The organism is Marichromatium bheemlicum (assembly GCF_012276755.1).
GTDB classification, from domain to species: Bacteria; Pseudomonadota; Gammaproteobacteria; order Chromatiales; family Chromatiaceae; genus Marichromatium; species Marichromatium bheemlicum.
Window position 1 is genome coordinate 1 of the sequence record NZ_JAAXKX010000015.1, and the last position, 55,878, is coordinate 55,878.

General features: G+C 69.3%; 49 protein-coding genes, 5 tRNA genes and 2 pseudogenes (1 of these 56 only partly in view). 23 read left to right on the forward strand and 33 right to left on the reverse strand.

Features of this window, described 5'->3' with window-relative positions:
- Positions 1-156 (reverse strand): annotated as a pseudogene (locus HF203_RS10890) (helix-turn-helix domain-containing protein); the annotation flags it as partial.
- Positions 132-305 carry an HD domain-containing protein gene (locus HF203_RS10895; protein WP_168669579.1) on the reverse strand — a complete coding sequence of 58 codons (174 nt, stop codon included), beginning with the start codon at positions 303-305 and terminating at the stop codon, positions 132-134. The pseudogene HF203_RS10890 and the gene HF203_RS10895, both read right to left, overlap by 25 nt.
- 125 nt (positions 306-430) lie before the next feature.
- On the opposite strand from HF203_RS10895, the gene HF203_RS10900 reads away from it, so the two are divergent.
- Complete coding sequence (locus HF203_RS10900) at positions 431-907, forward strand: cytidylyltransferase family protein (RefSeq protein ID WP_168669580.1); 477 nt, start codon at positions 431-433, stop codon at positions 905-907.
- A gap of 9 nt (positions 908-916) precedes the next feature.
- Here the strand turns inward: HF203_RS10900 and HF203_RS10905 are convergent, their stop codons facing one another.
- Together HF203_RS10905 and HF203_RS10910 are read right to left on the reverse strand one after the other, a co-directional pair.
- Entirely contained in the window at positions 917-1,906 is a 990-nt protein-coding gene (locus HF203_RS10905; protein ID WP_210424738.1) for a metallophosphoesterase, read from the reverse strand.
- 7 nt (positions 1,907-1,913) lie between these two features.
- Positions 1,914-2,468, reverse strand: a complete 555-nt coding sequence (locus tag HF203_RS10910) for a DUF1134 domain-containing protein (protein ID WP_168669582.1) — start codon at positions 2,466-2,468, stop codon at positions 1,914-1,916.
- 235 nt (positions 2,469-2,703) lie between these two features.
- On the opposite strand from HF203_RS10910, the gene HF203_RS10915 reads away from it, so the two are divergent.
- Positions 2,704-3,303, forward strand: a complete 600-nt coding sequence (locus HF203_RS10915) for a fasciclin domain-containing protein (RefSeq protein ID WP_168669584.1) — start codon at positions 2,704-2,706, stop codon at positions 3,301-3,303.
- A gap of 124 nt (positions 3,304-3,427) precedes the next feature.
- Here the strand turns inward: HF203_RS10915 and HF203_RS10920 are convergent, their stop codons facing one another.
- The 4 genes from HF203_RS10920 to HF203_RS10935 form a co-directional block, all read right to left on the reverse strand.
- Positions 3,428-6,640 (reverse strand): EAL domain-containing protein, encoded by a 3,213-nt coding sequence (locus HF203_RS10920; RefSeq protein ID WP_168669586.1) that lies wholly within the window; start codon positions 6,638-6,640, stop codon positions 3,428-3,430.
- 762 nt (positions 6,641-7,402) lie between these two features.
- Positions 7,403-9,103: a GGDEF domain-containing protein gene (locus HF203_RS10925; protein ID WP_168669588.1), complete on the reverse strand. Its 1,701-nt coding sequence runs from the start codon at positions 9,101-9,103 to the stop codon at positions 7,403-7,405.
- A 37-nt stretch (positions 9,104-9,140) separates the two neighbouring features.
- Positions 9,141-9,488 carry a response regulator gene (locus HF203_RS10930; RefSeq protein WP_168669590.1) on the reverse strand — a complete coding sequence of 116 codons (348 nt, stop codon included), beginning with the start codon at positions 9,486-9,488 and terminating at the stop codon, positions 9,141-9,143.
- A 325-nt stretch (positions 9,489-9,813) separates the two neighbouring features.
- The gene (locus HF203_RS10935; protein WP_168669592.1) at positions 9,814-10,392 is read right to left on the reverse strand and encodes a carboxymuconolactone decarboxylase family protein; all 579 of its coding nucleotides are present in this window, start codon (positions 10,390-10,392) and stop codon (positions 9,814-9,816) included.
- Positions 10,393-10,829: 437 nt separating this feature from the next.
- Here HF203_RS10935 and malQ point away from each other — a divergent pair, with 437 nt between their 5' ends.
- Positions 10,830-12,344, forward strand: a complete 1,515-nt coding sequence (malQ, locus tag HF203_RS10940) for a 4-alpha-glucanotransferase (protein WP_168669594.1) — start codon at positions 10,830-10,832, stop codon at positions 12,342-12,344.
- 11 nt (positions 12,345-12,355) lie between these two features.
- On the opposite strand, the gene HF203_RS10945 is transcribed toward malQ, so the two are convergent.
- Complete coding sequence (locus HF203_RS10945) at positions 12,356-13,180, reverse strand: class I SAM-dependent methyltransferase (RefSeq protein ID WP_168669596.1); 825 nt, start codon at positions 13,178-13,180, stop codon at positions 12,356-12,358.
- Positions 13,181-13,317: 137 nt separating this feature from the next.
- Here HF203_RS10945 and HF203_RS10950 point away from each other — a divergent pair.
- Positions 13,318-13,408, forward strand: a tRNA-Ser gene (locus HF203_RS10950).
- 567 nt (positions 13,409-13,975) lie between these two features.
- Here HF203_RS10950 and HF203_RS10955 read toward each other — a convergent pair.
- Positions 13,976-14,923 carry a glycosyltransferase family 2 protein gene (locus tag HF203_RS10955; RefSeq protein WP_168669598.1) on the reverse strand — a complete coding sequence of 316 codons (948 nt, stop codon included), beginning with the start codon at positions 14,921-14,923 and terminating at the stop codon, positions 13,976-13,978.
- Between the two features lie 69 nt (positions 14,924-14,992).
- Between HF203_RS10955 and HF203_RS10960 the strand changes: the two genes are divergently transcribed.
- From HF203_RS10960 to HF203_RS10995, 8 genes and pseudogenes are all read left to right on the forward strand, one after another.
- Positions 14,993-16,159, forward strand: a complete 1,167-nt coding sequence (locus tag HF203_RS10960; protein WP_168669600.1) for a glycosyltransferase family 4 protein — start codon at positions 14,993-14,995, stop codon at positions 16,157-16,159.
- 1 nt (position 16,160) lies between these two features.
- Entirely contained in the window at positions 16,161-16,496 is a 336-nt protein-coding gene (locus HF203_RS10965) for a hypothetical protein (protein WP_168669602.1), read from the forward strand.
- Complete coding sequence (locus tag HF203_RS10970) at positions 16,493-17,581, forward strand: glycosyltransferase (RefSeq protein ID WP_168669604.1); 1,089 nt, start codon at positions 16,493-16,495, stop codon at positions 17,579-17,581. The genes HF203_RS10965 and HF203_RS10970 overlap by 4 nt, the downstream gene beginning before the upstream one ends.
- 543 nt (positions 17,582-18,124) lie before the next feature.
- A complete protein-coding gene (locus HF203_RS10975) occupies positions 18,125-18,385 on the forward strand; it encodes a hypothetical protein (protein ID WP_168669606.1) in 261 nt (86 codons plus the stop codon).
- A gap of 55 nt (positions 18,386-18,440) precedes the next feature.
- On the forward strand, positions 18,441-19,235 hold the full coding sequence (locus tag HF203_RS10980) for a phosphate/phosphite/phosphonate ABC transporter substrate-binding protein (RefSeq protein WP_246221744.1): 795 nt from the start codon (positions 18,441-18,443) through the stop codon (positions 19,233-19,235).
- The gene (locus tag HF203_RS10985; RefSeq protein ID WP_168669608.1) at positions 19,232-22,630 is read left to right on the forward strand and encodes a PAS domain S-box protein; all 3,399 of its coding nucleotides are present in this window, start codon (positions 19,232-19,234) and stop codon (positions 22,628-22,630) included. Before HF203_RS10980 ends, HF203_RS10985 begins: the two co-directional genes overlap by 4 nt.
- A 181-nt stretch (positions 22,631-22,811) precedes the next feature.
- The gene (locus HF203_RS10990) at positions 22,812-24,227 is read left to right on the forward strand and encodes a sigma-54-dependent transcriptional regulator (protein ID WP_168669610.1); all 1,416 of its coding nucleotides are present in this window, start codon (positions 22,812-22,814) and stop codon (positions 24,225-24,227) included.
- 229 nt (positions 24,228-24,456) lie between these two features.
- A pseudogene (locus HF203_RS10995) lies at positions 24,457-24,972 on the forward strand (integrase core domain-containing protein); the annotation flags it as partial.
- Between the two features lie 428 nt (positions 24,973-25,400).
- Here the strand turns inward: HF203_RS10995 and HF203_RS11000 are convergent.
- The 17 genes from HF203_RS11000 to folD form a co-directional block, all read right to left on the reverse strand.
- Positions 25,401-26,099 (reverse strand): phosphoribosylanthranilate isomerase, encoded by a 699-nt coding sequence (locus HF203_RS11000; RefSeq protein ID WP_168669612.1) that lies wholly within the window; start codon positions 26,097-26,099, stop codon positions 25,401-25,403.
- Positions 26,100-26,174: 75 nt separating this feature from the next.
- Positions 26,175-27,260, reverse strand: a complete 1,086-nt coding sequence (gene modC / locus HF203_RS11005) for a molybdenum ABC transporter ATP-binding protein (protein WP_168669613.1) — start codon at positions 27,258-27,260, stop codon at positions 26,175-26,177.
- Positions 27,253-27,930, reverse strand: coding sequence for a molybdate ABC transporter permease subunit (gene modB, locus HF203_RS11010; protein ID WP_168669615.1), 678 nt, complete (start codon positions 27,928-27,930; stop codon positions 27,253-27,255). The genes modC and modB overlap by 8 nt, the downstream gene beginning before the upstream one ends.
- A gap of 62 nt (positions 27,931-27,992) precedes the next feature.
- Positions 27,993-28,736: a molybdate ABC transporter substrate-binding protein gene (gene modA, locus HF203_RS11015; protein ID WP_210424739.1), complete on the reverse strand. Its 744-nt coding sequence runs from the start codon at positions 28,734-28,736 to the stop codon at positions 27,993-27,995.
- 47 nt (positions 28,737-28,783) lie between these two features.
- Positions 28,784-29,602: a TOBE domain-containing protein gene (locus tag HF203_RS11020; protein WP_168669617.1), complete on the reverse strand. Its 819-nt coding sequence runs from the start codon at positions 29,600-29,602 to the stop codon at positions 28,784-28,786.
- A gap of 120 nt (positions 29,603-29,722) precedes the next feature.
- Positions 29,723-30,643: an alpha/beta hydrolase gene (locus HF203_RS11025; RefSeq protein ID WP_168669619.1), complete on the reverse strand. Its 921-nt coding sequence runs from the start codon at positions 30,641-30,643 to the stop codon at positions 29,723-29,725.
- Positions 30,644-30,718: 75 nt separating this feature from the next.
- A complete protein-coding gene (locus HF203_RS11030) occupies positions 30,719-31,267 on the reverse strand; it encodes a cytochrome b (RefSeq protein WP_168669621.1) in 549 nt (182 codons plus the stop codon).
- Positions 31,268-31,704: 437 nt separating this feature from the next.
- A complete protein-coding gene (gene modD, locus HF203_RS11035; protein ID WP_168669623.1) occupies positions 31,705-32,559 on the reverse strand; it encodes a ModD protein in 855 nt (284 codons plus the stop codon).
- Complete coding sequence (locus tag HF203_RS11040; protein ID WP_168669625.1) at positions 32,556-33,620, reverse strand: ABC transporter ATP-binding protein; 1,065 nt, start codon at positions 33,618-33,620, stop codon at positions 32,556-32,558. Before HF203_RS11040 ends, modD begins: the two co-directional genes overlap by 4 nt.
- Entirely contained in the window at positions 33,620-34,285 is a 666-nt protein-coding gene (locus HF203_RS11045) for a molybdate ABC transporter permease subunit (RefSeq protein ID WP_062276287.1), read from the reverse strand. Before HF203_RS11045 ends, HF203_RS11040 begins: the two co-directional genes overlap by 1 nt.
- A gap of 19 nt (positions 34,286-34,304) precedes the next feature.
- Positions 34,305-35,612, reverse strand: coding sequence for a porin (locus tag HF203_RS11050; RefSeq protein WP_168669627.1), 1,308 nt, complete (start codon positions 35,610-35,612; stop codon positions 34,305-34,307).
- Between the two features lie 47 nt (positions 35,613-35,659).
- Positions 35,660-36,373, reverse strand: a complete 714-nt coding sequence (gene modA / locus HF203_RS11055) for a molybdate ABC transporter substrate-binding protein (RefSeq protein ID WP_168669629.1) — start codon at positions 36,371-36,373, stop codon at positions 35,660-35,662.
- A 24-nt stretch (positions 36,374-36,397) separates the two neighbouring features.
- The gene (locus tag HF203_RS11060; RefSeq protein WP_168669631.1) at positions 36,398-38,596 is read right to left on the reverse strand and encodes a TonB-dependent receptor; all 2,199 of its coding nucleotides are present in this window, start codon (positions 38,594-38,596) and stop codon (positions 36,398-36,400) included.
- Between the two features lie 30 nt (positions 38,597-38,626).
- Positions 38,627-39,451 carry a substrate-binding domain-containing protein gene (locus HF203_RS11065; protein WP_210424740.1) on the reverse strand — a complete coding sequence of 275 codons (825 nt, stop codon included), beginning with the start codon at positions 39,449-39,451 and terminating at the stop codon, positions 38,627-38,629.
- Between the two features lie 516 nt (positions 39,452-39,967).
- The gene (locus HF203_RS11070) at positions 39,968-40,753 is read right to left on the reverse strand and encodes an alpha/beta fold hydrolase (protein ID WP_343043912.1); all 786 of its coding nucleotides are present in this window, start codon (positions 40,751-40,753) and stop codon (positions 39,968-39,970) included.
- A 32-nt stretch (positions 40,754-40,785) separates the two neighbouring features.
- Complete coding sequence (locus tag HF203_RS11075) at positions 40,786-41,238, reverse strand: PGPGW domain-containing protein (protein ID WP_168669635.1); 453 nt, start codon at positions 41,236-41,238, stop codon at positions 40,786-40,788.
- Positions 41,239-41,292: 54 nt separating this feature from the next.
- Positions 41,293-42,159 (reverse strand): bifunctional methylenetetrahydrofolate dehydrogenase/methenyltetrahydrofolate cyclohydrolase FolD, encoded by an 867-nt coding sequence (gene folD, locus HF203_RS11080; RefSeq protein WP_168669637.1) that lies wholly within the window; start codon positions 42,157-42,159, stop codon positions 41,293-41,295.
- Positions 42,160-42,311: 152 nt separating this feature from the next.
- Here folD and HF203_RS11085 point away from each other — a divergent pair.
- From HF203_RS11085 to HF203_RS11100, 4 genes are all read left to right on the forward strand, one after another.
- Positions 42,312-42,388, forward strand: a tRNA-Pro gene (locus HF203_RS11085).
- A gap of 57 nt (positions 42,389-42,445) precedes the next feature.
- Positions 42,446-42,522: transfer RNA gene (locus HF203_RS11090), tRNA-Arg, on the forward strand.
- A 112-nt stretch (positions 42,523-42,634) separates the two neighbouring features.
- Positions 42,635-42,710, forward strand: a tRNA-His gene (locus HF203_RS11095).
- A 67-nt stretch (positions 42,711-42,777) separates the two neighbouring features.
- Positions 42,778-42,853: transfer RNA gene (locus tag HF203_RS11100), tRNA-Lys, on the forward strand.
- A 726-nt stretch (positions 42,854-43,579) separates the two neighbouring features.
- Here HF203_RS11100 and HF203_RS11105 read toward each other — a convergent pair.
- Positions 43,580-43,846 carry a tetratricopeptide repeat protein gene (locus tag HF203_RS11105; protein WP_168669639.1) on the reverse strand — a complete coding sequence of 89 codons (267 nt, stop codon included), beginning with the start codon at positions 43,844-43,846 and terminating at the stop codon, positions 43,580-43,582.
- A gap of 219 nt (positions 43,847-44,065) precedes the next feature.
- On the opposite strand from HF203_RS11105, the gene HF203_RS11110 reads away from it, so the two are divergent.
- Complete coding sequence (locus tag HF203_RS11110) at positions 44,066-44,338, forward strand: hypothetical protein (protein WP_168669641.1); 273 nt, start codon at positions 44,066-44,068, stop codon at positions 44,336-44,338.
- A 12-nt stretch (positions 44,339-44,350) separates the two neighbouring features.
- Here the strand turns inward: HF203_RS11110 and HF203_RS11115 are convergent, their stop codons facing one another.
- The 4 genes from HF203_RS11115 to HF203_RS11130 form a co-directional block, all read right to left on the reverse strand.
- Positions 44,351-45,193 carry a DUF3037 domain-containing protein gene (locus HF203_RS11115; protein WP_168669643.1) on the reverse strand — a complete coding sequence of 281 codons (843 nt, stop codon included), beginning with the start codon at positions 45,191-45,193 and terminating at the stop codon, positions 44,351-44,353.
- Positions 45,183-45,911, reverse strand: a complete 729-nt coding sequence (locus tag HF203_RS11120; RefSeq protein ID WP_168669645.1) for a hypothetical protein — start codon at positions 45,909-45,911, stop codon at positions 45,183-45,185. Before HF203_RS11120 ends, HF203_RS11115 begins: the two co-directional genes overlap by 11 nt.
- Before the next feature lie 8 nt (positions 45,912-45,919).
- On the reverse strand, positions 45,920-46,324 hold the full coding sequence (locus HF203_RS16115) for a helix-turn-helix domain-containing protein (protein ID WP_246221745.1): 405 nt from the start codon (positions 46,322-46,324) through the stop codon (positions 45,920-45,922).
- 95 nt (positions 46,325-46,419) lie between these two features.
- Complete coding sequence (locus HF203_RS11130) at positions 46,420-46,665, reverse strand: hypothetical protein (RefSeq protein WP_168669647.1); 246 nt, start codon at positions 46,663-46,665, stop codon at positions 46,420-46,422.
- A gap of 324 nt (positions 46,666-46,989) precedes the next feature.
- Between HF203_RS11130 and HF203_RS11135 the strand changes: the two genes are divergently transcribed.
- The 6 genes from HF203_RS11135 (at position 46,990) to HF203_RS11160 (ending at position 55,648) form a co-directional block, all read left to right on the forward strand.
- Positions 46,990-48,255: an efflux RND transporter periplasmic adaptor subunit gene (locus HF203_RS11135; protein WP_168669649.1), complete on the forward strand. Its 1,266-nt coding sequence runs from the start codon at positions 46,990-46,992 to the stop codon at positions 48,253-48,255.
- Between the two features lie 30 nt (positions 48,256-48,285).
- Positions 48,286-51,423, forward strand: a complete 3,138-nt coding sequence (locus tag HF203_RS11140) for an efflux RND transporter permease subunit (RefSeq protein ID WP_168669651.1) — start codon at positions 48,286-48,288, stop codon at positions 51,421-51,423.
- On the forward strand, positions 51,410-51,697 hold the full coding sequence (locus HF203_RS11145; protein WP_168669653.1) for a hypothetical protein: 288 nt from the start codon (positions 51,410-51,412) through the stop codon (positions 51,695-51,697). Before HF203_RS11140 ends, HF203_RS11145 begins: the two co-directional genes overlap by 14 nt.
- Before the next feature lie 44 nt (positions 51,698-51,741).
- Positions 51,742-54,510, forward strand: coding sequence for an AMP-binding protein (locus tag HF203_RS11150; RefSeq protein ID WP_168669655.1), 2,769 nt, complete (start codon positions 51,742-51,744; stop codon positions 54,508-54,510).
- A 24-nt stretch (positions 54,511-54,534) separates the two neighbouring features.
- Positions 54,535-55,191: a class I SAM-dependent methyltransferase gene (locus HF203_RS11155; RefSeq protein WP_168669657.1), complete on the forward strand. Its 657-nt coding sequence runs from the start codon at positions 54,535-54,537 to the stop codon at positions 55,189-55,191.
- A gap of 127 nt (positions 55,192-55,318) precedes the next feature.
- Positions 55,319-55,648 carry an SMR family transporter gene (locus tag HF203_RS11160; RefSeq protein WP_168669741.1) on the forward strand — a complete coding sequence of 110 codons (330 nt, stop codon included), beginning with the start codon at positions 55,319-55,321 and terminating at the stop codon, positions 55,646-55,648.
- 8 nt (positions 55,649-55,656) lie between these two features.
- Here HF203_RS11160 and amrA read toward each other — a convergent pair whose 3' ends face one another.
- A protein-coding gene (gene amrA / locus HF203_RS11165; RefSeq protein WP_246221746.1) for an AmmeMemoRadiSam system protein A crosses the window boundary here: on the reverse strand, positions 55,657-55,878 show its end. The gene runs 393 nt beyond the window's last position; only the last 222 of its 615 coding nucleotides appear in the window; its start codon lies beyond the right edge, outside the window; the stop codon is at positions 55,657-55,659.

Below are 55,878 nucleotides of genomic sequence, written 5' to 3' on the forward strand. Positions count from 1 at the left end.
CAACCGTTCCACGCGCGCCTTGCTCGCGCTCAGGCCACGGGCGCGCAGCGCCCGCACCATCCGCGGACTGCCGTAGGCGCCACCGCTCTCGGCGTGGATGGCCTGCAGCAGCAGCGTTAACTGCGCATCACTCAGCCCCTGGCGCTGGCCGCCGCGAAGGCCGCCTGGGTGCGCGGTGAGGCCGCCCACAGCTCGGCGGCGACCGCGCAGACGTCGAGCGCGTGATGGACGAAGGGGTGCCAGGGCGGGTCGGGTTCGGCGGTGGTGTCGGCCTTGGCCCAGTAGTGGTTGAGTGTCGTCGTCATCACATGATGCTGCCTCCTCGCGTGGCCATGTGGGCGTGGCGTCGTCGCCGGTGCGTGCGATCATGGCGCAGGCGCGCGGTGCGGGCCAGGTGGGGTGTCGAGAGGTGGTAGAGACGGAGGGCGAGATGGCGTGGCTGTCGATCCTAGTGCTGGTGACCTGGGCCAATGGCGCGCCGGTGGTGGCGCGGCTGGTGTTCGGGCGGCGGGGTTGTCGGGCGCTCGATGGCGGCGCGCGCTGGCGCGACGGGCGGGCGCTGCTCGGGCCGTCGAAGACCTGGCGCGGGGTGGGGACGGCGCTGGCGAGTACGCCCGTAGTGGCCTGGGCGCTGGGGGTCTCCCCCTTGCTCGGGCTGGGGGTGGCCGCGGCGGCGATGACCGGGGACCTGGCGACGAGCTTTCTCAAGCGTCGCCTGGGGGATCGGTCGAGCGCGGCACGACCGGGGCTCGATCAGTTCGCCGAGGCGCTGTTGCCGACGCTGCTCGCGGTAGCGCTGCTGGGGGGCGGTTGGGCGACGGTGGCGGCGGTGGTCGCGGGTTTCACCCTGATCGATCTGGCGCTGACCCCGCTGATCGCGCGGTTGTGGCGGCGCTGGCGACGCTGAGCCGGCGACTCAGCCGGGCTGGAGGGTGTGGATGGTGATCTCGGGCGGGCAGTTGAGCCGGGCGTTGACCACTGAGGTGCCGGCGCCGGCCGAGGTGTAGCCGACGAGCGCGCCGTGGCGCCAGGGGCCGGCGGCGAGCCGGCGCGGGCAGTGGGCGTCCCAGATCAGCGGGATGCCGCCGGGCAGACAGATCTGGCCGCCGTGGGTGTGACCGCTGAGCATCGCGGCGAAGCCGGCGTGGGCGGCCTGGCGATAGATCTCGGGGGTGTGGGAGAGGAGGATCGCGGTCTCGTCCTCGGGGATCGCGCCGGCGACCTTGTCGAGGTTGTGGAGCTGGTAGTAGTGGGCGTCGTCGACCCCGGCGATGTGCAGCCGCGCGCCGTCGCGCTCGAGGGTGACGGTCTCGTTGAGCAGGAAGCGGATGCCCAGGCACTCGAGTTCGGGCACCAGACGCAGGCTGTCGTGGTTGCCGAGTACGGCGTAGATCGGGCCGCTGAGCGCCTCGCCGACCTCGCGCATGCCATCGATCGTCGCGGTGATCGGGCCGAAGGTGCGGGCGCGGTAGTCGCCGGTGAGCACGCAGAGGTCGTAGTCGAGCCGACGGACGGTCTCGACGATGGCGCGGGTGTTCGCTGCGGCCATGTCGACGTGGAGGTCGGTGAGGTGGAGGATGCGCAGCCCGTGGAAGGCCGGCGGTAGTCCGTGCAGCGCCAGCGGGTGCTCGACGATGCGGTGACGACAGGCGTTGCGCCGGGCGCGGCCGTAGAGCCCGCTGAGCCGCAGACAGTGACGGATGACGCTGTGCACCGAGTACCAGTTCTCGGGATAGAAGAAGTGGGCGCCGGGGCGGTTGAGCACGAACACCTCATGGTCGCGCTCGAGCCCCAGGCGCTGGCGCAAATGGGTGCGCCCGAGCCGCGCGCGCAGCCCGTCGAGCGGCGTCCCTAGGGGCGTGGTCGTCGGGATGGCCTGGACGGTGCTGGGGGCGGCGCTTGGCATCGTGGTCTCAGAAGGGGTTGAGACGGGCCTTGCGGGTGAAGTCCATGTAGCCGGCGCTCACCCCCTGGCGCCAGCCGGCGCCGAAGCGGATCGGCGCGAGCACGGTATCGCCCGACTGCAGATAGTTCACCCCGACCCCGCCGACGAAGTAGAGGCTGCCCTCGGCGCCGGGGTAGCGCTGGAACAGCGCATCGGCGTTCGGTAGTCGGTAGACCAGCACGAACACCTTGGCGGCGTTGGCACCGATGTCGAGGCCGATCGAGGGCCCTTGCCAGTAGACCGGGCGGGTGTAGCCGTTTTTCATGTACAGCCGTCCCTTGCCATAGCGCACGCCGATACCGAGTGCGGCGCCGACCTCCTCGCCGGTGATGTAGCCGTTGGGCTCGCCCTGTTCGCGGAAGACCTTGCGCACCACGGTGCCGAGGTTCTCGGCGCCGTCGCCGAAGAAGGTCTCGATGCTGTCGAGGATCTCCTGCTGGCGATAGGTCTGGTCGTCGGCGAGTGCGGGGGGCAGTAGTCCGAGCAGCAGGCCAAGGGTGAGAAGGCGGATCAAGGGACGCATGGTCAACGGGCTCCGGTCGTCGATGGGGGTGTCAGCCTAATTCTGGGCCAATTCGTTGACGATTGGTATGGGGCGGTAATTCCGCGGAGTGGGGCGGGTTTTACTTGCCTTTTCCGAAAGCGCACTAATACTTGACAGCGAAGGTAGGGAATTAGCCGTATCGCTCCGGCATGGAGGCCGACGGCTCATGCCTGACCATCATATTTCTTTTCGTCATGCCCAGAGGAATCGCCCCATGAGCAACGACAATGTGACCTCCATCAGCCCCCTGACCGCCATCATCGTGCTCGCTGCCGCGGTGGGCCCACTGGCGGCCTTGTCGATCGGTAGCAAGGTCGCCGATGAGGAGACCCTGGAACGTGCTCGCGCCGGGCTGCAGAACGCCACCCCGACCGATCGCTTCGCCCAGTACGATGCCCTGCGCAGTCCGTCCTACGCCGCGAACAAGTCGATCAACGACATCACCCAGGGTTCAGGCGTGTTCACCAAGCTGCAGGCGGCGATCGAGGCCGCCGGCGCCGAGGCGATGCTCTCCGAGGAGGGGCCCTATACGGTGTTTGCGCCGAGCAACGAGGCCTTCTCGCGCATCCCCGCCGATCAGCTCCAGGCGCTGCTCTCCGACAAGGAACGGCTCAATCAGGTGATCGCGGCACACGTGGTGCCGGGACGCCTGAGCCCGACCGAGTTGATGCAGATGGAGAGTGCGCCGACGCTCTCGGGTGATCGTATCGCGATCAGCGTGCCGGGGATGATCAAGGTCGGCGAGGCCACCGTCTCGCAGTCGATCGCCGCGCGTAACGGGGTGGTGCACGTGATCGATCGCGTGCTGCTCTGATCCACCCTGGGCCCATCACCGGCCGTGGCGGCGGGTGATGGGATTCGGTTCGACCTGGATGACGAGGCCGCGGCCCTTGGTCGCGGCCTCGTCGTTGGTATCGGGGCGCCGCGCAGAGGGACGCTCATGTCTCGCGCATGGCTTCGGTCGGTAGCATGATTCGCCCAGCGCGCAGTAGTGGCTCGATCGCCGTCGCGGGTTGTGGACGGCTGTAGAGATAGCCCTGGGCGATGTGACAGCCATGGGCGAGGAGGAAGTCACGCTGCAGGGCGTTCTCGACCCCCTCGGCGATCCCTTCGAGTCCGAGGCTGTTACCGAGTCCGGTGATCGCCTTGACGATGGCTGCGGCCTGCTCGTGGCGGGCGGTCTCGGTGGCACCGAGGTCGGCGAGGAAGGAGCGATCGATCTTGATCGCATTGACCGGCAGCCGATTGAGATAGTTGAGCGAGGCATAGCCGGTGCCGAAATCGTCGAGCGCGATCGAGAAGCCACGCGCGCGTAGCGCAGTGAGGATGTCGACGGCGCAGTCGATCGAACGCATGGTGGCGCTCTCAGTGATCTCGAATTCGAGCAGGCGCGGTGGGATGTCCTGTTGTTTGATGATGTCGTCGATGCGCTCGACGAGCGCATCCTGATAAAGCTCGTTGGCCGAGAGATTGACCGCCACCGGTACGGGGTCGAGCCCGGCATCACGCCAACGTGCCAGCTGCTGGCCGGCCTGGCGCAGGACCAGTGGGCCGATCTGCAGGATCAGGCCGGTGGCCTCGGCCACCGGGATGAAGCGCCCCGGTGGGATCCAGCCGTGACGTGGATGGTTCCAGCGCACCAGCGCCTCAAGGCTAAGGATGCGCCCGTTGCGCATGTCGACCCGGGGCTGGTAGTGCAACGAGAGCTGTTCGCGCTCCAGGGCGTGGCGCAGGTCCTGTTCGAGCTGAAACTGTTGGTGCATCTGCTCGTTGAGCGCTGGGGTGAAGAAGCGGTAGGCGCCGCGCCCCTCGGCCTTGGCGGTGTGCAGCGCGGCGTCGGCGTGGCTGATCAGCGCGTCGGTACTACGCGCATCGTCGGGGTGCAGGGCGATGCCGATCGAGGCGCTGATCAGCAGTGAGTGGCCATCGAGTTCGATCGGGGTGTTGAGTGCTTGTTGGATTCGCTCGGCGAGTTCGCCGGAGGCCTGGGCCGAGCGGTCCTGGGTGGCGAGCCAGATGAAATTGTCGCCGCCGAACCGCGCCAGGGTGTCCTCGCCGCCGAGCTGGGCGAGTAGCCGTCGGGCGACCTCGCGCAGTACCTGATCGCCGAGCCGATGGCCGAGCGAGTCGTTGACCTGTTTGAGGTTGTCGAGGTCGATCGAGAGCAGGGCAACGCCTTGGTGGTGCTCGGTGGCGTTGTGTAGCGCCGTCTCGATACGCTGGCGCATCAGCGCTCGGTTGGGTAGGCCGGTGAGCGGATCATAATGGGAGACGAAGGCCAGACGCTTCTCGTCGCTGATGTTGACTAGGCCGCCGTAGTGGCGGCGCAGACCGGGGTGCGCAGGGTCGCTGCAGCACTCGGTGGTGGCGCGCACCCAGCGCAGGCTGCCGTCACGATGACGCAGCCGCAGCTCGCAGGTGATGCTCTTGCCCGGGGGCAGTTCGAGGACGTGTGCGGTGAAGTGGGCTCGGTCGTCCTCGTGGACCAGGAACCCCCAGCAGCCGTGGGCGCGTACCTCCTCGAGGTCGTAGCCGCTGAGCGCGGCGATCGAGTCGGTCATCCACTCGATCTGTGGCGCGCCCTGCTCCGGGCGGAGAATGGAGTAGGCGACATCGGTCATTACCGAGGCGACCTGACGGTAGCGGCTCTCGCTGGCGCGCAGCTCGCGTTGGGCGTGCTGGCGCGCGAGTAGGTTGGAGAGGGTCTCGGCGATCAGTTGCAGGGTCTGGGCCTCGTCGCTGCTCCAGGGTTGGTCCCGGGCGAGGCGTTCGAGTTCGAGTAGTGCCGGTGCCTGGGTGGCGTCGAGAAGGGGCGCGCAGAGCAGCGCGCCGATACCGCGTCGCTCGAGCAGTTGCTGCGCGTGGGCGTCGTCATCGCCTTGAATCGTGGGTGTCGGTAGACGCAGTGGTTGACGTCTCAGAGGGCGTGGGGCGATCCCTGCCGTCAGTGGTGCGGGGCGGCAGGGGGGGGCTGCGGCGACGCCTGGGGCGCGCCACTGCTGGAGACAGCAGGCCAAGGGTGCGCCTGTCGGGTCCTCCTCGAGGCGTGAGAACAGACAACGGTCGGCCTCGAAGAAATAGCCGATGCGCTCCAGTACGGGGCCGAGTGGCGGGGTCTCGTGACGGGCCTCGACGAACAGGGTGGAGAGTTCGGTGAGCAGGGCCTGGAAGCGCAGCTGGCGGCGCAGTGCGCGTTGGGTCTGTTCGCGTTCGGTGACGTCGGTCACCAGCCCCTGGAAGTAGCGCACCTGACCATAGGGGTCATGCACCACACTGGTGTCCTCCTCGACACAGTGCACCGAGCCGTCGGCCCAGATCACCCGATAGCTGAGGTTGAAGACCTCGCCGCTGGCGGTGAGGTAGTCGCTGAATCCTTGTTCGACCCGGGCGCGGTCCTCGGGGTGTACCAGCTCCATGAACGACAGTTCGCCGGACCTGAGGCGTTCGAGCGGATAGCCCCAGCGACGTACGTTCTGAGAGGCGTAGATGATCGGCCAGCCGGGCTCGGGGCGCCAGCGGAAGGCGACGGTGCCGCTGGCATCGACCACCTCGGCGGCGATCGCCAGCCGGGCGTTGGCGTTGAGCAGGGCCTCGCGCTGGGCGATCTGCTCGGTCTGGTCGATGACGCAGCACAGACACTCGCTGCGCTCGCTCTCCGGGACCGGCAGTCGGATCACCACCAAGTCGGCGAGCAGGGTCCGCTCGCGTCCGTGTAGTTCGATCTCGTTGCACCTGGCCTTGCCCTCGCGCAGCGCGCGCTGTAGCGCCGCCTGGAGGAAGGCCTGATGTCTGGGGTGGGCGAGTCGCGTGAAGGGTGTGCCCTCGAGGTGCAGCAGCGCCGTGGCGGCACTGTTGTGCTCGCCGATGGTACCGTCCTCGGCAACCTGTAACGCCGGGATGGGGAGTTCGTAATACAGCCGCATGAAGCGGCTGCGGGCGATCTCGTTGGCGTGTTGGCTCTCGCGCAGGGCCTGCTGCTGGAGTTCGAGCTCGGCATGGTAGATGTGCAGCTCCTCGAGCAATGACTCGAGTTCGAACTGCCCGCGACCGACCTCGCTCAGGGTGGCGTTGAAGTGACCATCACGCAGGATCTGCTTGGCGCGCTCGCGGAGCTGCTGGTCGTTGGTGGTGAGCGCATCCTTGGGCGTCATCCGTTCCTCCTTGAGACACGGGTCCGATGGGGCGGTAGCGAGCGGGGAAAACGAGGGTGGGGGTCGCCACCGTGTGGGCGCGGCTGCTGTGCTCGGGGGAGCAGGTCGGTGGTGATGGTCGGGAGGCAACCGCTGTCCGGGAACGATACCGCCATTGCGCTTTGATTCCTCCAGTGCCCTGTCGGGGGCGCCGTTCGTGGTCGGGCGCCTTGGTCTCGGTATTGCCGCCGGGTGCGCCGATCCCGCGTGGTGTCCTGGATCAGACCGCGTGGCTGGTGGCCTGATCACGGGGCGGGATGCCGGCCATGTCGGCAGCGGACGCAGGTCGGTGGCCTGCGGTTGGTACAACGACATCGGCTCGTCGATCCGAGTCCTGCGCGTGCTCGTGCGGATCGACGAGGGCCAGCTGGCGTTGACGACACCGGGGCTCGGAGCGTCGGTGACGAAAGAGGCGATCGCGCGACCATCGGGGCTGGCCGGTGGTGTCCGATGGCGCGACGATCCTCTCCCGGGGTTGCCCCGAGGCCACGCTCGGCTGGCAGGCGTAAAACGATACCAGATCACTCCATCGGGGCGTAGTTATCATCTGCGTCTGCCAATTTTCCACAGGGTTAGGTCGACTCCTTCACAAAATTGATGAACAGTGGCGCCGGGCGTCGCATCGGTTGGTGGCGGGGGCTGTACAGGCCCTGGCCGAGGCAATCGCTCGGGTGTCCCGGTCACGGACGCTGAGGCTGGGGCTGGGCGTGTTCGCGAGCGTCGTCATCGTGGGGGTGTCGCCGAGGCGATGGGGGCGCACTCGACCCGGTTGCGCCCACGGCGCTTGGCCAGGTAGAGGGCGCGGTCGGCGGCCTCCTGCAAGGTGGCGGCATCGGTGAAGTCGGGGAGGGCGGCGAGCCCGGCGCTGAAGCTGCAGTGAAACTGCTGTCCGCCCGCGCCGACGAAGGTGACCTCGGCGAAGTTCAGACGTAGGGTGTCGAGGACCTGTTGCGCGCGCTCGGCGGTGGCGCCGAGCATCACTACCGCGAACTCCTCGCCGCCATAACGCCCGACGACGTCGGACTCGCGCATGCGTAACCTTAGGCTGCGTCCGAGGGCCATCAGCACCTGATCGCCGATGTTGTGACCATGACCGTCGTTGACCTGCTTGAAGCGATCGATGTCGATCATCGCGAAGCTCAGCGGGGTGTTGCCGCGCAGCGCCGCGGCCACGGCGATCTCGAGGAGCTGGAGGATGGTGTTGTGGTTGAATAGTCCGGTGAGGCTGTCGCGCACCATCAGTGAGCGCAGGGTGCGCATACGCTCGGCGCGCAGCCGGATCTCGGTGACCAGGCGTTGGGGTTCGAGTGGTTTGGTGAGAAAGCCATCGGCTCCGGCCGCGAGCGCCTTGAACTGGCGTGCGGCATCGGTCTCGGAGGAGACGTAGATGATCGGCAGGCTGATATGCCTGGGGACCTGGCGCAACACCTGGGCCAGCTCCAGCCCGGAGCAGCGTGGCATGTAGAGATCGATCAGCACCAGGTCGGCCTTGAAGGTCTCGAGCTGTTGAAGTACCTCGGCGGGGTCGCTGAGGACTCGGGTGACCATACCGGCCTGCTCGAGGATCAGCGCGTGGTATTGCGCCAGGTCGGGATCGTCGTCGACGATGAGGATATGAAAGGGTTCGGCCGGGGTGGTGTCGGTGATCAGATCGAGGATCTCGACCATCTCCACGGTCTTCACCGGCTTGGTGCAATAGGCGCTGCCACCGGCCTGGACGGCGTGCAGCCGGGCGGCGAAGTCCTCGCGATTGGACATGAAGATGGTCGGGACCCGCTGCCCGGTGATGCGGTTGATCTCGACCAGGGTATCGGGTCCGGCGTTGCGCCCCTCGGGGAAGACCACATCGAGGATCACGGCCGCCGGTGGCGCGGTGGTGACCGCCTGGCACAGACGCGTCAGCGAGGTGAAGGGGGTGACCCGGTAGCCGAAGCAGCCGAGCTGCATTGCCAGCGCGCCGGCCATCTCGGGGTCGTCGTCGCAGACGTAGATGCTGTGCTCGCCGCGGCAACTGGCGATGTCGCGGCCACTGCGCTGGGCGGGTAGATCGACCTCGGGGGCACGCTCCTGAGGGAGGCTCGGGGCGTACTCGAATTCGAGCCGTTCGAGCGTCTCGAGCTGTGCGGCGAGCTCGTCGAGCAGCTTGCTGGTGATGGGTGCCTCGCCGTCGAGTACCCGGCTCAGTGACTGTTCGGCGCCGCGTGCGGTGCTCATCACCTCGGGGACACCAAAGGTCGCCCCCGAGCCCTTGAGGGTGTGGAGGATGCGATGGATCTCCTGCAGGTGTGGGGCGTCTTGTTGCCCCGGGGCCAGCTGTGAGAGGTGTTGGCGGAGCTCACGCACTCGGTGGGGGAGCTGGGCGATGAACGAGTTGCGTAGCCGCGCCTTGCGCGCCTGGAGGTTTTGGGGGTCGTGTTGCGTCATGCGCCTGATCTGGACTCGCTGTGCGCCAGGGGTGCCCTCACAGCCGGGCCACCGCCTGCAATAGGGCCTGCTCCAGGGTCTCGTCCTTGTGGATATGGGCGCTGATGTCCCGGTGCTGGTCCGGGGTGCGGCAGAGGTCGTCGCCGCTGAGCAGGATGAAGGGCACCGCGATCCCTAAAGTGCGGATCTCGCGATGGAGTTCCAAGCCGTCGAGACCCGGCATGTGTAGGTCGGAGACCACGCAGGCGATGGTCTCGTCGGCGCGTAAGCGCTCGAGTGCCGCAACGCCGTGCTCGACCAACTCGCAGTGATGGCCGGCCTGCTGCAGGATGGCCGCGCTGAACTCACCGGTTAGGGGATCATCGTCGACGATCAGGATGTGCATGCGGGGTGTCCTCTGTGGCGATGGTCGTGCATCCGCTCTATTCACGCAGCTCGATTGGGTGAGCCGCTCCATGACGACGACCACCATGGTGACGAAGGGGCATTCTCGCGCACTCGGAGGACCGGGAAAAGCCGGGGAAAACCGCACCGCCAGCCCCCCCAGAGGGTGGTGGTGTCACGCCTTGCGGCGTGTCCGCCTGGGGCTGCGCAACACGGCATTCGGGCCGTGACGAGACGACCGGCGGGGAGCGCGGTTGGGTGGGGAGGGCATCGGGGCAGGGGTGTCCCGATGCCGGTGAGTGGAGGTCGGGCGGGCGGGGCGGTGCTCAGGCGCTCAACTGCAGTGCCGGCCCCTCGAGCGCCTCGACCAGGTGGGGGATCTGGGAGAGCGCCGGGGCGCCGTCCATCAGCAAGGCGATCGGGACCACCTCGAAGATCTCCTCGGGCGGTGCTCCGAACTCGAACGCCGAGCGTGCGTGCAGGCGGATGTGATCGTGACGCTGTTCGACCAGGGCGATACCGAGGGCGATGAGTTCACGGACGTGATGTTCGATCGGGCCACGGCCGAGCACGTACTCGCGCCAGGAGTCCTCCCATGAATCCCACATCTCACCCCCGCCACTCGGGCTGGCCTTGAGAAACAGCGCGATCTTGCGCACTTGGCTGAGGGTGCCGAGGTCGGCGCCGAGCCTGCGCGCTGCATCGCTGTGGATGTCGATGCAGCGTCGGCACTGCTTGGCCAGGGCGATGCCGAGGGTGATCAGCTCCTTGCTGACGCGGTCGATACGGCCCTTCTTGGTGCTCTCTTGGGAGAGTTCGCCGATGATCTCGAGGAACTCCTCGAGTCCGTACTCGCGGGCGCGGCTGAGGGACTGGGTGAAGGTATCGGGACTGCGACTGCTCATGACGGTGGGTTCCTGGTGGTCTCGGTCCGGTGTCGGACTCTGGGTGTGGTCGGTCGGGACGAGGCCGACCGTCGCCTCGAAAGCGTGCGCCCGGTCACGTAATGGCTGTCCGCGCGTGCGCCTGTATCGGCTGTGATCTACGCTGCGTCGCCGTTCGGCGGCTGCAACGTGTCCCCGCTGCACGCTAGACCAATGGCGGCGACGAGGGCAAACGCAATCTGTCGATACGCGGCCGGGTTCGTACTTTCAATGGCTTGTTGTCGTCCTCATGGTTGGGGACAGCCCGCGATGGCGGAGTGACAGGCTGTTGTTGAGCGTTGGGCCGGACACTGCGCGTGGAGTTGGCTGGCCCGTCCATGCGGATCGTGGTCGCTGGCGCTGGGTGATCGGCGTTAGGATGCGAACGCGCACCAGTTGCAGACCGGGGGGACCCCTTCATGCACCGCACCAGCGGTATCTTGCTCCATCCGACCTCGCTGCCGAGCCCGTTCGGAATCGGCGACCTGGGGACGGGTGCCTACCGATTCGTCGACTTCCTCGCCGCCGCCGGCCAGGGGCTGTGGCAGATGCTGCCGCTCGGCCCCACCGGTTATCACGACTCGCCCTACCAGTGCACCTCGGCCTTCGCCGGCAACCCGCTACTGATCAGCCCGCAGCGCCTGCTCGAGGCCGGCTGGCTCGACCCCGAGGATCTCGCCACCGTCCCCGATTTCGCCACCGACCGGGTCGAGTACGAGGCCGTCGGCGCCTGGAAGCGAGCCTTGCTCGAACGGGCCTGGCAGGGCTTCGAGGCTCGCGCCACGGCGCCGCAGCGCGCCGCCTACGCCGCCTTCTGCGAGAGCCATCGTGACTGGCTCGAGGACTTCGTGCTCTACAACGGCCTCAAGGGCTTCCACGAGCAGCGCCCCTGGACGCAGTGGGCGCGCGACTACGCCCTGCGCGATCCTGGCGCGCTGGCGCGCTGGGCGGTCGAGCACGGTGAGGTGCTGGCGCTGCAGCGCTTCGTCCAGTTCTGCTTCTTCGAGCAGTGGCAGGCGCTGCGCGATTATGCCCGTGCGCGCGGGGTACGGTTGGTCGGCGACATGCCGATCTTCGTCGCCCACGACTCGAGCGAGGTGTGGACCCACCCGCACTGGTTCGAACTCGACGCCGAGGGCGAGCCGACGGTGGTCGCCGGGGTGCCGCCGGACTATTTCAGTGACACCGGGCAGCGCTGGGGCAACCCGCTCTATCGCTGGTCGGCGCTGGCCGCCGACGACTACGCCTTCTGGGTGGCGCGGCTGCGCCAGGTGCTCGAGCTGGTCGATCTGGTACGGGTCGATCACTTCCGCGGCTTCGCCGGTTACTGGGAGATCCCCGCCGACGAGCCGACCGCGGTCAACGGGCGCTGGGTCGCCGGGCCGGGGATGCAGCTCTTCGGCGTGCTCCACGATGCGCTCGGCGACGAGCCACCACTGATCGCCGAGGACCTTGGGGTGATCACCGAGGACGTCGAGGCGTTGCGTGACGGGTTGGGGCTGCCGGGGATGGCCATCCTCCAGTTCGGCTTCGAGGACGTCCCCGAGGGCTTTGGCCGGTCCTATTTCCTGCCCCATCACCACCGCCGTCGTCAGGCCGTCTACACCGGTACCCACGACAACAACACCCTGCGCGGCTGGTGGGACAGTCGCGACGAGTCGGTACGCCGCCACGCCCGGGTCTATCTCAACACCGACGGCCACGAGATCCACTGGGACTTCATCCGCTGCGCCCTCGGCTCGGTGGCGGAGATGGCGCTGTTTCCGCTGCAGGACGTGCTTGGCCTCGGCGCCGAGGCCTGCATGAACCGCCCCGGCACCGCCGAGGGCAACTGGGAGTGGCGCTTTCGCGAGGAGATGCTCGAGACCGGCAGCGCCGAACGGCTGCGCGCGCTCAGTCGTCTGTTCGGGCGGCTGCCGCACCCCGAGGACTGAGCGCGACGCGCTCAGCGCGCCGGCGCCGGCGTGGCGCCGAGATAGGCGATCCAGCCGGCGTCGGGCTCGCCGCGCTCGACCGCGACGAAGTCGCCGTCGGGCTCACCCTCGGCGTCCCAGCCCTGCCAGTAGACGCTGATCTCACCGAAGCCGGCCTCGGCGAGCAGCTCGCGCAACTCGGGCAGGGTCCACAGCCGCCACTGATAGCTGAAGGCGCGTTCGAGCCACGAGCCGTCGTCGAAGGCGAAGTGGATGTGACACTCCAGCTCGCTGCTGATCGGGTCGAAGTGCGCCTGCTCCCAGATGTAGTCGAAGTCGCCCTGCTCGGGATCGGCGACACGGCGCTCCTCGCGGATCACCCGCGGGGCATCGTAGCCGCCGTAGACATCGAGCAGGAAGACCCCGTCGGGGGCGAGTGCGCGGCGCACCGCGCCGAAGTAGTCGCCGAGCGTCTCGCGGCTGCGCAGCAGCCAGTAGCTGAAGTTCATCGCCACCACCAGGTCGACGGGCGCGGTGGTGGCGTGACGGACGTCGGCTTGGCGCAGCGCCAGCCGCGCGCGCGCCTCGGGCGTGAGCCCGGCGAGGGTGTGGGTGTGCGCCCAATCGAGCACCGCAGCGTCGAGATCGATGCCGAGGGCCTGGTTGTCGGGGCGGCGGCGCACCCAGGCCGCGGCGATCGCAGCGCTGCCGCAGAAGTCCTCGCGCAGCCGTCGCGCCGGGCGGCCGCGCAGGTCGGTGACGAGTTGGTCGAGCAGGTCGATCTCGGCCTCCGGGGCCTGGACGGCGAGTTCGTAGAGACGGTGACGGTCGGCGGTGCTGGCGCGGGTATCGGGCATGGGGGATGATCTGGCTGGGACGGGTCGGGTGATGATGCCCGCTGGGCACGCGAGAAGAAACGGGTTGAAAGCCGTTGGGGTTTCGGTTAAAGTTCACGGCTCAAACGCGCTGCAGCGCAGCCTGCAAGCGTGTTTCCGGAGAGGTGTCCGAGTGGTTTAAGGAGCACGCCTGGAAAGTGTGTATAGGTTAATAGCCTATCGTGGGTTCGAATCCCACCCTCTCCGCCACACAGCAAAAAATACCGCCCTCGAGGCGGTATTTTTTTGTCTGCATATCTGCCTTCCTTGCGATCGACTGACTGGGTTTTCAGCGACCCTGGCCTCAGGGCTTTGCTCGACGATCTCCTCAGGATCCTGTGATCCAGACTCAGGCCCGTGTCCATGCGCATGAGTCGATCATTTTCCTCTCCCGTCCACGCAGGTGTCGCGGGTCAGACGCGGGGCGATCGCATCGACCCCGCCGTATTGTTCAATCCCCTGTGATGGTGCCACCTGCCGCGATGCGTCATGGGCAAGCGCCGCGTCGAACACCTATGCGGCCGCCGCCTTCGCCTTCGGCGGGCTGCCCGAGCTGATCGAGCCGGGGCAACGGCTGACTGGCTGAGCCGGGTGATCTCGACGGACTCGCCGCGCGGGTGCTGGCACGGTCGCGGCTGGCACCCGAGGTGTGTGGCGCGCTGGCCGCGCGCGTGTCGGGATCGCCGCCGGCCATCCTCCCGATGGTGCTGCTGCCGTGTCTGCTCGCGCTCTATGATCGGGTCGAACGATCTGCATACCGTTGAGCGGGGCGGCGCCTCAGCCGCGCGAGGGCCGCGGTGCGAGCAGCCGTCGACCGTCGGCGAGCGCGCCGCGCAGGATACGCCACTGCGGGTTGAGCGAGAGCGCGAACAGGTGGCTGGCGCAGGCCCGCCCCGGGCGGCCCTGGGCGCGGTGCCACTCGGCCTCGCCGACCAGCAGCCGGGCCCGGGCACGGCGCAGCGCGGCCGGGTGCGCGGTGCCGAGTTCGGGGCGGTAGCGCTGGATGATCTGTGCCAGCGCCGCGAGCCGTGCCTCGGTGCGGCTGGTCTCGGCCTCGGCGTGCCGCTCGTAGTCGCAGTAGACACGCGGGCTGAAACCGACCGCCCCGGTGCTGGCCAGGCGCAGCCACAGGTCCCAGCCCTCTGCAGAATGCAGCCCGCTATCGAATCCCTTCGCATTCTGCAACGCATCGCGTCTGGCCACCACCGTCGAGGTGCCGACCACGTTCTCGGCGAACAGCAATGCCGCCGGGTGGGAGAGACGGCGGAAGGTATCGTCGCCCTCGAGCAGCCGCCGGAACCCGGGCCGGAGGCTGAAACAGTCGCCGCGGTCCTCGCCGTCGGTAGCGACATGGCGGTAATTGGTGAAGCTCATCACCAACTCGGGGTCGCGTCGGTGGAAGGCGAGCTGTGCGGCGAGCTTGCCCGGGTACCAGGTGTCGTCGGCATCGAGAAAGGCGATCAGCTCGCCGCGTGCCGCGGCGATGGCGTGGTTGCGTGCGTGCGCCGGCCCCTGGCCGCCGAGGCGGATCGGGCGCAACCAGCGTGCGTGCCGGGCGCGGGCGCACAGCCAGTCCCAGGTGCCGTCCTCGGAGCCGTCGTCGACGACCAGTACCTCGAAGGCGTCGAGTTGCTGGGCGAGGACGCTGTCGAGCGCGCGCGGCAGCTGTTCGAGACAGTCACGGGTAGGGATGATGATCGAGACCTGGGGGAGCTGGGTCGACATGACGTGTCCTCTGGCATTGATGTTGCTCCAAGCCGAGCAGTTCGCATGCCAAACGGAAATGTCTCCACCATGAAGACGATCGCCTATCTCATCCCCGCCTTCCCGGTCCTCTCCGAGACCTTCATCGGCACCGAGATCCGCGCCATGGAGTCGCTCGGCCACCGGGTGGTGCCGATCGCCTTCCGCCGTCATCCGGGCCCGGCCCAGACCAGCGACCAGCGCCTGGCGGTACGCACCTGGTATCTCTCCGACCTCGGTCCGGCCGATGTCGGCGAGGCGCTTGGCGGGATCCGCCCGAGCCTGCTGCGCGGGCTCGGCTTCGTGCTGCGCCAACGCGGGCTGCCGCGCGCCGCGCTGCTCTACAGCGCCGCACGGGTGGCGGCGGTGATGCGCTACGAGGGCTGTACCCACATCCATGCCCACTTCGCTCAGGCCACCACCGCCACGGCGATCGTCGCCGCCCGCTGGCTCGGCATCGGGGTGTCCTTCGTCGGTCACGGCTACGACGTCTACGCTACCCCCGCCGATCTCGCGCTCAAGCTCGACCGGGTGGACTTCGCGGTAGCCGTGTGTGAGGACATGCGCCGCGATTTCGCCGTGCTGGCCCCGTGCGCACGCGTCGGGGTGGTCTACTGCGGGGTCGATCCGCGTACCTTCGCGCCGGTGGTGACCGGCACCCCGGACGCCGAGCGGTTGCTGTTCATCGGCCGGCTGTGCGAGACCAAGGGGGTGGAGGATCTGCTCGAGGCGCTGGCGCTGGTCCCGGCGGCGCACCGCCCCCGGCTCGATCTGGTCGGCGACGGTCCGCTGCGCGAGCCGTTGCGGGCGCTGCGTACCCGGCTCGGGCTGGAGGATTGGGTGGAGTTCCTCGGTGCCCGTCCGGCCGAGTGGCTGGCGCGTCACGGTCCCGGCTACCGGGCGCTGGTCGCGCCCTTCCGTATCGCAGCCAACGGCGATCGCGATACCGGCCCGGTGGTGGTCAAGGAGGCGATGGCGATGGCGCTGCCGGTGATCACCACCAGGCTGATGGGCTGCAAGGAGATGGTGACCGACGAGACCGGCTGGCGGGTGACGCCGGGCGATCGTGCTGCGCTCGCCCGGGCCATCGAGCAGGTGGCGATCTGCTCTTCCGGCCAGCTGGCGGCAATGGGGCAGGCTGGGCGCAGACGGTTGCTGGAGCTGTTCACCGCCGAGCGTCAGGCGCGGGCGCTCTCGGCGCTGATCGAGGCGGTGTGAGATGGCGACCATGCGCACGCCCAGGCATCAGGCACTGATCTACGGGCTCGGACTGGTGGCGCCGGGCTCGATGCCGGTCGGGCTGAGGCCGAGCGAGGCGCCGTTCCGCTTCGCCGGTGAGATCGAGGGCGCGGCGCCACACCGGCTCGGCACCGAGACCCCGGGGTTGGCGATCCGGCTCGAACTGCTCGACACCAGCGTGCGCCAGCGCCGCGCGCTCGAGGCCCTGTTCGGGGTGCCGGTGCTCAGCCGCATCCCACCACTCAAGCCGTATGGCGTCGAAGGCATCTCGGCGGACCGCGCGGTCGATCATCTGCTCGCGGAGGAATCCCGATGACCACCATCGTTCATGTCGTGCAGCACCTGCGTCCCGGGGGGCTGGAGAACATGGTGCTGGAGCAGGCGCGTCACGGCGCCGCCTCCGAGCGCCACCTGGTGGTGAGCCTGGAGGGCGAGGGCACGGCGGCGGTCGCCGCCTGGCCGCGGTTGCAGACCCATGTCGATCGGTTGCGCTTCCTCGCCAAGCCCGCCGGCTGGACGCCAGCGCTGGTCCCGCGTCTGGCGCGCCTGCTGCGCGCCGAGGGCGCGGTGGCGGTGCACACCCATCACCTCGGCCCGCTGATCTATGGGGGGCTGGCCGCGCGCCTGGCCGGGGTGCGCCATCTGGTGCACACCGAACACGACGCCTGGCACCTGGAGGGTGTGCGCCGACGCTGTCTGCAGTGGGCGACGCTGGCGTTGACCCGGCCGCGGCTGGTCGCCGATGCCGAGCACGTCGCCGCGCGCATCCGCGCGCGCCTACCGGGCTGGCGGCCCTGGGTGGTCCTCAATGGCGTCGATACCGATCACTTCGTGCCCGGTGATCGCGCCCTGGCGCGCGAACAGCTCGATCTCCCGCGCGAGGTGCGGCTGATCGGCTGCGTCGCACGATTGCACCCGGTCAAGGGGCAGCGGCTGCTGATCGAGGCGCTGCTTGGGCTCGACACGAGCACCCATCTGGCGCTCGCCGGCAGCGGCCCCGAGGAGGGCGCGTTACGCCGGCTGGTTGCCCGGCTGGGGCTGGCCAAACGCGTGCACTTCATGGGCTGGGTTGATGCTATGCCGACCTTCTACCAAGCGCTCGACCTGTTCTGCCTGCCCGCGCTGGCCGAAGGGCTGCGGCTGGCGCCGCTGGAGGCCCAGGCCTGCGGTATCCCGGTGGTGGTCACCGCCGCCGGCAGCGTCGCCGAGACCGCCTGCCCCGACACCGCCCGGGTGGTGCCGCCGGGCGACGTCGCGGCGCTGAGTACGGCGCTAGCGGTGCAACTCGCGGGCATCGCACGTGCCCTGCCGTCCGACCCGCGCCCCTATGTCCTCGCCCGTGCCGAGGTGCGGGCGATGGCCGCGGCCTATGCCGCCCTCCGTCAACCCGTTGCGAGGTGACCCCGATGTGGGCCAGCACGGCTCGCCGTGCTCACCCTGAGCCGTCGTGATCCTGGTGGTCTACCATCATTTCGGTTATCCGCTGCTGCTGTGCTGGCTGGCCGCGTGTCGGCGGGGGCCTGGCGCGCAGCGCGCGATGACGCGAGGTTGCCGGCGGTGGTGATCCAGGACCGGGGGGATTTCACTGACCTGGGTGTTGTGCGATGACCTCGATACCCAGGTCCTGCTCGCCGGTCTCGATGCGCGCGCTCCGGGTTGGCAGGACCGTTCTCATTTCGACGGGCGTCGACACAGCGCTTATCGCGACAACGCCCGATTGTTGGCCAAGTACCCCGGCCACCTTCGCTGCGTCTTCGTGTGCAACCCTTGGGATCTGGCCCTGTCCTGGTACACTGCGCTGGCTCGCACCACCCCGACGAGACCTGGGCGACGGCGCGCTCCTCGGCCCCCCGGCCTCAAGCAGTCCCTGCGCCGTACACTGGTCCCGCACGCCCCTGGTGAGTGGTTCGCCTGGGCCAGGCGAAGGGGTGCGGTTACCGCCTCATGATCGGTCGTTCCCGGAGCGATTATCTGACCGATCAACGGGGCCGGCTGCAGATCGATTTCCTTGCCCGCTTCGAGCACTATCAGGAGGACCTGGCCGCACCGTGCGACCATCTCGGTCTTGCGCCCCCGGCGCCCGAACACCTCAACCGTTCCCGGCATGGCCGGCTCGACTATCGGGAGTTCTATGACATACAAAGCCGCGATTGGGTCGCGCGTCGTTTCCGCCGCGACATCGACCTCTTCGGCCACCGCTTCTGAGCACAGCCGTCGTCACCGGCGCCGTCGTGGCTGGGGACTGCTGCTGGCCTGGTTGATGGTGCCGCTGGCGGCCTCGGCCGCGCCACCGGCGGAGTTGAGCTTCGGTATCGTCCCGCAGCAATCGGCGAGCAAGCTGGCACGGGTGTGGGTGCCGCTGCTCGAGGCCATCGGCGAGCAGGCCGGGGTGCGGCTGCGTTTCCAGACGGCCACCGACATCCCCACCTTCGAGCGTCGTCTGGCCCAGGGCGAGTATGACCTCGCCTACATGAATCCCTATCATTACACGGTGTTCGCCCGTGACCCCGGCTATCGTGCCCTGGTCCATGCCGACACCCGGTTGCGTGGGGTGCTGGTGGTACGCGCCGACAGTCCGCTGCGCGATGTCCATGAACTGCAGGACGCGACCCTGGCCTTTCCGGCCCCGGCGGCCTTCGCCGCGAGCGTGCTCATCCGCGCCGAACTCGCCCAGCTCGGCATCGCCTTCACCCCGCGTTATGTCGCCTCGCACGACTCGGTCTATCGGACCGTCAGTGTCGGCCTCTACCCAGCCGGCGGCGGGGTGGTGCGCACCCTCGAGGCGCTCACCCCGGCGCGGCGTGCCGAGCTGCGGGTGGTGATGACCACTCAGGGTTATACCCCGCACGCCTTCGCCGCCCATCCTCGGGTCGAGCAGGCGATGCGCGAGCGGGTGACCGAGGCGATGCTCGGGCTCGCCGCAGATCCGGGAGGGCGGGCCCTGATCGATGTGCTCGGGATACCGGGCTTCGTCCGCGCCACCGATGCCGACTGGGACGACGTGCGCGCCCTCGGCATCGATCTGCTCGACGATCTGCAGCGCGAGACACCGTGAGCTTCCGGCTCAAGACCATCCTCGGCATCGCCCTGATCGAGGCCGTGTTGCTCGCCCTGTTGGTGTTCAGCGCGCTGCGCTGGTTGCAGGACTCCAACGAAGCGCAGCTGCTCCAGCGCGCCTCCACCGCCGCCCATCTGGTCGCCACCAACGCCAAGGACGCGGTGCTGGCCACCGATCTCGCCGCCCTCGAGAGCCTGCTCGCCGAGGTGCTGACCAACGCCGATATCGTCTATGCGCGGGTGCGTGATCGTGATGGCCTGATCCTCGCCGAGGCCGGCGCGGCGAGCGCGTTGGAACGGCGCTTCATGGAGGACCAGGATCCCACCCGGGCCAGCGACGGGGTGTTCGACACCCTGGCCGAGATCCATGCCGGCGGGGCCTATTTCGGTCGCATCGAACTCGGCGTCTCGGTCGAGTCCTTCCTCTCACTGCTGCGCTCGGCGCGCTCCGGGGCGATCGGTATCGCGCTGCTCGAGATGGTGCTGGTGGCGCTGTTCTCGTTGCTGCTCGGGACCTATCTCAGTCGTCAGTTGCTGCGTCTGCGCGATGCCTCCAATCGCATCGCTCAGGAGGGCCCAGGGGTGCGGATCCCCCAGCGTGGCAACGATGAGATCGGTCAGGCGATCCGCGCCTTCAACCTGATGTCCTCGCGTCTGGCCATCACCTATGCCGACCTCAACGATGCGCTCGGCGCCGCCCAGCGGCTCGCCGAGCGTATCCGCAGCAGCGAGGCGCAGAAGGCGGCGCTGCTCGATGCGGCGCTCGATGCCATCGTCACCATCGACATCGACGGTCGAGTGGTCGACTTCAACGCCTCTGCCGAGCAGATCTTCGGCCATTCGCGAGAAGAGGCACGAGGTCAGCGCCTCGAGCAGCTGATGATCCCCGAACGCTATCGGGCGGCTCACCGTCGCGGTATGGAGCGGTTTCGTGCCGAAGGGGTTGGGCCGGCGCTCGGTCAGCGCCTGGAGATGTCGGCGATGCACAAGGCGGGGCGCGAGTTCCCGATCGAGATCGCCATCACCGAGATCGAGGCCGATGAGACGGTCTATTTCACCGCCTTCATGCGTGACATCAGTGAGCGGCGCCGCACCGAGGAGGAGTTGCGCCTGGCCGCCCAAGCGTTCGAGGCCCAGGAGGCGATCTGCGTCACCGACGCCGAGAGCCGCATCCTGCGCGTCAATCGCGCCTTCACTGCGATCACCGGCTATGCCGCGCACGAGGCCGTTGGTCAGACCCCGCGGCTGCTCAAGTCCGGGCGTCAGTCACGCCGCTTCTATCAGGAGATGTGGGAGCGGCTGTTACGTGACGGTCACTGGGAGGGCGAGATCGAGAACAGGCGCAAGGACGGAGAGATCTTCCCCGAGTGGTTGAGCATCAGCGCGGTGCGTGATCAGCACGGCAAGACCACCAATTATGTCGCCCATTTCATCGATATCAGCGAGCGCAAGCGTAGCGAGGCGGCATTGATCGAGGCCCGGGCCCGTGCCGAACAGGCCAGCGAGGCCAAGTCACGCTTCCTCGCCACCATGAGCCATGAGATCCGTACCCCGCTCAACGCCATCCTCAACATGAACGAGCTGCTGCTCGACAGCGGTCTCGACCCCGAACAGGCGGCCCACGCGCGGGTGGCCGGCGAGGCCGGGCGCGCGCTGCTGTCGGTGGTCGACAGTATCCTCGACTTCTCCAAGATCGAGGCCGGACGGATGGAGACCCGGCCCGAGCCCTGTGCCCTCGAGCCCCTGCTCGAGGGGGTGCTGGGGCTGTTTGCCGCGCGGGCCTTCGCCAAGGGCGTGGAGCTGGTGTTGACCCTCGACCCGCAACTGCCGCAGCAGCTCGACCTCGATCCCGGCCAGCTACGCCAGATCCTGCTCAACCTGCTCGGCAACGCACTCAAGTTCACCGAGCACGGCGCCATCGAACTGCGCGCCGAGGTGCTCGGCGGCGGACCCGATCAACGCCTGCTGATCGAGGTGGTCGACACCGGTATCGGTATCGCCCGCGAGCGCCTGCCCGAGCTGTTCAACGAGTTCGTCCAGGTCGATGACTCGCGTCAGCGCCGCTATGGCGGGACCGGGCTGGGGTTGGCGATTTGTCGTGGATTGGCGCGGATCATGGGCGGCGAGATCGGTTGTGCGAGCGAGCCTGGTGCCGGTTCGCACTTCTGGGTGCGATTGCCGTTGTGTCCACGCCTCCCGGCCGATGATCGTCGTCAACGTCTGGCGCAGCTGGCCGCTGGCTGGCGCGTTCGGGTGTGGGGCGCCAGCGCGCCGCTCGCCGCCGGGCTGGTGCGCCAGTTGCGACTGCTCGGGGTCGAGGCTGCGGTCGAGGTCGATGGCGAGGCGTCGTGGCTCGAAGCGGCCGTCGCCGTTCCCGCGCGGCTGCAACTACTCCCGGCATCGGGGCACGAGGCACCGGCGCACGAGATCCCGCTCTACCGTGATCCTGTCGATGCCACGGCGGCAGGTGCCGCTCCCGGTGCCGCCACCCTGCCGCTGATGCCGCGTGCCCTGTGTCGGTTGCTCGCCACCGCGCTCGGCGCACCCGAGGCCTTTGCCGACGAGACCTTGTCCTCGGCACCGGGCGCGGCGGTGATCGCCTCCAGCCCGACGTCGGCGGCGGCACCGATCCTCCTAGTCGAGGACAGCGAGGCCAACCGCCAGGTGGCGCTGGCGATCCTCGTGCGCGCCGGCTACCGGGTCGATACCGCCACCGACGGTCATCAGGCGCTCGCCGCGCTGCGTGCGCGGTCCTATGCGCTGGTATTGATGGACGTGTCGATGCCGGGGATGGACGGCCTGGAGGCGACCCGAGCGATCCGCGCGCTGCCCAACGAGCGCGCCCGGGTTCCGATCGTGGCGATGACCGCAGGCGCCTTTAGCGAGGACCGCGAGCGCTGTCTCGATGCCGGCATGGACGACTATCTCAGCAAGCCGGTGGTGCGCGCCGAGCTGTTCGCCGCCCTTGCGCGCTGGCTCGGCGATGGTCGTATTCGTCCCGCGCCCGAGGCGGCCGATAGCGTGGTGCTCGATGCGACCGTCCTCGATGAACTCGCCGAGGATGTCGGCGAGGCGTTCCTCACCAGCATGCTACAGACCTTCCAGGTCGAGACCCGGCGGCGGGTGGCGCGCATTGAACAGGCCTGGGAGGCCGGCGAGATCGCCCAGCTCGAGCACGAGGCCCATACCCTCAAGGGTGCCTCCGGCACCTTCGGCGCGCGTGTGCTGCAGGCGCTCGCCCTCGACTGCGAACAGGCCGCTCGGGCCCAGGACCACGACCGTCTGGCACCGTTGATCGCACGGCTGCGCGAGTGCGCCGAGCAGGCGTTGGGTGCGCTCGCACAGCGTCTTGCCGGGGATGAAGACGGTCGGCGCGACCCTGCTCGGGACTGAACTCGCCCTCGACGGCGCCGCGCGACGACCGCGCCCAGGCGCTGCTCGAACCGTCGGACGGCGCGGCGGATGAAGCCGCCGCGCACGATCCCTATATCTGAGGCTCGGACATCGGAGAGGCGATCGCCCCGCCCCCGCGCGGGGGCGGTCGCCGGCGCGCCAACGGACCAGGACGCCCGCCATGGAGCAGACACCCCCCAGCATCCTGATCGTCGAGGACAGTCAGGTCCTGCGCGAGGTCTACAGCGGCTACCTCGCCACCGAACCCTACCGCGTCGCGGCCGTCGAGACCGGCGCCGAGGCGCTCGCCGCGCTGGCCCGGCACCCGCCGCACGCGCTGTTGCTCGACCTGCGCCTGCCCGACATGGACGGCATGGAGATCCTCCGTCACGTCGGCGCGCAGCGGCTGCCGACGGCGGTGGTGATCATCACCGGGCACGGCTCGGTCGACCTTGCCGTCGACGCCATGCGCGAGGGCGCCTTCGACTTCATCGAGAAGCCCTTCAATGCCCGGCGCCTGCGCGTCACCCTGCGCAACGCGCTCGAGCGCCAGCGTCTCTCCAGCCTGCTCGACTCCATCCAGGAGACCTTCGACCGCGACCGCTACCACGGCTTCATCGGCGCCTCGCTGGCGATGCAGGCCGTCTACCGGGTGATCGACAGCGCCGCGGCGAGCAAGGCCACCATCTTCATCACCGGCGAGAGCGGCACCGGCAAGGAGGTCTGCGCCGAGGCCATCCATCGCCAGGGACCGCGCCGCGAGGCGCCCTTCATCGCCCTCAACTGCGGCGCCATCCCGCACGACCTGATCGAGTCGGAGATCTTCGGTCACGTGCGCGGCGCCTTCACCGGCGCGGCGCGCGACCGCGTCGGCGCCGCCGGACAGGCAGACGGCGGCACCCTGTTCCTCGACGAGATCGGCGAGATGGACCTCGATCTGCAGACCAAGCTGCTGCGCTTCGTCCAGACCGGCAGCTTCCAGCGCGTCGGCTCCACCCGCCAGGAGGCGGTCGACGTACGCTTCGTCTGCGCCACCAACCGCGACCCGCTCAAGGAGGTCGCCGCCGGGCGCTTCCGCGAGGACCTCTACTACCGTCTCCACGTCATCCCCATCGAACTGCCGCCGCTGCGCGCCCGCCAGGACGACATCCTGCTGCTCGCCGAGCACTTCCTCCAGGGCTTCGCCGCCGAGGAGGGCAAGGCGTTCCAGCGCTTTGCCCCGGCCACCGCCGCGCTGCTGCGCGACTACGACTGGCCGGGCAACGTCCGCCAGCTACAGAACGTCATCCGCAACGTCGTCGTGCTCCACCAGGGCGAGACCGTCGACCCCGAGATGCTGCCGCCGCCGCTCTCCGAACACCTCATCACCCCATCACGCGCCACCCCCACCGAACCCGCCCAACCGACGCCCGCCGCCGCTGCCCCCCCCACCACGCCCGACCCCGGCATCCAACCCCTGTGGCGCGTCGAACGCGAGGCCATCGAACGCGCCATCGCCCACTGCGACGGCAACATCCCCCGCGCCGCCGCCCTCCTCGAAGTCAGCCCGTCGACGCTGTATCGGAAGCGGCAGGCTTGGCAGAGTGGGGAGGGGTAGTGGTATGTGTTGTAATTGCTGCGTCCCGTGTGATCATATCGCCCACCGAAGCGATCCTTTGTTCCGAGCCCGCGAGGTATTGGAGCTTCTGATTCACGAAGCCACCGCTCGCGCAACAGTCCACAGCCCGGGGGCCTGATCGTCGATGGACATCCGCTTGCACAAGAATGCTCGCACCACCCCGGCGAGTAGCGCCATCGTTCGGCAGATCGAGGCGTAGGACCGGTGCCGCTATCTCTTCGCCGCCATCGACTGCGCTACCCGCTGGGTCTATGTCGAGATCCTCGACGACAAGTCAGCAGCCTCGGCCAGTGGCTTTCTCGTGCGCTTGATCGCCAAGGCTCCGTTCGCCCTCTCCAAGATCCTCACCGATAACGGCAAGGAATTCACCGACCGTTTCTGCGCCACCGGCGAGCGTGCCCCGACCGGACTGCATCGCTTCGATCAGCTCTGTGCCCAGCACGCCATCGAGCATCGTCTGATCAAACCCAGAACCCCGCAGAACAACGGCCTGGTCGAGCGCTTCAACGGGCGCATCGCCGAGGTGCTGGCCACCACACGCTTCGACTCCGCCCTGAGTCTGGAACAGACCATCACCCGCTACGTCCAGGTCTACAACCAGCATATCCCTCAGAAAGCGCTCGGGCATATCACTCCGATTCAAGCGCTCAAGGAATGGGCGCAGAAACGCCCGGAGCTATTCAATAAGCGGGTTTACAATCTCAGGGGACTTGACAGTTACTAATTCGGCATGATGCGGCGTTTAGCACGGGCGCGGCGTCTATACGCGTGCAGCGCCTCGGTGACGGGTGGCACCTTCTGTGGTGTGAACTGGACGCGCACCAGCCTAGGGAGACCGTCGACCGGCCTGAACGGCTCTGAGCCGTCCATGAGGCCAGACTGGATAAGCATGTCCCGTTCGTCCACGGTTACCGAGATAGTCTGTGTGGCTTCCGCCGTCGGTGCTTCGGCACTCACCGCACCACCTTTGCAGTGAACACTCATCCTAGATTCTCCCTCGTGGCCAATCTGCTTGGTATGTAGTCTGCCTGGGGGAATTCTACGACTACAGCCGCATATCTTCACGGCGGCCGAACCCCGCGTGCTCGATAGTGACAGGCCCTGGCGCGCATCTGATGTCGTCGTCGCCAACCCGACCAGGCGATGATGTCCTCAGGCGGGGCGCGTTCGCGTCATTGAGGCTCTCCCGGAATTTCGTCTCCCCAAGGATTGACATCGTCCGACAGCCTCCATAAACGCACCAAGCCGCGCCTCGTCCAATGCGCCGGCGGTGCGCACGCCGGTGCAGATGTCGAGGCCGAAGGGCTGGACCTGGACGATTGCCCGCCGCACGTTCTCGGGGTTCAGGCCGCCCGCCAGGAACACAGGGGCGTGGGATCTCTTGACGATCTCGGCGCTCAGCGACCAGTCATGGGTGCGGCCTGTTCCGCCGAGTTCCTTGACCCGCAGCGATGGGTTCCCGGAGTCGAGCAGGATGGCATCGACCTCGCGGCTGAGGGTCTGCGCCTCTTCGACCGACGCCGCGTCCTTGACGTGGACGACCTGGATCAGCGACACGCCGGGGAGCGCCCGGCGGATCGTCTGGTGCGCGCCGCGTGGCAGCCGGTCGCACAACTGCAGCGCATTGACGCCGCAACGCCTCTGCTGCGCGATGACCTCGGCGGGGTCGGTGCGGCTGGTGAGGAGGACGCTGGCGATCGGCGGCGGGATGCGTGCGGCGATCTCCGCCTCGGAGATGACGCCGGGCCCGCTGGGCATCTCCGAAACCAGCCCGAACGCCGAGGCGCCGCAGCGGATGGCCAGGGCGGCCTCTTCACTGGAGCCGATGCAGCAGACCTTGACGCGTTGCATGCGTGCCTCCCGTTGTCACCCATCGAGATCGCCGACAAGGCGGCGACAACAGTGTGATGAGTCGAGCCGCGGGGCTCAATCCATCACCGCCACCGCCTTGACCTGCGCATGGACCTGCTGGCCGGGGTGGAGGCGGAGGCGTTCCCAGGAATGGCGGGTGATGCGCGCGAGCAGGCGGCTCTCGGGGGTGGTGCCGACGGCGAGGCCGACGAGGACCTGGGACGCGCCGAGCGGGTGCATCTCGACGATGCGGGCGGGCAGGACGTTGAGGATGCTGGAGGTGCCGGGATCGTCGAGGGCGATGCTGACGTCGCGGGCGTGGATGCGCACGCGCACGGTCTCGTCCACCGCGCGGTCGAGCCGTTCGAGCATCAGCGAGGCGCCGGGGATGGCGACGCGGGTGAGGCCGTAGCACGGATCGTGGGCGCGCACCCGCCCGCTGAGCAGGGCGCTGGCGGTCTCCTCGCGCGCCAGCGGCAGGTCGAGACGGGTGAGCATCTGCGGCGCCGGGCCGGCGGCGCGCAGCCGCCCGGCCTCGATCAGCAGGATGTGGTCGGCCAGCCGCGCGACCTCGTCGGGGTCGTGGCTGACGTAGAGCACGGGGATCTGCAGGTGATCGTGGAGACGTTCGAGATAGGGCAGGATGTCGCGCTTGCTGGTGTGGTCGAGCGCGGCCAGTGGCTCGTCCATCAGCAACAGCCGGGGGCTGGTGAGCAGGGCGCGGGCGATCGCCACGCGCTGACGCTCGCCGCCGGAGAGCCCCGCCGGGTCGCGCCCGAGCAGCGGGGCGATGCCGAGCAGCTCGACCACCTCGTCGAGGTCGACGCGCCGCTCGCGCGCCGGGATGCGGCGGCGTCCGTAGTCGAGGTTGGCGCGCACCGAGCGGTGCGGGAACAGGCTCGGCTCCTGGAAGACGTAGCCGATCGGGCGGCGATGGGTGGGCAGGAAGCGCCCGCTGGCGTCGTCCTGCCAGCAGGCGTCGGCGAGCCGGCAGTGGCCGGCGGCGCGCTCCAGCCCGGCGACGCAGCGCAGCACCGTGGTCTTGCCGCAGCCGGAGCGCCCGAACAGAGCGCTGACGCCGCGCGCCGGGACGCGACAGGCGAGGTCGAGGCTGAAGTCGCCGCGATCGAGCCGGAAGGCGAGGTCGAGCACGTCAGCCATGACCGATCCGCCGCATGCGTTGGCCGAGCAGGTTCATCATCAGCACCACCAGGAAGGAGAACAGCACCATGCCGCCGGCGAGCCAGTGCGCCTGGGCCCACTCCAGCGACTCGACGTGGTCGTAGATCGCCACCGAGAGCACCTTGGTCTCGCCGGGGATGTTGCCGCCGATCATCAGGATCACCCCGAACTCGCCGACGGTGTGGGCGAAGGCGAGCACCGCGCCGGTGAGCAGGCCGGGCAGCGCCAGCGGCAGGGCGACGTCGAGAAAGCGCGCCAGCGGCGAGGCGCGCAGGGTGGCGGCGACCTCCAGCGGGCGCTGGCCGATCGCCTCGAAGGCGTTGTGCACCGGCTGCACCATGAAGGGCAGCGAGTAGAGCACCGAGCCGACCACCAGCCCGGCGAAGGTGAAGGGCAGGGTGCCGAGCCCGAGCCGTTCGGTGAGCGCGCCGATCGGGCCGTGCGGGCCGAGCAGCAGCAACAGATAGAAGCCGAGCACCGTCGGCGGCAGCACCAGCGGCAGCGCCACCAGGGTGGCGACGATCTGCTTGAGGCGCGAGCGCGTCTGCGACAGCCACCAGGCCAGCGGCGTGCCCACCACCAGCAGCACGGCGGTGGTGAGGGTGGCGAGCTTGAGGGTCAGCCAGACCGGGGTGAGATCGAGTGACACGGCGGTGCTCCGGGTGTGGGGCGGGGGCGGTGAGGCCCGGCGCGCGCCGGGCCTCGTCACGCTCAGTCGGTGGCGTAGCCGTAGCGGGTGATCACCGCGCGCGCCGCCTCATCCTGGAGGTAGTCGAGCAGCGCCTGGGCGGCGGGGTTGGACCCGGCGCCGTCGAGCAACACCGCGTCCTGACGGATCGGGCGGTAGTGCGACGGCTCCACCGTCCAGCGCGAGCCGCTGGGGTCGAGGGCGATCTGCGCCAGGGCGACGAAGCCGAGTTCGGCGTTGCCGGTGGCGACGAACTGGTAGGTCTGGGCGATGTTGTCGCCGCGCACCAGCTTGGGCGCGAGGGTCTCGGCCAGCCCCAACGACTCCAGCACCTCCATCGCCGCGGCGCCATAGGGCGCGGTCTTGGGGTTGGCGATCGCCAGGCGCTCGAACGCGCCCGATTCGAGCAGTGCCGCGCCGTCCGTGATCAGCGCGGGGTCGGCGCTCCACAGCGCCAGCTCGCCGATGGCGTAGGTGAAGGGCGCGCTGGCGCGGCCCTCCTCGACCAGCAGCGCCGGGCGGCGCTGGTCGGCGGCGAGGAAGACGTCGAAGGGCGCGCCGTTGACGATCTGGGTGTAGAGCTTGCCGGTCGAGCCGTAGCTGATCCGGGTGCTGTGCCCGGTGGCTTGCTCGAAGGCGGTGGCGATCTCCTTCATCGCCGCGGTGAAGTTGGCCGCGACCGCGACCCGGACCTCCTCGGCCTGGGCCAGGGTGGTGGCGCCGAGCAAGAGCGCGGCGGCGGTGAGTGAGCGCAATGGGGTCGACATCCTTCGATACTCCTTGTCGCTGACGGGGATGGGTGGCGTGGTGGGTCTCAGTCGCTGACCGCGAGGATGATGTGCGGGGCCTTGATCAGCGCGCAGGCGCGCTTGCCCTCGGCCAGTTCGAGCTGACGCGCGCTCTCGCCGGTGATCATCGCGGTGACCCGCGCGCCGCCGTCGAGCGCGAGCACCACCTCGGTGTTGACCACACCCTCGATCAGCCGCTCGACGGTGCCGCACAGACGGTTGCGCGCCGAGGTGCGCAGCCCGCCGTCCTCGGTGGTGATGAGCACGAAGGAGGCCTTGATCAGGGCGTAGGCCTCGCGCCCGGGCGCGAGGCCGAGCGCCTCGACGCTCTCGTTGGTGACGATCGCCACCAGCGGCGTGCCCTTGAGGTCGAGCACCACCTCGGCGTTGACCGCTCCGGAGCGGACCGCGGTGACCACGCCGTGCAGATGATTCCTTGCGCTGACCTTCATGTTGATGACTCCTAACAGACGATGGAAATGGTCGAAGTCGCGCACGCCCTCGCCGAGTCGTTCGAGAAAGCGCCGGTGCTCGCGCTCGGCGGTCTCGAACACCGTGATCAGCCGTCGCCCCTCGGCGGTGAGCCGGGTGCCGCCGCCGTGGCGGCCACCGGTGCGTCGTTGCACCAGGGGCGCGGCCGAGAGGTTGTTCATCGCGTCGACTGCGTCCCAGGCCTGCTTGTAGGAGATGCCCAGGGCACGCGCGGCCTGCGAGATCGAGCCGGTCTCGTCGATGCGACGCAGCAGCGCGATGCGCTCGTGTCCGGCGAAGCGCTGGGTGTCGAGATCGAGTTGGAGCGCGCCCGAGGTGTCGAGTCGGGTGGGGGCGTCTGCGGTTTGGGACATGATCGCGGCCTCTCCTTGCGCGGTGCCTGGGTTATATCGAGGGCGATATAACGACCAGCTCATTCAAGCACATCCAGTGCCAATGTTGATGCGCCACGGTTGCGTGGTGCGGATCACGGCTCAGGGGGTAGGAATGCACCGCGCCGGGGCGGCATTGGGTTGCGCTGCACCGGGATGATACACGCCGTGCACGCCGTGTGCGGCGAGGAAGTCGATCAGCGTGCCGACATGCTGCTCGATGTGCTCGACTGAATCATGCCCGGCCCCGGGCACCGTGAGTAGCCGCGCCCGCCCCCTGGGGACGCGAGCGAGGATGCGCCGGGCATCGTGCGGCGACACGCTGGTGTCGGCGGTGCCGTGGACCAGCAGCAAGGGACACTCGAGCCGTGTGGCAGTGTGCAGCGGGGCGATCTCGGCGAAGCGGTGACCGATGCGCCACTCGACGTGTCGGGTGGCCAGTCGCGCCAGCCAGCGCGGCAGGCGCAGCGCACGCAGATAGCCCTCGGTGATCTCGGCCGGGTCGGCGAAGGCGGCGATGCTGATCACCGCGTCGGGCAGCGGATTGTCGGCGGCGTAGTACAGGGTCGCGCCGGCCCCCACCGAGTGCCCGAGCAGGGCGAGGCGACGACAGCGCGCGGGATGGACGCGGCGCAGCCAGTCGACCGCCGCCTCCAGGTCCTCGGCAAAGCGCGGCAGCGAGGAGAAGGTGTCGCCATCGCTGCTGCCGTGGTTGCGTGCATCGAGCAGCAGCACGTTGAGCCCGGCGCGGTGGAAGGGCGCGGCCAGCGGTAGCATCAGCTCGGCATTGGCGCCCCAGCCGTGAAGGATGACCAGGGTCGCCTCGGCGCCGGGCGCGGGCAACAGCCAGGCGAACAGCCGGCGTCCACGCCGGGTGGGGATGGCGCAGACCTCGAAATCGAGCCCGAGCGTGGCCGGGGTCTGGCGCTCGCGCCGACGCGGCGCGCGGAAACCAAGCTGCACGCCGAGCGCGAGCAGGCCGAGCAGGGTCGCGGGCAATAGCAAGAGGGTGAGCAGGATCATCGTTGGAGCGGGTGAGGGCGGGGCGTCGCCGCGCCCCGCCGTGCGGCGCCCGGGCCGTCCCGGGCGCCTGTTGCCTCAGGGCAGGCTGATGCGGGTCATCACCCCGTCCTTCAGGCGCCAGTGCTTGATCCCGGCGGCGGTGTGGATCACCACCAGCACGAAGATCGCCAGGGCACCGAGACCGTGATAGCCGAACAGGGTCTGGGCCAGTGCCGGGTTCTCGGCCAGCGGCAGCTCGAGGCTGAGGCCGAAGAACTCCAGCGGATAGCCGGCGCTGACCACGGCGACGGCGGCACCGACGGTCACGGCGATCAAGGCGATGTAGAGCAGCACGTGCAGCGCGCCGCCGACGAACTGCTCGAGTTTGCTGATCGGCGGCTCATAGGCCGGTGCCGGCGAGCGACGGCGCAGCACCAGACGCAGTAGGGTCAGCAGCAGCACGGTGGCGCCGACACTCTTGTGGGTGGTGACCAGGGTGCCCGCGAAGTCCTCGCCGAGGAGGTTGGCGATGCCCTCGGAGCCGAGGGTCCAGAACAGGGTGCCGGAGCAGAGCAGGGCGAACACCAGCACGGCGATGAGCCAGTGCAGCAGGCGTTGGGTAAAGGTATAACGCGGTTGGGCCAAGGGTTGTTACCTCGCGATCGGGATGCTGGGTCTGTCGCCGCGGCGACAGGGTCGCGAGCGGGCCGGCGCTGCGGGGCGATCCGGGTGGCTCGGGGCGCGTTCCGGACAGGCCAGGAGCATGCGTCGGCAGCCGGTCATGACAGACGCGGCGCGCCGTTCACGGTTCCTCGAGTCAGCGATGCCGGCCGGCTCGGCGGCTAGTTATACCAACCCGGATCAGGCCCTGACCAGTGGCGTCGGTATCCATCCCTCACGCCCAGAAAAGGGCCGCCTTCGCAACGACCGATGTCCTTGCCGACGCCGGACGGCGCTGTTCGGGCCGGTCGGAGAAGACCGGCCGCGTGCCGGATCCTGAGGGGCAGCATCCGACAGGTATCTATATAAAGATGGGGCACGAGCCCTTTGTTATTGGCGAAGCGCTGGTGTTCCAGAGGCGTTCAGACCCCGCGCGCGAAGCGGACCTGGACGTCGCGCGGCGGCGCCAGGTGCGGCGCGCTGGTTACCAGCAGCCGCGCCCCGGCGCGCGCGTAGTCCTCGGCGTTGGCGGCGTTGACCCCGCCGGCGGCGGCGACCAGTGCCGTCGAGCCCGCGGCGGCGAGCGCGGCGACCGTCTCGGCGACCGCCGCGGGGCTGAACTTCTCCAGTTGGATGACATCGGCCGCGGCCCAGGCGAGCGCCTCGGCGACGTCCTCGACCTCGACCACCACCCGCTTCTCCGGGCAGTGACGGCGCAGTCGCGCGATCGCCGCGGCGGGGTCGTCCTCGTCGAGGAAGAGGCGGTGCTCGGCGAACACCAGCAGGGTCTCGGAGAGCCCGGTGCGATGCATCGCCGCGCCGGCGGCGCGCGCCGCCTTGACCGCCAGGCGGCGGGTGCCGGGGACGTTCTTGCGGGTGAGCGCGACCAGCGCCTCGGGGTGACCGCGGCGCGCCGCCTCCTGGATCTCGGCGGCGCGGCTGGCCACCCCCGAGCACCACTCGACCAGGGTCTGCGCGCTCTTCCACGCGCGGTGCAGGATGCCTGCCTCGGCGCTGGCCTCGAGCAGCAGGGTCTCGGGCGCGGCCTGCTGGCCGGAGGCGGCGTGGAGGGTGGCGCGCGCACCGCACAGCGTGAACATCCGCGCCGCCTCCTCGATCCCGCACACCACCATGGGGTCGCGGGCGAACAGGCGGATCTGGCCGGGGCGGGCGTCGATCGCCAGCGCCTCGGTGGTGAGGTCGCCGTAGGGCACGTCCTCGGCGAGCAGCTGCTGTAGGCGGTGGTCGTCGAGCGCCAGGGGTTGGGGTCGGATCATGGTCTATACCTCGTGGATTGGATGGTTTTGGCGGTCCCCGCCGGGAGCGCGATGGCGCAGCCCGGGGGGACGTCGAGCAGGGTGCGCTCGCCGCGCGCCGGACAGGGCAGGGCGCGCGGCAGGTGGATGCGCAGTGCCGTGCGGTCGGGCAGGCGACAGCTCAGCGCGCGATAGGGGCCCATGTCGATCACCCGCGCGATCTCGACGGCGAGCCCGGCGCGGGCGCCGGGGCGCGGGCCGTCGGGCAGCAGCGCGACCACGCGGTCTGCGCGCCGGGGCGCGCGCGCCAGCTCGACCCGGCCCCAGGGGCCGCAGGCCGCGCGCCCCTCCCAGCGCGTCACCGCCAGGGTGTTGGGCCAGCCGAGCACCCGCGCGACCTCGGCATCGCCCGGTGCGGCGAACAGCGCCTCGGCCTCGTCGAGCCGGCGTAGCCGCCCGTCGATCATCACCCCGATCCGGTCGGCGCACTGGCGCGCGTCCTCCAGGTCGTGGCTGACCAGCAGGGCGCAGGTGGCGGTCTCGGCGACCAGCTCCTGCACCAGCAGCCGCAGCGACTGGCGCAGACTGGCGTCGAGCGCCGAGAAGGGCTCGTCGAGCAGCAGCAGCGCCGGGGCTGGGGCGAGCGCGCGCGCCAGGGCGACGCGCTGGCGCTGGCCGCCGGAGAGCTGCCCGGGGCGGCGTTGCGCCAGCCCGCCGAGTCCGACCCGCTCGATCCAGTGCGTCACCCGCGCGGCACGATCGGGCGCGCGCGCGAGCCCGTAGCCGATGTTCTCGGCGACGCTGAGGTGGGGGAACAGGGCGTGGTCCTGGAACATGAAGCCGAGGTCGCGCCGGCGCGGCGCCAGGTCGATGCCGGCGGCGCGCGCGTACCACAGCCGCTGGCGGTGACGGATGTGCCCGGCGCGCGGGCGCTCGAGCCCGGCGAGCAGCCGCAGCAGGGTGCTCTTGCCGCCGCCCGAGGGGCCGAGCAGCGCGGTGATCCCGGCGCCGGGCAGCGCCAGGCGCAGGCGCAGGTCGAAGCCGGGGCGACGGAAGGCGAGATGGGCGGAGAGTTCGGTCATCACAGTCGTCCGAGTCGGCGCAGGAGCAGGAACAACACCAGCGAGATCCCCCCGAGCAGCAGCGACAGCCGGGTGGCGCAGGTGAAGTCGCCGTCGAGCACATGGTTGTAGATCGCCAGCGACAGCGTCTCGGTCGAGCCAATGAGGTTGCCGCCGAGCATCAGGGTGATGCCGACCTCGCCGAAGGCGCGCCCGGCGCCGAGCGTCAGCCCCGCCGCGAGGCTCGGGCGCACCGCCGGGATCACCACCCGCCACAGCGTCTCCAAGCGCCCCTTGCCGAGGGTGTAGGAGGCCTCGACCAGCACCCGCGCGCTGCCCTCGATCGCCGACTGCACCGGCTTGACCACCAGCGGCAGCCCGGCGATGAAGGCGGCGAGCACCAGCGCCGGGAAGGAGAACACCAGCTCCCAGCCGAGGCGCGCGTGGAGCGGTGCGCCGAGCACGCCGTGGCGCCCGAACAGCATCAGCAGGAAGAAGCCGATGGCGATCGGCGGGAACACCAGCGGCAGCGACACCAGCGCATCGAGCAGCCAGCGCAGCGGGAACGACAGGCTGAGCAGATAGCCCAGCCCGACCCCGGCGACGAGCAACAGCGCCAGGGTCACCGCCACCACCCGCAGGCTCAGCAGCAGGGCGTCGGGCGAGCAGGCGAGCAGCGCGGACATCGATGATCCCCCGATCCCGTCAGTCGACGAACTGGAGCTGCAGCGCGAGCCGGTCGTCGAGCGCGGCGAGCAGCCGGTTGGCGTCGGCCCGCGCATCGAGCCCCGGGGCCTCGGCCTCGCGCCACTGATAGTTGGCCATCACCTGCCAGTGACGGTCGATGCGGTAGCGCAATCCCAGCGTCCAGGTGGTGAAGCGACGATGGTCGGCGGCCGACTCGGTGCCGCGGTCATAACGGTCGTAGCGCAGATCGAGCCAGGTGCGCGGGGCCAGCCGCCAGCCGCCCTCGAGATACCAACCCGCCGCCTCGCCCTCGGGCAGCAGGTTGCGCCCGGCGATGCGGGTGGCGGCGTTGTTCCAACTGCCGGGCACCGCGCCGCCGTCGCTGCCGGCGAGGATCATGCCGCGCCCGACGAGGGACTCGCCGCTCAGCCGCCAGCGCGCCGCCTGGTGGATGACCCCGGCGCCGGCGCGGGTGCGCAGGTGGCCGCCGAGGTCGGCGCCGTCGAGTGTGCGCCGTCCCTGCTGCCACCAGCCGAACAGCTTGGTGCCCTGGCGCGCGGCGCCGCGCCCGCCCTCGACGTGCTCGCTCGACCAGTAGAGATAGAGATCCTTGTGGCCGTCGTTGTCGAGACGCGCGACGCCGTTGCCGTTGCCGAGCATCAGCGCGTAGCTGTGCGCCCAGGGCCCGCCGCCGGGGAGCACGCCGAAGAGCTGTGCGCCGATGTCGTGATAGAGCGAGCGCGGGCCGCGCGGCGCGTTGGCATCGAGCGGGTCGCTGCCGTCGTGGTCGAGGAAGGTCTCGTTGAGCAACTGATCGACCGCGGTCGAGACGGCGAAGTAGGGCTGGCGCGGGGCCGGGCGCAGCGCCTCCTCGCTGCCCGGCGGCTTGAACTGGCCGAGACGCAGGCGCAGCGCCGGGTCGACGCGATAGCTGAGGCTGGCGTCGATCAGCTGCAGTTCGTCGCCCTCGCGGGTCGCGCCGTTGTCGCCGGCCTCCACCGCGACCAGATAGTCGAGCGGCGCGCCGCCCGGCACCCGCCCGCGCACGCCGAGGCGCAACCGGCGCAACTGCCAGCGCTCGGCGGCGCGCTTGTCCGGCCCCAGGCGGTTGGCCGCCATCCCCTGGCCGGCCCAGCCGCCGACCGGGATCGGGGTGTCCTCGCCCCGTTGATAGGCGAGCTGGGCGAAGCCCCAGGGACGCAGCGCGCGCGTCCCCTGCTCGGGTTCGCTGCCCTGGATGAGCAGCCAGTTGGCCCCCTGGGCGAGCCCGGGGGCGAGCAGCGCGGCGCCCAGCGCGAGCGCGCGCACCCTGGTCGAATCGGTCATGGCGAAGATCCTCGGGGCGAGGCGCGCGCCCCTGTGGTGACTGAGCCTCACAGCCCGTACTCGGCGAGCAGGTCGCGGGCGGCGGGGGTGGTGACGAAGTCGAGGAAGCGCTCTGCCGCCGCCCCGGGGGCGCGGCGCGTGGGCACGCCGATGACGATCTCGAGCGGCGCGTAGTGGCTCGGCTCGATGGTCTCGACCACCAGCCGCTCGGGGTCGAGCGCGCGCGCCTCGGTGGCGTTGATGAAGCCGGCCTCGACGCTGCCGGCGCGCAGGTGCGCGGCGACCTGGGGGACGGTGGCGAGCACGGTGAGGCGCTCGGCGAGCGCCTCGCGCAGCCCGTCGTGTGCGAGTGACTGGAGCGCGGCGCGGCCATAGATCGCCCGCGCCGGATCGGGCAGGGCGATGCGGCGAAAGGCCGGGTCGGTGAGCGGCCGATCGGCCAGCTCGGCGGTGCGCACCAGCACCAGCCGGCCGCGCCCGAAGGGCTGGGTGCGGGCGAACAGCCCGCTCTCGGCGAGAAAGCGCCGCTCGCCGACGACCAGCGCCACGCGCGCGCTGGCGCGGGTCTGGGCGAGCACCTGGCGCATGTTGCCGAAGGCGGCCTCGAGGCCGATGCCGCTGTCGCGCTCGAAGGCCTGGTAGAGCGCGAGCAACGGGCGCTTGTAGCCGGCCCCGGCGGCGATCAGCAGACCGTCGTCGTCGGTGGCCGCGTGCGCCGGCAGGGCGCAGCAGAGCATCAGCAGGGCGATGAGCAGGGGCATGATGGGGTCTCCTTGTCCACGGGGTCAGCGTTGCATCGTCAGGGTGAGCGAGAGGGTGCGCGGCGCACCCGGGTAGTAGCCGATGGTGCCGGGCTGGGCGTCGTCGCGCCCGGCGTCGATGACGGCGACATAGCGGGTGTCGAAGAGGTTGTCGACGGCCAGCGAGAGAGTTATGGCGCGGTGGCGGTAGCCGAGGCCGAGATCGAACAGGGTGTGGGCATCGACCGGCTCGGTATTGGCCGCGTCGCCGTAGCGTCGTCCGACGTGACGGATCACCGGGGTCAGGGTCCAGGGACCGTGGCGGTACTCCAGGGCGAGGCTGGCGAGCCACTCGGGGGCGTCCGGGACCTGGTTGCCCCGGGTGGCGAGCAGGCTGTCGGCGGCGGTGCGGATGTCGGTGTCGAGACGGCTGCGGTTCCACGACAGGCTGGCCACCAGGTCCCAGTGCGCGTCGGCGCGCCAACGCGCCTCGAGCTCGGCGCCCTGGGTGTGGGCGCGTACCCCACCCTGGAGATAGCTGAGATCGAGCGCCGGGTCGTAGGCCATCACCTGCTTGTCGCGCAGCCGGCCCCAGTAGAGCGTCGGCGTCAGGGTGAGGTTGCCGTGGCGCCAGCTCAGCCCGGCCTCGATGGTCTCGGCGCGCTCGAAGCGCAGCCGCTGCCACAGCGACTGGAGGTCGATCCCGGCGGCCTCGAACCGCTCGCGCGCGTTCATGTAACCGCTGTAGAGCGGGCCGAGCCAGGGGTTGCCGATGGTGCGTCCGAGGGCGAGCCGGGCCTCCAGCCCCGGGGTGAGTTCACGGCTCAGATTGAGGCTCGGCAGCCAGGCCGCGAGGGTGACGGGCGCGGTGCCGAGCGCGGGGTCGACCGGCGGGTCGAGGTCGAGCGCCGCGCCGTGGTCGAGATCGGGCAGGGCGCTGGCGTCGTAACCGGTGATCGCCGGCAGGCGCAGGCGTAGATAGCGCGTCCCCAGGGTGTAGCGCCAGCCGCGCCGCTCGCCCTCGATCATGGCAAAGGGGCTCTCGTAGGCGCGCTCGCCCTGCTCGGCGAGGATGCCCCAGCGCGAGAAGCGCAGCGCGCCGGCGTCATCGACGGTGTAGAGGCGTTGGCTCAGCGGCGGCGGCATCGAGCTGAGGCGCTGGCTCCAGTGACCGAGGGTGAGGGTGGCGTCGTCGAGTTCGAGCTGCAGCTCGGCGACGGCGCCATACTGGCGCTGGTCGACCTCGACGCGAACGATACTGGTGCGCTTGCCGGTGAGCCGCTCGCCCCGGGTCTCCAGCCAGTAGGGGCGCAGTTGCAGCCGGGCGCGTGGCCCGAGCTGCCAGCTCAGGGTGGCGAGCAGGTTGTCCTCGGTGTAGTGCTGGGTGTTGTAGGCGTAGTAGTCGGCGTCCTCGCGCGCCGAGCCGGTGAGCGTGGCGTGGTAGCCGAGCGTGCCGTAGCGCTCGAGGTCCTGGCTCTCGGCATGAGTCAGTGGGCGATAGGCGTCGCTGTGGAAGCGGTTGTGGGCGCCGTAGAGGCTGAGCGACAGGTCGGCGCCGAGCGGTTGCGCCCAGCCGAGGTTGAGGGTGTCGCGGCTCTGCCCGCCGGGGCCGCGCCACTGCGCGCCGGCGGCGCTGGAGGCGGAGAGGAACAGCCGGCTCGCGGCGGCGCCGATGGCGCCGCTGTCGAGCCGCGCGAACAGTCGGTGGAAGTCGTGATCGGCGCGCGCCACCCGCGCCATCACCCCCGGCTGTTGGCGCGGTGCGCGCAGCCCCAGCGCCAGGCTGCCGGCGAGGTTGCCGACCCCGAGGCCGACCCCGGCCGGTTGTGGGCCGCGCCACAGGGTGAGTCGTTCGAGGTTCTCCAGGTCGTAGAGGTTGCCGACGCCGCCGCGCCCGGCGCTGGTCGAGGAGGGGGAGCCCTCGATCGTCACCGCCAGCCCGGTGGCGGTGGAGGCGGCGATGGCGCGCAGCCGCAGCGTCTGTTGCTCGGTGCTGAGCGCGTTGGGGTCGGCCTCGGCGCGGTTGACCGAGGGGGTGAGGTCGAGCGCGCGGTAGGGGTTGACCTGGGCGGCGCCGCCGCGCGCCTCCAGGGTGGCGCCGTCGAGTTCGGTGGTGGCGTAGTCGCCCGCACCCGGCGCGATCCGGGACGCGCTGACCTCGATCGCGGGCAGCATCAGTGGGGGCTCGGCGCCGGCGGCGAGCGGCCAGCACAACGGGGCGAGGCAGCATCCGAGGGTGCGCATCCTTGGGGGCTCGTCCATGGTGATCGCGCCTCAGTGTCGCGCCGTCGGGTTGGGGTGGATCCAGGGGCCGTCGCGGTTGGCCGCGCGCAGCGCCGCCTGGCCCGCGGCGCCGAGCAGGTAGTCGGCGAGCCGGTGGGCGTGTGCGCGCCGCGCGGCATCGGCGGGGTGGGTCGGGCCGGGGAGGACGAGGACGAAGTGCCGGCGCATCTGCGGGTCGTCGTCGAGCAGCACGGCGAGTCCGGGGTGGGGGAGACGGCCGAAGGCCACCGGGATCTCGCCGGCGATCACATAGGCGCCGCGCGCGCCGGCGTCGATCAGCGCGGCGTGGCGCGTCTCGGCGCCGCTCGGGAGTTGCTGGCGCGCCCCGGGGCGCAGCCCGCCGGCACGCCACAGCCGCGCGGCGACGAGATAGCTGCCGGGGTCGCGGTAGCCGATCATCGGCGCGTCGGCGCGGGCGATGCGGCGCAGCGCCTCGATGCCGTCGGACGCCTCGCCCACCCCCGCCGGGTCGGCCTCGGGGCCGAGGATGACGTAGCGGTTGTGCGCCCAGGTGGTGAGCGGCGCGGCCAGCCCGCGCGCGACCAGGTCGAAGGTTGCCTCACCGCCGTGGATCAGCAGCAGGTCGGCCTCGCCGCTGGCAAAGCGCGGCACCACCTGGTCCTTGGGCGCGGCGGCGACGGTGTCGATCGCCAGCCCGGTGGCCTGCTCGGCCTCTTCGGCCAGCGCCGGCCACACCCCGCACATCACCAGCCCGCCGACCACGGCGACCGGCACCGTTGGGGCGGGCGCGGCGCTTGGCGGGACAGGGATGAGCATTCCGAGCAATAGGCCGAGCCTGAGTGAGCGTGAGCGCATCGGCATCTCCTGGAGATTGATGGGGGCGGATGGAGCGTCTCGATGAGGCGATCCCAGGGGTGTCCCCGGTTCCTCTCGGGGCGGTTGCGGTCGAGTGCTCGCGCACTCGCGCGTCGTGCCGCCAGTCGAGGGGGCAGAGGACGGCTGTGGCAACGGGTGGAGCCATGACGGGTGCAGACCAACGACTCGACCGATTCGCTGGTGTCGCTGGGGCGCCATCCCTGATGCGGTGCTGGCGTGGTCGATTTCCGGGGCTGGGGTGGGCATCCGTGCTCCTTGACTGGTGGTGGGGCGCGGGGTTGCGCTATGTCTTCGTGGATATAACGCAAGGCGCGCAAGCCGCGGGCGTCCTTCGGTGTTCGTGATGCTGTGTCAGTACATCAAGCAGGATCAGTGCCACGCGTTATGAATATCGCGTCGTCGGGCCCAGCCCCCTGTCGGGAAAAGGCATTTTCTGCGTGGCGGATGGGGGAGGCTGGGGCGGCTCGAACCCGGCCTGTTCCACGATGGTGCGATTTAGCGCCTTAGGATGTCCGATACGGTGCGCGGCGATGGCGCAGGGTAGAGCAAGGCACGTGCGCCAGTGCGTGCGAAGGGGCGCCAGTCGTCTTCGGGTTGGGCCAACCGATCGGCGATGACGTCGAGGGCGAGGGGGTGGTAGATCATGCCCAGATGGCTGGAGGGAATTTCGATGGGGTCGAAATTCGGTGCTGGCGGTTGGTGGCTGGTGTGCCAGGCGACGATACCGTCGCTGCGGCTGATCAGTGCCGTGGTCGGCACCGGCGGTGGTGTGGCCAGTGGCCCCAGGCTCGGGTCGAGACCGATCGGTTCGCCACTGAGTGCTTGGTGCAGTCGCCATAGCTGCGCCGGATCGGGGTAACCGGCGATGGGAGTGGCGAGGGTGATGACCTGGCGTACCTGCTCGGGGTGGGCCTTGGCCAGCTCGCGGGCATAGAGTCCACCGAGGCTCCAGCCGATCAGGCTCACCCGCCGGCGGTGATGACGGTGAAGTCGATCGAGTCGTGCGGCACAGGCGGCGAACACCCCAGGACGCGGTCCCCGGTTGATGCCCTGGCCCCAATCGATACAGGTATAGCCCAGTTCGTCGAGGGCGTGCCGTAGCGGTGCCGTACCGGCTGCGCCGCCGAACAGGCGGGGAAAGATCAGGACCGGATGAGCGTCACCGCGAGGATGGGGACACAATTGACGGCTGATCAGGGTGGCGACGAATTCGGCCCCGGCTCGGGATTCGAGCGCCAGACGCCAGGGGGCGGTGAGCCAGTCGGCGAGGAGTGCGGACACGGATGGGGTGGGGATCATCGTGTCCGCTCGGTTCAGGTCTCGTCTTGCGCGTCGGCCATCAATGGCGGCGGCTGGACCGGCGCGATACCGCGCACGCGGCGCAGCCAGTTGATCGCCCCGAGCAGGTGAGGGTTGGCGGCGAGCTGGCGTTCGAGGCGGTACTTGCCAGGGAAATCGATCAAGATCAGCCCCATCAGGATGGTCAGCAGTCCTTGCCCCGGTAGCACCAGCATCAGCAGGCCACAGAGCAGTAGGAGGGCGCCGGTGAGGTTCTTGAGCAGGCGCAGCAGGGCATGCACCAGGGGATGATACCGCCGCAGCCGGCTCGGGCGCGGGGTACGCGCGGCGAAGTAATCGGTCGGGATCAGTGCCACCAGCCACGGCAGCGAGAGTAGCGAGAGCAGGAACACGGCGATGGACAGGCCCGCGATCCAGGCACTCAGTGCCTGGTGGGTTGCCACCCAGTGCAGTGCGGTTTCGATCATGATGGTGCGATTCCTGGAGTGGGCGGGCCGCACCGTGCGGTCCGCCCCGCGGCCTCAGTGGGCCTGGCTGGCAGCGTGCAGTTCGGCGGCCTGGAGGGTGTTCTCGAGCAGGCTGGCGATGGTCATCGGACCGACCCCGCCAGGCACCGGGGTGATCCAGGCGGCACGCTCGGCGCAGCTGGCGAAGTCGACGTCGCCGACCAGCTTGCCGTCCTCGTTGCGATTGATGCCGACATCGATGACCGTCGCACCCTCTTTGATCCACTCGCCGGGCACGAAGCGCGGGCGGCCGACGGCGGCGACCAGGATGTCGGCCCCGCGTACCTTCTCGGCGAGGTCCTTGGTGCGGCTGTGGCAGATGGTCACGGTGCAACGGGCGGCCAGCAGCTCCAGGGCCATCGGTCGGCCGACGATGTTCGACTGGCCGATCACCACCGCGTCGAGCCCGGCGAGCGGCTGACCGGTGCGCTCGAGCATGGTCATCACCCCCTTGGGCGTGCACGGGCGCAATAACGGCATGCGCAGCACCAAGCGACCGACGTTATAGGGATGGAAGCCGTCGACGTCCTTGGTCGGCAGGATGCGCTCGGTCACCAGGGTCTCGTCGATCTGCTCGGGCAGCGGCAGCTGCACCAGGATGCCGTCGATGTCCTGATCGGCGTTGAGCCGATCGATCAGCGCCAGCAGTTCGTCCTGGGTGGTCGAGGCCGGCAGCTCGTGCAGCTCGGAGCGGAAGCCGACCTCGGCGCAGGCCTTGCGCTTGTTGCGGACATAGACCTGGGAGGCGGGGTTCTCGCCGACCAGTACCACCGCCAGCCCGGGGGCGCGTTGGCCGGCGGCGAGCAGGGCGTCGACCCGGGTCTTGATCTGCTGGCGGATGTCTGCGGCGATCGACTTGCCGTCGAGGAGTTGTGCGGTCATGGTCTTCCTAGTGATACAGGGTCAATAGCGCATGATATCGCGCGCGGCGGTGGCGATGGAATCCGTCGTAAGGGAATTAGTGCTTGACTTCGATCGTGGAGCGCCGTAGATTAGGCGCTCTTCGATTTCGGGTCAGCATTGTTGGCCGAAACCGGGGTATAGCGCAGTCTGGTAGCGCGCCTGCTTTGGGAGCAGGATGTCGGGGGTTCGAATCCCTCTACCCCGACCAAAGACAGCCGCCAGGTCTCGGGCACGGATTTCCGGCTCGTTCACTGCGCCGCCACGAGCGCCCGTAGCTCAGTTGGATAGAGCAACGGCCTTCTAAGCCGTGGGTCGCAGGTTCGAATCCTGCCGGGCGTGCCACACGCAAGCCGCACGGCAACGAGATCGGGCTTGGTGAAAAAAGGGCTTGCATATCTTCAGGGACAGATTATAATGCACAGCTCATCGCATCGACGAATGCGAAGTAGCTATGGTGGACGTAGCTCAGTTGGTAGAGCGCAGGATTGTGGTTCCTGTGGTCGTGGGTTCGATCCCCATCGTCCACCCCAAAATTTAGAGAGTACGTGAGTTGACAAGGCAAACAAAGTCCTTTAAGCTTAACGGCTCTAGAAAAACGGGCCGTTAGCTCAGCTGGTAGAGCAGTGGACTCTTAATCCATTGGTCGTAGGTTCGAATCCTACACGGCCCACCAAATACAAAAAAGGCCCTTCCGTTCGCGGAGGGGCCTTTTTTATTGCCTGCGATCGCATGTCGCGATTTCCAGCCACCAGCCCTGTCGACCGGGCAAAAAGGCCCAGGGCGTTCGGCGAATACGGCATCCTCGCTGGCCGAGGCCTACGCTGCCGCAGCGGGATAAGCTGACGAGCAAGGGCCTGCCGTCCCGCCATCCGGTGACCGTGTTTGCGCCAGCCCGGTGCCAGCGCGCAGAAAATTTCTGGCGTCACTCGTCATTTCACCTGCGATCTTGTGGGTTGGGTTGTTCGCTCATCCCCCTATCGTTGATATGTCCCCAGGGATATGCGCGAGTACTCAAGCTATTGCTCTCTTTCTCCTCGCATCATTGCGGTTCGACCACGCGCTGCTTGCGGCCTGCGTAGCCCCGATGCGCTTTCGCCATCGTTCGCAGTTCGCGTCTACTGATGGCTGGCCCGCGTCGGGCTGAACTCGCTGCGCTTCGTCTGCGGTGATGCCAGCGCCACCTGCCATCGCTCGCTCCCGAGAAATCCGCAAGCGCCTCTCGCCCGATCAGCGCCGATCCCGCTCGCTCGGCGCGCACGGCGTCGCGTTGCCCTGATCGACCTCGATCAGTTCGGTGCGACTCGGCAGGGGGACAGACGTGATGACGTGGGGGAGATCCCGCGCCATCGAGCCGTTTCGGCGATGAACGAGGGTTGTTTCCGGCACGGCCCAGAGCACCTCAGTGGGTCTCGCTGAGGGAGGTGAAGGCCTGCTGTCGGCGCTGTTCGCGCAGCGCGTCGAGCCGTGCTTGAGTCTGCTCGATTCGGGGACGGGCACCGATCTCCTGGAACAGTGTCAGACATTGCTTGAATATCGCCTCGGCCCGGTCGAGGTCGCCCCGGGAGTGGTAGATGAGGCCTAGGTTGCCGTAGGCCACCGCGTTGATGGGGTGAGTGACCAGGTGAGCGTCGACGCGGGTCTTCGGTGTCTTTGCATGGTCACTCAACCCATCCTACGATCTCGCTCCCCCTTCGTGTCCTCTGTGTCTTTGCGGTTCGAATCAGCCTCCAGCGATCAGCCGCCAGCCGCCAGTGCTGATGGCTGATCGCTGGAAGCCGATTGCATTCCCCCCCGGCGCCAGCGGTTAGAATGCCCCGCTCGGGTGTCGTGCGATGCCCGTCGACGGTGGCGCACGGGGCGGCGCGGTTGCTAACGAGGTAGAGGTATGAATGAGCTTTTTTCCCGGCACGAGCTGGCCTGCATCCTGTTGCGGGTGCCCGAGACCGGAGACCTGGAGCTGGATCGTTTGATTGCGCAGTCGCGCGCCCTGGACCACCGGTCCTCGACCGAGACGACCATGGTGCTGGATCAGGCGGTAAGGCGTGAGGGCGCGGCGCAGCAGGCCGAGCGCAAGGCGGCGCTCGATGACGAGCTGGCGCACCTGCTGCGTGAGCAGCAGCAGGCACAGGCCGAGTTCAAGGCTGGCGGTGCCGACTGAGGGTGGCGGCGCTCAGTAGGGCGGGGCCTTGATCTGGCCGGCGGCGTAGGCGATGCGGTCGAAGTAGGCGGCGCGCTCGTCGGCGTCGGCGTAGTTGTAGAGCTGCTGGGCGTAGTCCGAGAGCAGGTCGATGCTCGGCTGCACCGCCTCGAGGATCTCGTCGGTGGCCGCTTGGTAGACGACCAGCGGTACGGTCTCGCCCTTGAGCTTGCGCGCGGCGGCGTCGAGGGTCAGTGCCTTGAGCGCCGAGGCCTTGAACTTGGCCCCGCGCAGGGTGCTCGGCGAGCCGCTGAAGTCGATCGTCTCGGTGACGATCCAGCGCTCCTTGCGCAGCGCGAAGTCGACATAGAGGTTGCCGTGGCCCTCGATCGGGTACTTGGCCACCACCATGCCACGGTCGATGTCCTCGTCCTGCTTGGCGAGCAGTTGCAGCACCTCGAACTGCTGGCGGATGACGGTCTCGAGCCGGGTGACGGGCTCGACGCGCTTGTGCTTGAGCGGCGGCTTGACCAGGTCGGAGAGGATCGACTGCACCTGCTGTTCGTAGTCCTGACCCTGTTCGAGATAGAACTCGCCGAGCGCCGAGAGGCGGATGCTGCCGAGGTTGGCGAGCACCTGGTGTTGCTGCTCGGGGCGCTCGATGCCCTGGATCAGGGTGGAGAAGTAGGGCGGGTAGTCGCGCAGCATCTGCTCGTCGAACCTGGGATCGAGCGCGCGCACCTTGTGCAGCGAGGGCAGCAGGCGCACGTCGAGCCCCGCGGGGCGGAACACCACCACGCCGATGTTGACGGTCTCGCCGCGGCGGGTGTCGGGGACGACGCGGATGACGGCGTACTTGAGACGTTCAGAAGGCATGATCGATCACCGTGGCGACCTGCTCGAGACGAGCGATGCGCTGGTTGCGCCACCAGTCGTCGAGCTTGACCGCGATGCCGTGCGGCAGCCAGTGCGGCGGCAGGTCACGACAGCAGCGTTCGAGGGTATCGTTGGGGAGTGAGTAGAGCCGGCCGGTGACGCGCAGCGCGGCATCGCGGTCGAAGCCGTGCAGGCGCATCAGCGCGTGCGCCACCACCAGGGTGTTGCAGGTCGGCGAGAGCATCGGCACCGGCCAGCCGGCCATCAGCAAGGCGCGGCTGAAGTCGGTGGCGACCACCGCAGCGACGCTGTGGTTGGGGTCGCGCCGCACCAGGAAGTTGCCGAGATGGCGGTTCTGGTTACCGACGAAGAGGTCGAAGGCGAGGATCGCCGAGAGTACCTGGCTCGATACCCCGCCCTTGGTCATCAGCAGCACCCGTGCCTCCTGGGAGGCGAGGGTGCCGCCCTCCCAGGGCGAGGCGAAGGCCATGGTGGCGTCGGGCAGTTGTGCGATCTCGCCGCCGAGCACGGGCAGATCGCAGGCCAGTGCCAGGCGGGTGCAGATCAGCTCGGTGGCGGGGAGCAGCGCGGCGTCACTGCTGCGCTTGATGGCGTAGGTCAGGCCGTCGATGCCGACGCCGATCGCGCGCAGGTCGTTCTCACCCAGATCGACGGGGTCGAGACGCACGATTTCCAAGGGCCACAGGCGTCCCTGCATGAGGGGGCTCACTCCTTGCGGGCCAGGTGGTCCGCAATCTGGTTCAGTAGTTCGAGATCGGCCGCGCTCAGTCGCCCGGCGTCGGCCGCCGCGGCGATGCGCGCGAGCGCAACGTGCGGCGGTCGTCCCGAGGACCAGGGCATCGCGGTGGCGGTGGCGCTGGGCGGCGACGAGGGAGGCGTGGCGGGCGCTGGGCGGGGCTCGACTTGGCGCGCTGGTTCGGCGCCGGTCAAGAGCCACTCGGCGCTGACCGTCAATGCCTGGGCTAGGGCGACGATATCGCCGGTCGACTCGGCGCGGCCCGATTCGAGCCGCGAGATCATCTGTTGCGACATGCCACTCCGGGTGGCCAGTTCACGTTGGGTCAATCCGAGTGCGAGCCGACGTTGGCGAAGTCGTTTGCTCCAGTGCATCCGCGCAAGCGTACAACCGAAGTTGTCGGACAGCAAACCATCAAGGTTGTTAAATACTACTTCGATGGTTTTTGGGGCGTCCCGCCGGGTTCGGCTCAGTCGAGTGCCTGAGCGGCCTTGAGGTAGCTCTCGCAGCCCTCGCGTTCGAGGTGATCGGCCCCGGCCTGGTCGACACAGCGTTGGTACTCGTCGATTAGTCGCAGTCGTTCCTTGGCAACGGTCTCCTGGGCCTTGTAGGCGCGTTTCTGGGCTCGCGCGGCACCACCGCAGGCGGTGGTCGAGAGCGCGAACAGGGCGACGAGCAGCAGGGTCAGCAAGCGCATGGTCTCAGCAATCTGCATGGGTTGGCTTCAAGGTCGATCCAGTCTAGCAAAACCGCTTCGAGATTGGCGCCGGGGGTGGTGAGCGGCGACGGTGGCGCGGTGTCCGGGGCGGGCGCGGTCACGTCCGTCCGAGCTTGGCGTGTGCCGTTACGGATGCTAAGCGGTTGTTTTCATAAGGGCTCGATGTAGGCCGCGTCCCCGGGCATGCCTGTATGGCAGGGGCGGGCAGTTGCGTTGCGTCGGGGGTCGGCTACCTTTGTCCTCACTTGGGTCTGCGAGTCCTCGGTTCGCCTCGGTGCTTACCGAGAACGCCCCGATGCCACCTCGCGCGGAGGATGTTCCATGGTCTCGATGCCGCGCGGCGCCGCGCCGCTCCGGTCAGCCCGTCGCTCGGGGGCGGTGGGGTTGTTATCGCTGTGTTCGCTGTCGATCGTCGGCTGTGTCCCCGGCGGTGATGCACCGCCCGCCGCCGAGCCGCCCTCGGTCGGGGTGATCGCCGTCACCGAGGAGCGGGTCAATCCCTATTTCGAGTTCGTCGGCAAGACCCGCGCGGCCGATACCGTGGCGCTGCGCGCGCGGGTGACCGGCTTCTTGCTCGAGCGCGCCTTCCAGGAGGGCAGCCAGGTCGAGGCCGACGAGCTGCTCTTTCGCATCGAGCCCGAGCAGTATCTGGCGAGCCTCGCCCAGGCCCAGGCGCAACTGAGCGCCGCCGAGGCCTCGCTCAACCGCGCTCAGGTCGATCTCGCGCGCTACCAGGAGCTGGCCAAGGCCAACAACGTCAGTCAACAGAAGGTCGACGAGGCCCAGGCCGAGGTGCTGGTGCAGGAGGCGGCGGTCGAGACCGCCCAGGCCGACATCCAGAAGGCCCAGCTCAACGTCGACTACACCGAGATCCGTGCGCCGATCGCCGGGCGTATCGATCTGGCCGCCTTCGATGTCGGCAACCTGGTCGAGCCCGCTTCGGGCGTCCTAGCCACCATCAATCGGATGGAGCCGATCAAGGTCGCCTTCTCGATCGCCGAGACCTGGTACCTGGAGCTGGCCCAGGCCGGGGCGCGGGCGCGTCAGGGCCAGGATCAGGCGGAGTTGTCCGCCCCCGACGAGCAGCACTTCGTCCCCCAGATCCGCCTGCCCGACGGTTCGCTCTATCCCCACGACGGCTGGTTCGACTTCTTCGACAACAAGGTCGACGAGACCACCGGCACGGTGCTGGTGCGCGCCGAGTTCCCCAACCCCGACCGGCTATTGTTGCCGGGGCAGTTCGTCACCGTGGTGATCGAGCGGCGCGAGGCGGTCTCGGCGGTGGTGGTGCCGCAGGCGGCACTGCTCACCGACCAGGGCGGCAGTTACGTGCTGGTGGTCGGCGAGGACGACAAGGTCGATCGCCGTCGGGTCCGGACCGGGCAGCGTTTCGGCACCCGTCAGGCGATCGAGGAGGGACTCGAGTCCGGCGAGCGGATCGTGCTCTACGGCATCCAGAAGGTGCGCCCGGGTATCCAAGTGCGCCCGGAGACCGCCACGCCGCCCGGCGACCCGCTCGCCGCCACCGGACCGAGTTCGAGCGGCGACGCTGGCGGCGGTGATGCCGAGCCCGCCGTGCGCGATTGACCCTGTGGGCGAACCGACCGGAGCACCGCGATGACGCTGTCCAAGTTCTTCATCAACCGGCCGAAGTTCGCCTTCGTCATCTCCATCGTGATCTCGCTGGCCGGGTTGCTCGCGCTGCTGGCGCTGCCGGTGGCGCAGTTCCCCGAGATCACCCCGCCGACGGTGAGCGTCAGCACCCAGTACGCCGGGGCCAGCGCCGAGGTCGTCGAGGAGACGGTCGCCGCCCCCATCGAGCAGGAGGTCAACGGTATCGAGGGCATGATCTACATGGCCTCGAAGTCCGACAACGACGGGCGCTACAGCCTCACCGTCACCTTCGAGATCGGCACCGACGCCGACATGGCCCAGGTCAAGGTGCAGAACCGCGTCGCCCAGGCCGAGCCCAAGCTGCCCGAGGAGGTGCGCCGCCAGGGGGTGAAGACCGAGAAGCAGTCGACCAACATGCTGCTGATCGTCAACCTCTACTCGCCCGACGAGAGCCTCGATGCGCTCTACCTCAACAACTACGCCACCATCAACATCAAGGATGCGCTCGGGCGCGTCAACGGGGTCGGCAAGGCCGAGATCCTCGGGGTGATGGACTACGGCATGCGCTTCTGGCTCAAGCCCGATCGGATGACCGCGCTGGGGGTCAGCGTCGCCGATCTCCAGAATGCGGTGGCGACGCAGAACGTGCAGGTGCCGGCCGGTCAGATCGGCGCGCCGCCGGCACCGGCCGATCAGCAGTTCCAGTACACGGTGACCACCAAGGGGCGGCTGACCGAGCCCGAGGAGTTCGCCGACATCATCATCCGCATGAACCCAGACGGCTCGGCGATCCGCGTCAGCGACGTCGCCCGGGTGGAACTCGGCGCCCAGGCCTATTCGGCCTCAGGGCGGCTCGACGGGCGCCCCTCGGTGGTGCTTGCCGTCTACCAGACCCCGGACGCCAACGCCCTGGCTACCGCTACGGCGGTGCGCGCGCAGCTCGATGAACTCGCCGAGCGTTTCCCCGAGGGCCTGGAGCAGGCCATCCTCTACGACACCACCAACTTCATCTCGGCCTCGATCGACGAGGTCAAGGTGACGCTCTACCAGGCCGTCGGCCTGGTGGTGCTGGTGGTGTTCCTGTTCCTCGGCGACTGGCGTACCACGCTGATCCCCGGTATCGCCATCCCGGTGTCGCTGATCGGCACCTTCGTGGTGCTGGCGGTGCTCGGCTTCACCCTCAACACCATCGTGCTGTTCGCGCTGATCCTGGCCATCGGCATCGTCGTCGACGATGCCATCATCGTGGTCGAGAACGTGCAGCGGCTGATGGCCGAGGAGGGGCTCGACCAGAAGGTGGCGACGGCCAAGGCGATGGACCAGGTCGGCGGCGCGGTGGTCGCCACCACCCTGGTGCTGCTGGCGGTGTTCGTGCCGGTCGGCTTCATGCCCGGGATCACCGGCCAGCTCTACCAGCAGTTCGCGGTGACCATCGCGGTGGCGGTGTCGATCTCCTCGATCAACGCCCTGACCCTGAGTCCGGCGCTGTGCGCGGTGTTGCTGCGTCCGGGGCGCGAGCCGCTGCGTTGGCTCAACTGGTTCGAGCGGTTGTTCGGTCGGCTTACCGCCGGCTACACCGCCACGGTCAAGCTGACGGTGCGTCGCGCCGCGCTGATCTCGTTGCTCTACGTCGGGCTGATCGCCGCCACCGGCTGGCTGTTCACCCACCTGCCCACCGGTTTCCTGCCCGAGGAGGATCAGGGCTACTTCTTCATCGAGGTGCAGCTCCCCGACGCCGCCTCGCTCACCCGCACCGAGACCGTGCTCGGGCGCGTCGAGCAGCAGTTGCTCGAGATCCCCGGGGTGACCAACGTTATCTCGGTGTCCGGGTTCTCGCTGCTCAACAGCGCCTTCGGCTCCAACAGTGCGTTGGTGATCCCGGTGCTCGCGCCCTGGGACGAGCGTCAGGACCCCGGGCTGCGCCTGCCGGCGATCGTCGCCGCCGCCCAGGGCGTGGCCGCGCGCACCATCGACGCCAACGTCATCCCCTTCGTCCCGCCGGCGATCCCCGGGCTCGGCAGCTCCGGCGGTTTCTCTTTCGTGCTCCAGGACTACAGCGGCGGCGACCTGCAGGCGTTCGCCGCGGCGATGCGCGGCTTCATCGTCGCGGCCAACGGTCAGCCCGAGATCGGCAATGCCTTCAGTACCTTTCGCGCCGACGTGCCGATGCTCTTCCTCCAGGTCAATCGCGACAAGGTCGAGACCCTGCAGGTGCCGCTCAACGAGCTGTTCGCCACCCTCCAGGCCCAGCTCGGCTCGGTCTACATCAACGATTTCAACAAATTCGGCCGCACCTGGCGGGTCATGGCCCAGGCCGAGGGCGAGTTCCGCGACACCCCCAGCGACATCCTCCGTCTGTTCGTGCGAAGTGCCGGTGGCGAGATGGTGCCGGTGGCCACCCTGGCCGAGGTCGAGACCATCACCGGGCCGCAGATCATGGCCCGTTACAACCTCTTTCGCTCGGCCGACATCTCCGGCGCGGCCGCCCCGGGCTACAGCTCGGGGCAGGCGATCGCGGCGATGGAACGCACCGCCGACGAGACCCTGCCGAGCGGTTTCGGTTACGAGTGGACCAGCATGTCCTATCAGGAGATCGAGGCCGCCGGGCAGGCGCCGCTGATCTTCGCCCTGGCGTTGCTGTTCGTCTATCTCTTCCTGGTCGCCCAGTACGAGAGCTGGTCGATCCCGCTGGCGGTGCTGTTGGCGGTGCCGGTGGCGGTGTTCGGCGCCCTCGCCACGGTCGGCGCCGCCGGGCTCGACGTCAACCTCTACACCCAGATCGGACTGGTGATGCTGATCGGGCTGGCGGCGAAGAACGCCATCCTCATCGTCGAGTTCGCCAAGGAGCTGCGCGAGGGCGAGGGGCTGTCGATCTACGATGCCGCGGTCAAGGCCGCGCGGCTGCGTTTTCGCGCGGTGATGATGACCGCGCTCTCCTTCCTCCTTGGCATCCTCCCGCTGGTGTTCGCCTCGGGGGCCGGGGCGGGCTCGCGGGTGGCGCTGGGCACGGCGGTGTTCGGTGGCATGCTCGCCGCCACCCTGATCGGTATCCTGTTGATCCCGGTGACCTACTTCGTGGTGCAGGGCGCGCGTGAGTGGCTCAAGGGTGCCGGTTGGCGGCGCGCTGATGACGCCCGATAGCACCACGGCGCTGCGTGCGCTGATCGAGCGTATCCGCCGCGAGCTGCCGTTCGACGACCCCAGCGCGCGGGCCTGTCACGGCAACTGCGCCGCCGGCTGTGTGCCTCGGCTGCTCGACTTTCTCGAACAGCAGCTCGATGATTGGGAGTGGCACCTGGCGCGCGGCGCGCGACCGGGGCTCGCCGAGTTCTCGGCGCTCGCGCGCAGCGCGCGCCGGGTGCACGCGGTGCTCGCGCGTAACGGCCTGGTGGCCCCGCTGTCCGACCACGACTGACTGATGCCGGGGCCATGCGCGCCACCCGGAGTGAGAGACCCATCATGCCCGATCCCGCCGATCGCCTGCTGGCGCTGGTACGTGCCTTCGCCCGCGAGTCGCAATTGCCCATCGCCCTGGAGACCATCGGTCTCGATACCCGACTCGAGACCGATCTCGGGCTCGACAGCCTCAGTCGCGCCGAGCTCAACGCCCGGCTCGAACAGGGCTTCGGGGTCGAGTTGCCCGACCGTGCATTGCTGGCCACCACCGTCGCCGAGCTGCTGACCCTGGTGCGTGAGCGGGGCGGGGTGGGTGAGGGGCCGAGGCTGCGCCTGGTGCCCGACCCGACCGCCCACGCCGGTGTGCCCGAGGAGGCCGCGACCCTGCTCGAGGTGCTCGACTGGCACGTTGCCCGCCAGGGCGAGCGGGTCCACATCCACTACTACGACAGCGACGACCAGGTCCAAACGATCCGCTATCGCACCCTCGCCGAGGGTGCGGCGCGGGTGGCCAACCGGCTGCATGGTGCCGGGGTACGCCCTGGTGAGACGGTGGCGCTGATGCTGCCGAGCGGGCCGGGGTATTTCTTCAGCTTCTTCGGGGTGCTGCGTGCCGGGGCCATCCCCGTGCCGATCTATCCGCCGGCGCGCCCCCAGCTCCTCGAGGATCACCTGCGCCGCCATGCCCGCATCCTCGCCAACGCCGGCTGCGTGGCGATGCTCACCGAGGGCGCGGCGGCGCGGGTCGTGGCGCTGCTGCGGTTGCAGCTACCGGCGCTCAGTGCGGTGCTCACCCTCGACGGGCTCGACATCGAGTCGAGCGCCCCGGTGGCCCCGCCTGCAAGGGCCGACGATATCGCCTTCCTGCAGTACACCTCGGGCAGTACCGGTGCGCCCAAGGGGGTGATGCTCAGCCACGCCGAGCTACTGGCCAACATCCGCGCCATGGGTGCAGCGGTGGCGATCACCCCGGAGGATCGCTTCGTCAGCTGGTTGCCGCTGTATCACGACATGGGGCTGATCGGCGCCTGGCTCGGCAGCCTCTACTTCGCCATCCCGCTGATCTCGTTCTCACCGCTGACCTTCCTCGCCCGCCCCCGGCGCTGGCTGCAGGCGATCGATCATCATCGCGCCACCCTCTCTGCGGCGCCCAACTTCGCCTACGAGCTCTGTCTCAGTCGTATCGGCGAGCGGCAGCTCGCCGGGCTCGATCTCAGCAGTTGGCGCCGTGCCTTCAACGGTGCCGAGCCGGTAAGCGCCGAGACCCTGGAGCGCTTCGCCGCGCGCTTTGCCCGCTGCGGGTTGCGCGCCGAGGCGCTCGCCCCGGTCTATGGGCTGGCTGAGGCGGCGGTGGGGCTGTGCTTCCCGCCGCCGACCCGGGGGCCGAGGATCGACTGCATCGATCGGGATCGTCTTGCCGAGGACGGTTATGCGCTGCGTGTCGATTGTGCCGATCCCGGCGCGCAACGCGTGGTCGGTTGCGGCCAGCCGCTGCCGGGCTATCGACTGCGGGTGGTCGACGCCCGGCGCGCGCCGCTGCCCGAGCGTCACGAGGGGCTGGTGCAGTTCCAGGGACCCTCGGCCACCCGGGGCTACTACCGCAACCCCGAGGCGAGCGCCGAGCTGATCCATGAGGGTTGGCACGAGACCGGCGATCGCGGCTATCTCGCCGACGGCGAGATCCATCTCACTGGCCGGGTCAAGGACCTGATCATCCGTGGCGGGCGCAACCTCTATCCCTACGAACTGGAACAGGCCATCGGCGCCCTGCGCGGGGTGCGTCAGGGCTGCGTGGTGGCCTTCGCCGCGCGTGACCCGGGGCAGGGCAGCGAGCGCCTGGTGGTGGTCGCCGAGACCAAGGAACGCGACCCCGGGCGCCGCGCGCTGCTGCGCCAGCGCATCCTCGCGCGCGCCGGCGAGGTGCTGGGCGCGCCGCCGGACGAGATCGTGCTCGCACCGCCGCGCGCGGTGCTCAAGACCTCTAGTGGCAAGCTCCGACGCGGCGACACCCGCGCCCGTTATCTCGCCGGACGCATCCACACCACGCCCGCACCACCGTGGTGGCAGCTGGCGCGGGTCACACTTGCCGGACTGCGTGGACGGATGTTGGCCGATCTCGGCGCACTGCCGCAGCGCCTCTATGCCGCCCACGTGTGGTTGATGCTGGCGCTGATCGCGCCGCCGTGTTGGCTGGCGGTGGCGTTGTTGCCGGGGCGTGGGCTACGTTGGGCGGTGGTGCGCCGTGCCGCCAGGCTGTTGCGCCGACTCGTCGGGGTACGGCTGGTGGTCGAGGGGCGTGAGCGGCTGCCCTCAACGGGGGCGCCCTGGATCTTGGTGGCCAACCACCAGAGTTATGTCGACGCCCTGGTGCTGATCGAGGCGATCGGTCGTCCGCTGTGCTTCGTCGCCAAGCGTGAGCTGGGTCACAGCCGGTTGGCCGCCTATTTCCTGCGCCGCCTCGACTGCGTGCTGGTCGATCGCTTCGACGTGCGCGCCGGGGGCATGGCGCTCGCCGAGCTGCGCGCACGGCTCGCCGCCGGGTGTCCGCTGGCGCTGTTCCCCGAGGCGACCTTCCGCGTCCGCCCCGGGCTGTTGCCCTTCCGCATGGGGGCCTTCGCGCTGGCCGCCGACAGTGGTACGCAGCTGGTGCCGGTGGCACTCGACGGTACCCGCGAGCTGCTGGCCGGTGCCCGCCTTTTCTCACCGCGCCGCGGGCAGGTGTGCGTGTATATTGGGCCGCCATTCGTCCCCCCGGGTCGGGGCTGGGACGCCGCGGTTGCGCTGCGAGAACAGGCGCGAGACTGGATCGAGACCCGGGTGGGGCCCAACTGATGCGGTTCTGAGTGGGGGGAATCGATGCAGAGAGATACCGATCGGCGCATGCTCGAGCAGATCGAGCAACAGGTCGATCTTGCGTCCTCACGGGTGCTGGAGATCGGCTGTGGTCGCGGTCGAGTCACCGCGCGGCTAGCGGCTCGCGCCGCCGGACTGGTCGCGCTCGACCCGGTGCAGTCGGCGTTGCGCGTGGTCGGCGACCGACTCCCCGGTCAGGCGTTAGTGGCTGCCCGTGGCGAGATGCTGCCGTTCGCCCCCGCGTGCTTCGACGTGGTGGTCTTCACCCTGTCGCTGCACCATCATCGCGATGCCGCCTCGGCGTTGTCCGAGGCGGCGCGGGTCTTGGTGCCTGGGGGGCGGGTCCTGGTGATCGAACCCGATGAGAGCGGGCTGCTCGAGCGGGTGTTCGCCCAGCTCGTCGACGAGGGGAGCGCTGTCGCCGCGGCCCAACGCGCGGTGGCGCGCTGTCCGCTGCGCCTGGCCTACGACGCTGGATTCAACGGCTGCTGGCGCTTTGATGATCATGCCGATCTGATCGGTGCGGTGTTCGATCATTATGCGCTGCCCGAGGATCCGGCGACGGTGGCGCGTATCGACGCGCTGCTCGGCCCGGAATGCCGCGCGCGCCCGATCCTGCTCGAGGACCGCATGCGCCTGCAGATGCTGCAGCCGGGTTGAACGCCCGCGCGCGGCGGCTTGTTCGCCGGGGGCCGGTGCCGAACCGGGTCCCGATCCATCGAACCGGTTGCCGAACCGGGGTGTCGCGCGGCGGCGTCGGTACGGCACCATGCTCTTGGGTCCACGTATGGGTTATGTCTATCTCGGGTTGGCGATCCTCGCCGAGGTGATCGCGACCTCGGCGCTGAAGTTCTCTGACGGTTTCACCCGGCTGGTGCCGAGCCTGGTGGTAGTGATCGGCTATGCCGCCGCCTTCTATTGTCTGGCGCTGGTGCTACGCACCATTCCGATCGGTGTCGCCTATGCCATCTGGGCGGGGATGGGAATCGTGCTGATCGCGCTGATCGGTATCCTGGTGTTCGGCCAGGTCCCGGACTGGCCAGCGGTTATCGGTATGGGGTTGATCCTCGCCGGGGTGCTGGTGATCAACCTGTTCTCGCGCACCGCTGGCCACTGAGGCGCGCATTACGACCCCGGTTCGAGGGGCTGGCGTAGCGCGGCGACGGTCGCGCCGAAGTGCTCGGTGGTGTAACGCTCCAGGCGCAGCTCGGGTGGCCAGTGCTCGGGGTCGAGCCCGGCCTTGACACGGAGCGCGGCGAGGAAGGCGACGGGTTCGGGCAACTGTGCCCACACCGCAGGCAGGAAGGTCGCGCGCCGCCGCCCTGCGCGCAGCACCACACCATCGAT

Excerpts from the sequence above, each read along its gene's own strand:
- HF203_RS10895 (WP_168669579.1), bottom strand. The coding sequence starts at position 305 with ATGACGACGACACTCAACCACTACTGGGCCAAGGCCGACACCACCGCC.
- HF203_RS10900 (WP_168669580.1), top strand. The coding sequence starts at position 431 with ATGGCGTGGCTGTCGATCCTAGTGCTGGTGACCTGGGCCAATGGCGCG.
- HF203_RS10905 (WP_210424738.1), bottom strand. The coding sequence starts at position 1,906 with ATGCCAAGCGCCGCCCCCAGCACCGTCCAGGCCATCCCGACGACCACG.
- HF203_RS10910 (WP_168669582.1), bottom strand. The coding sequence starts at position 2,468 with ATGCGTCCCTTGATCCGCCTTCTCACCCTTGGCCTGCTGCTCGGACTA.
- HF203_RS10915 (WP_168669584.1), top strand. The coding sequence starts at position 2,704 with ATGAGCAACGACAATGTGACCTCCATCAGCCCCCTGACCGCCATCATC.
- HF203_RS10920 (WP_168669586.1), bottom strand. The coding sequence starts at position 6,640 with ATGACGCCCAAGGATGCGCTCACCACCAACGACCAGCAGCTCCGCGAG.
- HF203_RS10925 (WP_168669588.1), bottom strand. The coding sequence starts at position 9,103 with ATGACGCAACACGACCCCCAAAACCTCCAGGCGCGCAAGGCGCGGCTA.
- HF203_RS10930 (WP_168669590.1), bottom strand. The coding sequence starts at position 9,488 with ATGCACATCCTGATCGTCGACGATGATCCCCTAACCGGTGAGTTCAGC.
- HF203_RS10935 (WP_168669592.1), bottom strand. The coding sequence starts at position 10,392 with ATGAGCAGTCGCAGTCCCGATACCTTCACCCAGTCCCTCAGCCGCGCC.
- malQ (WP_168669594.1), top strand. The coding sequence starts at position 10,830 with ATGCACCGCACCAGCGGTATCTTGCTCCATCCGACCTCGCTGCCGAGC.
- HF203_RS10945 (WP_168669596.1), bottom strand. The coding sequence starts at position 13,180 with ATGCCCGATACCCGCGCCAGCACCGCCGACCGTCACCGTCTCTACGAA.
- HF203_RS10955 (WP_168669598.1), bottom strand. The coding sequence starts at position 14,923 with ATGTCGACCCAGCTCCCCCAGGTCTCGATCATCATCCCTACCCGTGAC.
- HF203_RS10960 (WP_168669600.1), top strand. The coding sequence starts at position 14,993 with ATGAAGACGATCGCCTATCTCATCCCCGCCTTCCCGGTCCTCTCCGAG.
- HF203_RS10965 (WP_168669602.1), top strand. The coding sequence starts at position 16,161 with ATGGCGACCATGCGCACGCCCAGGCATCAGGCACTGATCTACGGGCTC.
- HF203_RS10970 (WP_168669604.1), top strand. The coding sequence starts at position 16,493 with ATGACCACCATCGTTCATGTCGTGCAGCACCTGCGTCCCGGGGGGCTG.
- HF203_RS10975 (WP_168669606.1), top strand. The coding sequence starts at position 18,125 with ATGATCGGTCGTTCCCGGAGCGATTATCTGACCGATCAACGGGGCCGG.
- HF203_RS10980 (WP_246221744.1), top strand. The coding sequence starts at position 18,441 with ATGGTGCCGCTGGCGGCCTCGGCCGCGCCACCGGCGGAGTTGAGCTTC.
- HF203_RS10990 (WP_168669610.1), top strand. The coding sequence starts at position 22,812 with ATGGAGCAGACACCCCCCAGCATCCTGATCGTCGAGGACAGTCAGGTC.
- HF203_RS11000 (WP_168669612.1), bottom strand. The coding sequence starts at position 26,099 with ATGCAACGCGTCAAGGTCTGCTGCATCGGCTCCAGTGAAGAGGCCGCC.
- modC (WP_168669613.1), bottom strand. The coding sequence starts at position 27,260 with ATGGCTGACGTGCTCGACCTCGCCTTCCGGCTCGATCGCGGCGACTTC.
- modA (WP_210424739.1), bottom strand. The coding sequence starts at position 28,736 with ATGTCGACCCCATTGCGCTCACTCACCGCCGCCGCGCTCTTGCTCGGC.
- HF203_RS11020 (WP_168669617.1), bottom strand. The coding sequence starts at position 29,602 with ATGTCCCAAACCGCAGACGCCCCCACCCGACTCGACACCTCGGGCGCG.
- HF203_RS11025 (WP_168669619.1), bottom strand. The coding sequence starts at position 30,643 with ATGATCCTGCTCACCCTCTTGCTATTGCCCGCGACCCTGCTCGGCCTG.
- modD (WP_168669623.1), bottom strand. The coding sequence starts at position 32,559 with ATGATCCGACCCCAACCCCTGGCGCTCGACGACCACCGCCTACAGCAG.
- HF203_RS11040 (WP_168669625.1), bottom strand. The coding sequence starts at position 33,620 with ATGACCGAACTCTCCGCCCATCTCGCCTTCCGTCGCCCCGGCTTCGAC.
- HF203_RS11045 (WP_062276287.1), bottom strand. The coding sequence starts at position 34,285 with ATGTCCGCGCTGCTCGCCTGCTCGCCCGACGCCCTGCTGCTGAGCCTG.
- HF203_RS11050 (WP_168669627.1), bottom strand. The coding sequence starts at position 35,612 with ATGACCGATTCGACCAGGGTGCGCGCGCTCGCGCTGGGCGCCGCGCTG.
- modA (WP_168669629.1), bottom strand. The coding sequence starts at position 36,373 with ATGCCCCTGCTCATCGCCCTGCTGATGCTCTGCTGCGCCCTGCCGGCG.
- HF203_RS11060 (WP_168669631.1), bottom strand. The coding sequence starts at position 38,596 with ATGCGCACCCTCGGATGCTGCCTCGCCCCGTTGTGCTGGCCGCTCGCC.
- HF203_RS11065 (WP_210424740.1), bottom strand. The coding sequence starts at position 39,451 with ATGCGCTCACGCTCACTCAGGCTCGGCCTATTGCTCGGAATGCTCATC.
- HF203_RS11075 (WP_168669635.1), bottom strand. The coding sequence starts at position 41,238 with ATGATCGAAACCGCACTGCACTGGGTGGCAACCCACCAGGCACTGAGT.
- folD (WP_168669637.1), bottom strand. The coding sequence starts at position 42,159 with ATGACCGCACAACTCCTCGACGGCAAGTCGATCGCCGCAGACATCCGC.
- HF203_RS11110 (WP_168669641.1), top strand. The coding sequence starts at position 44,066 with ATGAATGAGCTTTTTTCCCGGCACGAGCTGGCCTGCATCCTGTTGCGG.
- HF203_RS11115 (WP_168669643.1), bottom strand. The coding sequence starts at position 45,193 with ATGCCTTCTGAACGTCTCAAGTACGCCGTCATCCGCGTCGTCCCCGAC.
- HF203_RS11120 (WP_168669645.1), bottom strand. The coding sequence starts at position 45,911 with ATGCAGGGACGCCTGTGGCCCTTGGAAATCGTGCGTCTCGACCCCGTC.
- HF203_RS16115 (WP_246221745.1), bottom strand. The coding sequence starts at position 46,324 with ATGCACTGGAGCAAACGACTTCGCCAACGTCGGCTCGCACTCGGATTG.
- HF203_RS11130 (WP_168669647.1), bottom strand. The coding sequence starts at position 46,665 with ATGCAGATTGCTGAGACCATGCGCTTGCTGACCCTGCTGCTCGTCGCC.
- HF203_RS11135 (WP_168669649.1), top strand. The coding sequence starts at position 46,990 with ATGGTCTCGATGCCGCGCGGCGCCGCGCCGCTCCGGTCAGCCCGTCGC.
- HF203_RS11140 (WP_168669651.1), top strand. The coding sequence starts at position 48,286 with ATGACGCTGTCCAAGTTCTTCATCAACCGGCCGAAGTTCGCCTTCGTC.
- HF203_RS11145 (WP_168669653.1), top strand. The coding sequence starts at position 51,410 with ATGACGCCCGATAGCACCACGGCGCTGCGTGCGCTGATCGAGCGTATC.
- HF203_RS11150 (WP_168669655.1), top strand. The coding sequence starts at position 51,742 with ATGCCCGATCCCGCCGATCGCCTGCTGGCGCTGGTACGTGCCTTCGCC.
- HF203_RS11155 (WP_168669657.1), top strand. The coding sequence starts at position 54,535 with ATGCAGAGAGATACCGATCGGCGCATGCTCGAGCAGATCGAGCAACAG.
- HF203_RS11160 (WP_168669741.1), top strand. The coding sequence starts at position 55,319 with ATGGGTTATGTCTATCTCGGGTTGGCGATCCTCGCCGAGGTGATCGCG.